This window comes from Pseudonocardia sp. D17 (genome assembly GCF_036984265.1).
Classification (GTDB): domain Bacteria; phylum Actinomycetota; class Actinomycetes; order Mycobacteriales; family Pseudonocardiaceae; genus Pseudonocardia; species Pseudonocardia benzenivorans.
Genome location: NZ_BPRG01000217.1, coordinates 113,738 through 171,408, shown reverse-complemented (window position 1 = coordinate 171,408; position 57,671 = coordinate 113,738). Strand labels below are relative to the sequence as shown.

General features: G+C 74.0%; 49 protein-coding genes and 1 pseudogene (1 of these 50 cut by a window edge). 19 read left to right on the top strand and 31 right to left on the bottom strand.

The window, feature by feature from the left end; all coding sequences use genetic code 11:
- Window positions 1-582: the final stretch of a phospho-sugar mutase gene (locus PSD17_RS30260; protein ID WP_339125833.1), read on the top strand. It extends 1,011 nt beyond the left edge of the window; only the last 582 of its 1,593 coding nucleotides appear in the window; its start codon lies beyond the left edge, outside the window; it ends in the stop codon at window positions 580-582.
- Window positions 583-591: 9 nt separating this feature from the next.
- Here PSD17_RS30260 and PSD17_RS30255 read toward each other — a convergent pair whose 3' ends face one another.
- Window positions 592-1,323 carry an SGNH/GDSL hydrolase family protein gene (locus tag PSD17_RS30255; protein WP_013677329.1) on the bottom strand — a complete coding sequence of 244 codons (732 nt, stop codon included), beginning with the start codon at window positions 1,321-1,323 and terminating at the stop codon, window positions 592-594.
- A 181-nt stretch (window positions 1,324-1,504) separates the two neighbouring features.
- Between PSD17_RS30255 and PSD17_RS30250 the strand changes: the two genes are divergently transcribed.
- On the top strand, window positions 1,505-2,095 hold the full coding sequence (locus tag PSD17_RS30250; RefSeq protein ID WP_013677330.1) for a TetR/AcrR family transcriptional regulator: 591 nt from the start codon (window positions 1,505-1,507) through the stop codon (window positions 2,093-2,095).
- Window positions 2,096-2,107: 12 nt separating this feature from the next.
- On the opposite strand, the gene upp is transcribed toward PSD17_RS30250, so the two are convergent.
- Window positions 2,108-2,731 (bottom strand): uracil phosphoribosyltransferase, encoded by a 624-nt coding sequence (upp, locus tag PSD17_RS30245; RefSeq protein WP_013677331.1) that lies wholly within the window; start codon window positions 2,729-2,731, stop codon window positions 2,108-2,110.
- A gap of 11 nt (window positions 2,732-2,742) precedes the next feature.
- Window positions 2,743-3,672 (bottom strand): haloalkane dehalogenase, encoded by a 930-nt coding sequence (locus PSD17_RS30240; RefSeq protein ID WP_013677332.1) that lies wholly within the window; start codon window positions 3,670-3,672, stop codon window positions 2,743-2,745.
- Between the two features lie 385 nt (window positions 3,673-4,057).
- On the opposite strand from PSD17_RS30240, the gene PSD17_RS30235 reads away from it, so the two are divergent.
- From PSD17_RS30235 to PSD17_RS30225, 3 genes are all read left to right on the top strand, one after another.
- Complete coding sequence (locus tag PSD17_RS30235; RefSeq protein ID WP_013677333.1) at window positions 4,058-4,294, top strand: hypothetical protein; 237 nt, start codon at window positions 4,058-4,060, stop codon at window positions 4,292-4,294.
- A gap of 300 nt (window positions 4,295-4,594) precedes the next feature.
- Window positions 4,595-5,545 (top strand): alpha/beta hydrolase, encoded by a 951-nt coding sequence (locus PSD17_RS30230; protein WP_049803513.1) that lies wholly within the window; start codon window positions 4,595-4,597, stop codon window positions 5,543-5,545.
- 53 nt (window positions 5,546-5,598) lie between these two features.
- Entirely contained in the window at window positions 5,599-6,921 is a 1,323-nt protein-coding gene (locus PSD17_RS30225) for a primosomal protein (protein ID WP_339125828.1), read from the top strand.
- A 30-nt stretch (window positions 6,922-6,951) separates the two neighbouring features.
- Here the strand turns inward: PSD17_RS30225 and PSD17_RS30220 are convergent, their stop codons facing one another.
- Entirely contained in the window at window positions 6,952-8,040 is a 1,089-nt protein-coding gene (locus PSD17_RS30220; protein ID WP_041762478.1) for an adenosine deaminase, read from the bottom strand.
- A gap of 148 nt (window positions 8,041-8,188) precedes the next feature.
- Between PSD17_RS30220 and PSD17_RS30215 the strand changes: the two genes are divergently transcribed.
- Window positions 8,189-9,265 (top strand): PA containing protein, encoded by a 1,077-nt coding sequence (locus PSD17_RS30215; protein WP_339125826.1) that lies wholly within the window; start codon window positions 8,189-8,191, stop codon window positions 9,263-9,265.
- A 264-nt stretch (window positions 9,266-9,529) separates the two neighbouring features.
- Here PSD17_RS30215 and murJ read toward each other — a convergent pair whose 3' ends face one another.
- Window positions 9,530-11,476, bottom strand: a complete 1,947-nt coding sequence (murJ, locus tag PSD17_RS30210; protein ID WP_339125824.1) for a murein biosynthesis integral membrane protein MurJ — start codon at window positions 11,474-11,476, stop codon at window positions 9,530-9,532.
- Between the two features lie 1,561 nt (window positions 11,477-13,037).
- On the opposite strand from murJ, the gene PSD17_RS30205 reads away from it, so the two are divergent.
- Window positions 13,038-13,523: an SRPBCC family protein gene (locus PSD17_RS30205; RefSeq protein ID WP_339125822.1), complete on the top strand. Its 486-nt coding sequence runs from the start codon at window positions 13,038-13,040 to the stop codon at window positions 13,521-13,523.
- Between the two features lie 9 nt (window positions 13,524-13,532).
- Window positions 13,533-14,795 (top strand): D-alanyl-D-alanine carboxypeptidase family protein, encoded by a 1,263-nt coding sequence (locus PSD17_RS30200; RefSeq protein WP_339125820.1) that lies wholly within the window; start codon window positions 13,533-13,535, stop codon window positions 14,793-14,795.
- Between the two features lie 6 nt (window positions 14,796-14,801).
- On the opposite strand, the gene yhjD is transcribed toward PSD17_RS30200, so the two are convergent.
- Both yhjD and trpS read right to left on the bottom strand, forming a co-directional pair.
- Window positions 14,802-15,869 carry an inner membrane protein YhjD gene (gene yhjD / locus PSD17_RS30195; protein WP_013677341.1) on the bottom strand — a complete coding sequence of 356 codons (1,068 nt, stop codon included), beginning with the start codon at window positions 15,867-15,869 and terminating at the stop codon, window positions 14,802-14,804.
- 10 nt (window positions 15,870-15,879) lie between these two features.
- Window positions 15,880-16,905: a tryptophan--tRNA ligase gene (gene trpS, locus PSD17_RS30190; RefSeq protein WP_013677342.1), complete on the bottom strand. Its 1,026-nt coding sequence runs from the start codon at window positions 16,903-16,905 to the stop codon at window positions 15,880-15,882.
- 102 nt (window positions 16,906-17,007) lie between these two features.
- On the opposite strand from trpS, the gene PSD17_RS30185 reads away from it, so the two are divergent.
- The 3 genes from PSD17_RS30185 (at window position 17,008) to PSD17_RS30175 (ending at window position 21,117) form a co-directional block, all read left to right on the top strand.
- Entirely contained in the window at window positions 17,008-18,459 is a 1,452-nt protein-coding gene (locus tag PSD17_RS30185; protein WP_339125818.1) for a carotenoid oxygenase family protein, read from the top strand.
- A gap of 67 nt (window positions 18,460-18,526) precedes the next feature.
- Window positions 18,527-20,158, top strand: coding sequence for a class I adenylate-forming enzyme family protein (locus PSD17_RS30180; RefSeq protein ID WP_339125816.1), 1,632 nt, complete (start codon window positions 18,527-18,529; stop codon window positions 20,156-20,158).
- Window positions 20,155-21,117, top strand: a complete 963-nt coding sequence (locus PSD17_RS30175) for an LLM class F420-dependent oxidoreductase (RefSeq protein WP_339125814.1) — start codon at window positions 20,155-20,157, stop codon at window positions 21,115-21,117. Before PSD17_RS30180 ends, PSD17_RS30175 begins: the two co-directional genes overlap by 4 nt.
- A gap of 108 nt (window positions 21,118-21,225) precedes the next feature.
- On the opposite strand, the gene PSD17_RS30170 is transcribed toward PSD17_RS30175, so the two are convergent.
- The 10 genes from PSD17_RS30170 to PSD17_RS30125 all read right to left on the bottom strand — a co-directional run bounded on the left by PSD17_RS30170 (window position 21,226) and on the right by PSD17_RS30125 (window position 30,993).
- Window positions 21,226-21,420 (bottom strand): hypothetical protein, encoded by a 195-nt coding sequence (locus PSD17_RS30170; protein WP_013677346.1) that lies wholly within the window; start codon window positions 21,418-21,420, stop codon window positions 21,226-21,228.
- A 53-nt stretch (window positions 21,421-21,473) separates the two neighbouring features.
- Complete coding sequence (locus tag PSD17_RS30165; protein WP_339125813.1) at window positions 21,474-24,074, bottom strand: bifunctional FO biosynthesis protein CofGH; 2,601 nt, start codon at window positions 24,072-24,074, stop codon at window positions 21,474-21,476.
- Between the two features lie 365 nt (window positions 24,075-24,439).
- Window positions 24,440-24,943 carry a YbaK/EbsC family protein gene (locus PSD17_RS30160; protein WP_013677348.1) on the bottom strand — a complete coding sequence of 168 codons (504 nt, stop codon included), beginning with the start codon at window positions 24,941-24,943 and terminating at the stop codon, window positions 24,440-24,442.
- Window positions 24,944-24,960: 17 nt separating this feature from the next.
- Window positions 24,961-26,382 carry a serine/threonine-protein kinase gene (locus PSD17_RS30155; RefSeq protein ID WP_339125811.1) on the bottom strand — a complete coding sequence of 474 codons (1,422 nt, stop codon included), beginning with the start codon at window positions 26,380-26,382 and terminating at the stop codon, window positions 24,961-24,963.
- Window positions 26,379-27,185 carry an exodeoxyribonuclease III gene (locus PSD17_RS30150; protein WP_339125809.1) on the bottom strand — a complete coding sequence of 269 codons (807 nt, stop codon included), beginning with the start codon at window positions 27,183-27,185 and terminating at the stop codon, window positions 26,379-26,381. The genes PSD17_RS30155 and PSD17_RS30150 overlap by 4 nt, the downstream gene beginning before the upstream one ends.
- Window positions 27,186-27,228: 43 nt before the next feature.
- Window positions 27,229-27,570: a hypothetical protein gene (locus PSD17_RS30145; protein WP_013677351.1), complete on the bottom strand. Its 342-nt coding sequence runs from the start codon at window positions 27,568-27,570 to the stop codon at window positions 27,229-27,231.
- Window positions 27,571-27,713: 143 nt separating this feature from the next.
- The gene (locus PSD17_RS30140) at window positions 27,714-28,928 is read right to left on the bottom strand and encodes an NADP-dependent isocitrate dehydrogenase (RefSeq protein ID WP_013677352.1); all 1,215 of its coding nucleotides are present in this window, start codon (window positions 28,926-28,928) and stop codon (window positions 27,714-27,716) included.
- A 99-nt stretch (window positions 28,929-29,027) separates the two neighbouring features.
- Window positions 29,028-29,324, bottom strand: coding sequence for a DUF3017 domain-containing protein (locus PSD17_RS30135; protein ID WP_013677353.1), 297 nt, complete (start codon window positions 29,322-29,324; stop codon window positions 29,028-29,030).
- Window positions 29,325-29,332: 8 nt separating this feature from the next.
- A complete protein-coding gene (locus PSD17_RS30130; protein WP_339125807.1) occupies window positions 29,333-30,190 on the bottom strand; it encodes a bifunctional methylenetetrahydrofolate dehydrogenase/methenyltetrahydrofolate cyclohydrolase in 858 nt (285 codons plus the stop codon).
- A 185-nt stretch (window positions 30,191-30,375) separates the two neighbouring features.
- A complete protein-coding gene (locus PSD17_RS30125; RefSeq protein ID WP_013677355.1) occupies window positions 30,376-30,993 on the bottom strand; it encodes a pentapeptide repeat-containing protein in 618 nt (205 codons plus the stop codon).
- Between the two features lie 226 nt (window positions 30,994-31,219).
- Here PSD17_RS30125 and PSD17_RS30120 point away from each other — a divergent pair, with 226 nt between their 5' ends.
- Window positions 31,220-31,861, top strand: a complete 642-nt coding sequence (locus tag PSD17_RS30120) for an acetate uptake transporter family protein (protein ID WP_013677356.1) — start codon at window positions 31,220-31,222, stop codon at window positions 31,859-31,861.
- An 86-nt stretch (window positions 31,862-31,947) separates the two neighbouring features.
- Here PSD17_RS30120 and PSD17_RS30115 read toward each other — a convergent pair whose 3' ends face one another.
- Both PSD17_RS30115 and PSD17_RS30110 read right to left on the bottom strand, forming a co-directional pair.
- The gene (locus tag PSD17_RS30115; RefSeq protein WP_103384264.1) at window positions 31,948-35,376 is read right to left on the bottom strand and encodes an error-prone DNA polymerase; all 3,429 of its coding nucleotides are present in this window, start codon (window positions 35,374-35,376) and stop codon (window positions 31,948-31,950) included.
- A gap of 52 nt (window positions 35,377-35,428) precedes the next feature.
- Complete coding sequence (locus tag PSD17_RS30110; RefSeq protein ID WP_339125805.1) at window positions 35,429-36,811, bottom strand: MFS transporter; 1,383 nt, start codon at window positions 36,809-36,811, stop codon at window positions 35,429-35,431.
- 256 nt (window positions 36,812-37,067) lie between these two features.
- Between PSD17_RS30110 and PSD17_RS30105 the strand changes: the two genes are divergently transcribed.
- Window positions 37,068-37,769: a TetR/AcrR family transcriptional regulator gene (locus PSD17_RS30105; RefSeq protein WP_339125804.1), complete on the top strand. Its 702-nt coding sequence runs from the start codon at window positions 37,068-37,070 to the stop codon at window positions 37,767-37,769.
- On the opposite strand, the gene trxA is transcribed toward PSD17_RS30105, so the two are convergent.
- The 5 genes and pseudogenes from trxA to PSD17_RS30080 all read right to left on the bottom strand — a co-directional run bounded on the left by trxA (window position 37,667) and on the right by PSD17_RS30080 (window position 42,809).
- A complete protein-coding gene (gene trxA, locus PSD17_RS30100) occupies window positions 37,667-38,017 on the bottom strand; it encodes a thioredoxin (protein ID WP_013677360.1) in 351 nt (116 codons plus the stop codon). The two genes, PSD17_RS30105 and trxA, sit on opposite strands and share 103 nt — an antisense overlap.
- An 83-nt stretch (window positions 38,018-38,100) precedes the next feature.
- Window positions 38,101-38,481, bottom strand: a complete 381-nt coding sequence (locus PSD17_RS30095; protein ID WP_013677361.1) for a MerR family transcriptional regulator — start codon at window positions 38,479-38,481, stop codon at window positions 38,101-38,103.
- A gap of 81 nt (window positions 38,482-38,562) precedes the next feature.
- Complete coding sequence (locus PSD17_RS30090) at window positions 38,563-39,810, bottom strand: alpha-hydroxy acid oxidase (RefSeq protein ID WP_339125802.1); 1,248 nt, start codon at window positions 39,808-39,810, stop codon at window positions 38,563-38,565.
- Between the two features lie 975 nt (window positions 39,811-40,785).
- Window positions 40,786-42,036 (bottom strand): annotated as a pseudogene (locus tag PSD17_RS30085) (DNA polymerase Y family protein); the annotation flags it as partial.
- Between the two features lie 83 nt (window positions 42,037-42,119).
- Complete coding sequence (locus PSD17_RS30080; protein ID WP_234028009.1) at window positions 42,120-42,809, bottom strand: hypothetical protein; 690 nt, start codon at window positions 42,807-42,809, stop codon at window positions 42,120-42,122.
- A 277-nt stretch (window positions 42,810-43,086) separates the two neighbouring features.
- Here PSD17_RS30080 and PSD17_RS30075 point away from each other — a divergent pair, with 277 nt between their 5' ends.
- Complete coding sequence (locus tag PSD17_RS30075; protein ID WP_339125800.1) at window positions 43,087-44,250, top strand: glycosyltransferase; 1,164 nt, start codon at window positions 43,087-43,089, stop codon at window positions 44,248-44,250.
- A 4-nt stretch (window positions 44,251-44,254) separates the two neighbouring features.
- A complete protein-coding gene (locus PSD17_RS30070) occupies window positions 44,255-44,437 on the top strand; it encodes a hypothetical protein (RefSeq protein WP_013677366.1) in 183 nt (60 codons plus the stop codon).
- A gap of 28 nt (window positions 44,438-44,465) precedes the next feature.
- Here the strand turns inward: PSD17_RS30070 and purH are convergent, their stop codons facing one another.
- From purH to sucC, 6 genes are all read right to left on the bottom strand, one after another.
- The gene (gene purH / locus PSD17_RS30065) at window positions 44,466-46,025 is read right to left on the bottom strand and encodes a bifunctional phosphoribosylaminoimidazolecarboxamide formyltransferase/IMP cyclohydrolase (RefSeq protein WP_013677367.1); all 1,560 of its coding nucleotides are present in this window, start codon (window positions 46,023-46,025) and stop codon (window positions 44,466-44,468) included.
- On the bottom strand, window positions 46,022-46,663 hold the full coding sequence (gene purN / locus PSD17_RS30060) for a phosphoribosylglycinamide formyltransferase (protein WP_339125797.1): 642 nt from the start codon (window positions 46,661-46,663) through the stop codon (window positions 46,022-46,024). Before purN ends, purH begins: the two co-directional genes overlap by 4 nt.
- Window positions 46,664-46,785: 122 nt before the next feature.
- Window positions 46,786-48,957, bottom strand: coding sequence for a cell division protein PerM (locus PSD17_RS30055; RefSeq protein WP_339125796.1), 2,172 nt, complete (start codon window positions 48,955-48,957; stop codon window positions 46,786-46,788).
- Between the two features lie 78 nt (window positions 48,958-49,035).
- Window positions 49,036-49,839 carry a DUF5336 domain-containing protein gene (locus tag PSD17_RS30050; RefSeq protein ID WP_339125794.1) on the bottom strand — a complete coding sequence of 268 codons (804 nt, stop codon included), beginning with the start codon at window positions 49,837-49,839 and terminating at the stop codon, window positions 49,036-49,038.
- A 116-nt stretch (window positions 49,840-49,955) separates the two neighbouring features.
- Window positions 49,956-50,843 (bottom strand): succinate--CoA ligase subunit alpha, encoded by an 888-nt coding sequence (sucD, locus tag PSD17_RS30045; protein WP_013677371.1) that lies wholly within the window; start codon window positions 50,841-50,843, stop codon window positions 49,956-49,958.
- Between the two features lie 2 nt (window positions 50,844-50,845).
- Window positions 50,846-52,018: an ADP-forming succinate--CoA ligase subunit beta gene (gene sucC, locus PSD17_RS30040; RefSeq protein WP_013677372.1), complete on the bottom strand. Its 1,173-nt coding sequence runs from the start codon at window positions 52,016-52,018 to the stop codon at window positions 50,846-50,848.
- A 246-nt stretch (window positions 52,019-52,264) separates the two neighbouring features.
- Between sucC and PSD17_RS30035 the strand changes: the two genes are divergently transcribed.
- Window positions 52,265-53,221, top strand: coding sequence for an esterase/lipase family protein (locus tag PSD17_RS30035; protein ID WP_339125791.1), 957 nt, complete (start codon window positions 52,265-52,267; stop codon window positions 53,219-53,221).
- 367 nt (window positions 53,222-53,588) lie between these two features.
- Complete coding sequence (locus PSD17_RS30030; protein ID WP_339125789.1) at window positions 53,589-54,341, top strand: M23 family metallopeptidase; 753 nt, start codon at window positions 53,589-53,591, stop codon at window positions 54,339-54,341.
- Between the two features lie 24 nt (window positions 54,342-54,365).
- Here the strand turns inward: PSD17_RS30030 and PSD17_RS30025 are convergent, their stop codons facing one another.
- On the bottom strand, window positions 54,366-56,768 hold the full coding sequence (locus PSD17_RS30025; RefSeq protein WP_013677375.1) for a UvrD-helicase domain-containing protein: 2,403 nt from the start codon (window positions 56,766-56,768) through the stop codon (window positions 54,366-54,368).
- Between the two features lie 219 nt (window positions 56,769-56,987).
- On the opposite strand from PSD17_RS30025, the gene PSD17_RS30020 reads away from it, so the two are divergent.
- Together PSD17_RS30020 and PSD17_RS30015 are read left to right on the top strand one after the other, a co-directional pair.
- Window positions 56,988-57,272, top strand: a complete 285-nt coding sequence (locus tag PSD17_RS30020) for a chorismate mutase (RefSeq protein ID WP_013677376.1) — start codon at window positions 56,988-56,990, stop codon at window positions 57,270-57,272.
- A 57-nt stretch (window positions 57,273-57,329) separates the two neighbouring features.
- Window positions 57,330-57,653 (top strand): hypothetical protein, encoded by a 324-nt coding sequence (locus tag PSD17_RS30015; protein ID WP_013677377.1) that lies wholly within the window; start codon window positions 57,330-57,332, stop codon window positions 57,651-57,653.
- Window positions 57,654-57,671: the final 18 nt, after the last annotated feature.

The window sequence follows — 57,671 nt, the reverse complement described above, 5'->3', positions numbered from 1 at the left end:
GACCCGCTCGTCGCGACGACGGTCGTGTCGTCGTCGATGCTGCGGGCGGTCGCGGCGGCGCACGGCGCGCGGTTCGCCGAGACGCTCACCGGGTTCAAGTGGATCGTGCGGGCGGGCGCCGGGCTCGTCTACGGCTACGAGGAGGCGATCGGGTACTGCGTCGACCCGGACGCGGTGCGCGACAAGGACGGCATCGCGACGGCGGTCGTCGCCGCGGACCTCGCGGCCACGCTGCGCGCGGCCGGCTCGACCCTCCTCGACCGGCTCGACTCCCTGTACGCGACGCACGGGGTGCACCTCACCCGCGGGCTGACCCGCCCGCTCGACGGCGGGCCGCCCGCGGTGTTCGGCACGCCGCCGGACGGCTGGGCCGTCACCCGACCCGCCGCGGACGTGCTGGTGCTGCACCGCGGGGAACCCGGCGCCGGGGACCGGGTCGTCGTGCGGCCGTCGGGCACGGAGCCGATCCTGAAGACATACCTGCAGGTCGTCGAACGCCCCGACCCGGACGTCGCCGCCGCGATGGTGCGCGCCGCCGCCCGCCTCGACGCGCTCGAGGCCACGGTCCGCGCGTGGCGGTAGCCGCGGCGGCTACCGCCGGTCGGCGGGCGCGCGGGTGGCGAGCCAGTCCCGGATCTCTGTCTCGAACAGCGCGGCGATCCGGACGTAGCCCTGGGTGTTGGGGTGCAGCCCGTCGGCCAGCCGGTCGGGCGGGAGCAGGGTCGAGGTGTCGAGGAAGTCGACCGAGTAGCCCTGCATGCGGAACTTGGCGACGACGAGCGGCGCCAGCGCCGTGAACTGCGCCCGCGCGGCCCGCGCCCGCGGCAGCGGCGCCCACACCCCCGCGACGACCACGTGCGCCCTGGGTGCGGCCCTGAGGATCCGCCCGAGGACGTCGTCGAGCCGGCGCGCGGTGACCTCGCCGGACGTGCCCTGGCCGAGGTCGTTGGTGCCGGCGTGCAGCAGGACGACGTCGGGCTGGGCGGCGCGGACCCAGCCGTCGACGTGCGGGGAGAGATCCGCGAGCGTCCAGCCGGAGTGGCCCTCGTTGTCGCGGTCGGGCAACGCGGGCGGGCCGCTGCTCCGGGAGCCCACGTAGTCGACGGCGACCGCGGCGCGCTGCAGCATGCGGTACAGCGGGAGCCGGTACCCGGCCGTCGCCGGACTGCCGACGCCCTCGGTGCTCGACGCGCCCAGCGGCATGATCCGCAGCGGGACGACGGGTTTCGACGTCGCGATCCGCACCTCGGACGCGGCATCCTCGCCGGGATGGTCGCCGGGGAGCAGCACGCCCGCGACCAGCAGGACGAGCAGCCCGATCACCACCCGGATCCTGTTCCTGACCCGCACGCACGCCCCCGATCGGCGGGCAGCCACGACGGCCCCCCGGAGGATTCTCGCCGGGCACCGGTACCCGTGTTACCGCTGCGCGCAGCAATCTTGTCGACGACAGGCCGGTGGACCACGATGGGCGGACCGAAACGGCGTTGCGTAGCCTGCCGGGATGCCCCGTCCGAAGGTGCACGACGAGGCGCTCCGCGCCCGGCTGCTCGAGCAGGCTGGTCAGACGCTGTCGACGCAGGGCCTCGGGGCGCTGAGCCTGCGCAGGCTCGCCGCCGACGCCGAGACCTCGACCACCGCCGTCTACTCGCTGTTCGGCGGGAAGCCGGCGCTGCTGTCGGCGCTGGTCGACGAGGCGTTCCGACGGCTGGCCATGCACCTCGAACGGGTCCGCACCACCGACGACCCCTGCGAGGACCTCGTCTCGCTCGGGCTGGCCTACCGCGAGAGCGCGCTCGCCGACCCGCACCTCTACGACGTCATGTTCGGCGCGGCGGCCGGGTCGCCGGACGACACCGACCCCGCGGCCGCGCGGCCGGCCTTCGTCCCGCTGCGGCGCGCGGCCGACCGGGCCGCGGTAGCGGGCCGGTTGCGCCCCGGTGCCGGGCCGGAGACCGTCACGCTCGCGGTGTGGGCGGTGCTGCACGGCCTGACATCGGCCGAGCTGCGCGGGGTCGGCCCGGGGTGCGCCGACGACGTCAAGGTCGTATTCGAGACCGTGCTGCGCGCGACCGTCGCCGCCTGGTGCAGCTGAGCGCGCGCCGGGTCAGAGCGCGCCGAACTGGCGGTCCCCCGCGTCGCCGAGCCCCGGGACGATGAACGCCCGCTCGTCGAGCCGCTCGTCGACACAGGCCGTGACCAGCCGCGCCCCGGGCGCCGCCTGCTCCAGCCGCGCGAGGCCCTCGGGCGCCGCCAGCACGCAGACGACGGTGACCGCGGCCGCGCCCCGACCCTCCAGCAGCCCGATGACGTGGGCGAGCGAGCCGCCGGTCGCGAGCATCGGGTCGAGCACGAGGACGGGCGTCGCGGCCAGCGACCCGGGCAGCGACGTCAGGTAGGGCACGGGACGGTAGGTCGACTCGTCGCGGGCGACGCCGACGTACCCGGTGGCCGACTCCGGCAGCAGCAACCGCGCTGCGTCGGCCATCCCGAGCCCGGCGCGCAGCACCGGCACGATCAGCGGCGGCGTCGCGACGGTGTGTCCCACCGTGGGCGCGAGCGGGGTCTGCACGGTGCCGGTGCGCAACGGCAGGTCGCGCAGCGCCTCGTAGACGAGCATGAGGCTGAGCTCGTGCAGCGCCGCGCGGAACGCGGCATCGCCGGTGTCCCGGTCGCGCAGCACGGTCAACCGCGTCGCGGCCAAGGGATGGTCGACGACCCGGACGTCCATGGCGGGCGAGGCTACCGGTGATCGACGACGTGCCGTACGAGGTCCACCACCACCGCCGCGAGCTCGGGCCCGGCATCCTCCTGCAGGAAGTGCCCGGCCCCGGTGATCGTCGGGTGCACCCGTCCGGCGGCGCCCGGCATCGTCGCGCGCAGCACGGGGTCCATCGCCGCGGTGATCGGGTCGCCGTCGCTGAAGGCACAGACGAACGGCACGTCCAGCCCGCGCAGCGTCTCCCAGGCAGCGCGGTTGGCCGGGCTCTCCGGGTCGTCGGGCCGGGTCGGGACGAGCAGCGGCATCGCCCGCGGACCGGCGACGAAGGACTGGTCCGGGAAGGGTGCGTCGTAGGCGGCGCGCACCTCGTCGGTGAAGCGGGTGCGGCAGCCGGACTGCACGAGCCGCGCGACGTCGAGCGTCCCCGCGGCTCCCGCCTTCTCGACGGCGCGGCGGAACTGCCACCAGACCTCGGGCATGTCGCGGTCGCCGGTGGGCAGGCCGGTGTTGGCCGCGACGACGCCGGCGAACCGGCCCGGGTCGGCCGCGACGAGCCGCAGCCCGATCAGCCCGCCCCAGTCCTGCCCGACGAGCGTGACGTCACGCAGGTCCAGCACGTCGGCGACGAGCGAGCGGGTCCACTCGACGTGCCGGGCGTAGCTGTGGTCGGCGACGTCGGCGGGTTTGTCGGAACGGCCGAAGCCGACGAGGTCCGGCGCCACGGCGCGCAGGCCCGCGGCGGCCAGCACCGGGATCATCGTGCGGTACAGGAACGACCAGCTCGGCTCGCCGTGCAGCAACAGGACGACGGGCCCGTCGGCCGGGCCGTCCTCGACCCAGGCCATCCGGAGGGTGCCGCCGTCGCCGTCGGGGACGTCGGCGTAGTGCGGCGGGTGGGCGAAACCTGGCAGGTCGTCGAACCGGTCGTCGGGGGTACGGAGGACGCGCATGCCGTGATCCTGCCCCCTCCCGCGCCCCCGCCGATCGTGCACGGTTCAAGCACCACGGGCGGTGACCACGGCCCGGTCGGCGCGGGACCCGTCGGAGACGGCGGGAACCCGGGCGCCGCAGGCGCTCCGGCGGCGTCGCCACGCTCCGTCGCGATCCGTGGCACGGCGGGACGTGACCGGGCCCACGGACGCGTGGGGTGACCGACGGTGCCGGAAATGTGATCGGGATCCACCGTCGATTCCGGTTCGTGAGCACTGCGTCCCCGCTTCTGCACGATCCGTGTTCGATACCGGAAATCACCTGACCCGAACGGGTGGTAAGCCGGGAACGGTGTCACGCCCGGGCCTCCGCCGACGCTGTACTAGATGACTAGGAGGTGATCCGGTGCCGGAGAACACGACTTCCGACGAGGCGACGCTGGTCGCTGCGGCCGAGAAGCTCACGCAGTGCGACGGATACGTGGTGCTGGCCGTCGACCCCCAGACCGGCGAGGTCGACGCGCACGGCCCGTTCGACGGGCTGACCGCCACGATCAAGGCCGACCAGCTCCGCCGCGACTTCGACCGCGGTGGGCTCGAGGACGTGACGGTCGGCGTCGTCCGGCTGCACAACTCGACCTGACACAGGCGCTGACGCAGCTCGGGACGCACGTCCGACCGACAGCACGTTCCGGGGCGGCACCACCGCGGTGGTGCCAGGTTCGCCCCGCACCACCCGCACCATCACCGGATCCACCGGCGAAGGCCGTTCGGCGCGGCAGGGACGCGCCGGGCGGCGGACCGCAGGCCCGACGGGCCGCTCGTCCTAGACTCGCCGCGTGACCTGCACGGACTCCGCACGACGGGCCCCGGTCCCGGCGCCCGCCCCGCGGGCCGTGCCTCCGTCGCTCCCTCCCCCCGCGCGACCTCCCGCCGGACGGCGGTGACGACCGTGCGCGCCGAGGACCCCACGACGACCGCGGCGCCGCGGCGCGGCGTCCCCGTGCCCCGCCGCCTCGGCGCGGTCGTGGCCGGGGTCGTCGCCGTCGGCGTCGCCGCGTGGGTCGCGGTGACGCGGTGGGCCGCCGTGGCCGCGGGCCATCCGTCGTACGGCTGGCTGCTCGCCGGGCTCGCGGTCGCGGGTGTGGTGATGCTGGCCTGGTCGACGCGCGTCCGGCGGCGGCGCAAGCGGGGCGGGTGGAACCGCGCCGCCCGCGCGGTGCCCGCCGTCGTACTGGTACTCGCCGCGGTCGCGGCCGGCTGGCTGCGCCCGTTCCCGGCCACCGCCGACGCCGGGGGGCCGGGCGTCGTCGACCTCTCGACGAGCATCGAGCTGCGCCCGGCGGGCCCGCCCGTCGGCAGTGGCCTCGTCTTCTATCCCGGCGCACGCGTGGACCCGCGGGCCTACGTCGCGATCCTGCGGCCGCTGGCCGAGGCGGGGCACCTCGTCGTCATCGTGAAACCCCCGTTGGGCCTGGCGCTGCTCGCGCCCGCGCAGGCGGCCGGCGTGGTCGCGGCGCATCCCGAGGTCGGGCGCTGGGTCGTCGGCGGGCACTCGATGGGCGGCGTCGCGGCGGCGAAGTACGCCGAGGAACCCGGGTCGAGGGCCTCCGGGCTGGTGCTGTGGGCCGCCTACCCGGCCGACGACCTCGCCTCCCGCACCGGGCTCGCCGTCACGTCGGTCTCCGGCACGGCCGACGGCCTCACGACCGCCGCCGACGTCGAGGCCTCCCGGGCGAGACTGCCGTCGGGGACGCGTTTCGTGGCGGTGCCCGGCGCCGTGCACGCCGACTTCGGCGACTACGGCCCCCAGCCCGGCGACGGCGTCCCGACGACCGACCACGCCACCGCCCAGGCCGCCATCCGGCAGGCCACGCTCGACGCGCTGGGCTGACGCGCGGGCGCGCGCGGGCAGGTGCCGGGCGCGCGCGGCTATCCTCCGGCCTCGTGGCAAGCGACATCGTCCCGATCCGGCTCTCCCTCACCGAGGGCGACCTCGTGACGCTCTGGGCGCCGCGCTGGCGCGAGGACGGTGAGGAGTGGGAGGCGTTCCTCGGCGACGACGACTCGCTGTTCGCCTTCCCCGAGGTCGCGCAGCTCGCCGCCTTCGTGCGGACCGCCGAGGAGCACGACCTCGTCGACCATCCGGCGTGGTCGGTCGTCCCCGAGCTGAGCGTCGCCGAGCTCACGCCCGAGGACACCCACGTCTACGACGTCGTCGGCGTCCCCGCGCTGGTCGCGGGCGAGCCCGACACGTGGACGATCGGTGAGCTCGCCGAGACCGTCGACATGGTCACCTCGATCGCCGACGTGTGCGGCCTGGAGCGCGTCGCCGAGATCCTCGAGTCCGTCCCCGGCCTGGCCCTGCTGCACCAGGGCACGTTGCCGTTCACCGGCCGCGAGGGCGACCGGCTCTGGGGGCAGGTCGTCTCGACCGTCGCCGACCACTGGGACGAGGTGATCGACGCGCTCGACGCGCTCGTCACCACCCCGGAGGTCGACGCGACCGCGCTCGCGGGGGCGAAGGTGGAGGCCGACCGGCTGGCCCAGCGCGAGGCGGCCGCCGTCGCGACGGTGCGCGCGGAGCACCCCGACGCCGACGCCGACGACCCCGACGAGGAGGAGCTCGAGGACGAGGCCGTCGAGGAGGCGATCGAGGAGCAGGTCGACGAGGACGAGGCCGAGGAGGAGGCCGAGCGCGAGCCGACCTTCTGGGAGAACGTGGGGATCGACCCCATCCGGATCGTCCTGCCCGACGTCGAGTACGTGACGCTGCGCTGCTATCTCGGCGACGACCCGGTGTTCCTCGGTTCCGAGGGCCGCATCGACGTGTTCAGCAGCGAGCGTGCGCTGGCCCGGCACCTCGCCGACGTCGGCAGGAACGACGACGGCGCCAAGAACGACCTGACCGCGGCGTCGACCTGGGACGAGGTCCTCGACAAGGCGGCGGTCGGCGAGCTCGAGGTCACCGTCGACGAGCTCAACACCTATGTCCTCGCCGGGATCGCCGACGACATCGCCGACGGCACGCTCACCGTCGACCCGACGCAGCTGGACCTCGCCGTCGAGCTGATGGTCGACATCGGCGACTGGGCCGGCGACCCGGTCCCGCGCGAGGAGTTCGCCGAGTCGGAGAGCCTGGGCTGGCTGGTGTCCTTCGTGATCCGGCCGGACCCGACGCGCCTCGCGCCGAGCCCGCCGTTCGACTCGGAATCCGCCCGGTTCGCGGCGCTCGTCGAGCGGGTGCGGTCGCGGCCGCGCCCCGCCTGAGCCCGGCGGCCCGCTCGGGCCGCCGGCTGCTCAGGCCTGCAGCTCGGCGTACGCCGGCTTGATGACGTCGTTGATCAGGGCGAGGCGCTCGTCGAACCCGATGAACGCCGACTTCATGGCGTTGACGGTGAACCACGACACGTCGGCCCAGTCGTAGCCGAAGGTGTCGACGAGCGTCGCCAGCTCCGAGGTCATCGTGCAGCCCGACATCAGCCGGTTGTCGGTGTTCACGGTGACCCGGAAGCGCAGCTTGGTGAGCAGGCCGATCGGGTGCTCGGCGATCGACTCGGCGGCCCCCGTCTGGATGTTCGACGTCGGGCACATCTCCAGCGGGATGCGGGTGTCGCGGACGAACGCGGCCAGCCTGCCCAGCGCGGGGAGCCCGTCGTTGCCGAGCGTGATGTCGTCGACGATGCGCACCCCGTGCCCGAGGCGGTGCGCCCCGCACCACTGGATGGCCTCCCAGATCGACGGCAGCCCGAACGCCTCGCCGGCGTGGATCGTCACGTGCGCGTTCTGCTGGCGGACGTACTCGAACGCGTCGAGGTGGCGGGTGGGCGGGAAGCCCTTCTCGGCCCCCGCGATGTCGAACCCGACGACCCCCGCGTCGCGGTGCCGCACCGCGAGCTCGGCGATCTCCCGCGACCGCGCGGCGTGGCGCATGGCGGTGAGCAGGCAGCCGACCCTGATCGAACGGCCGGCCGCGGCCGCCCGCGCCGTGCCCGCTGCGAAGCCCTCCAGCACGTTGGTGACGACCTGGTCGAGGTCGAGGCCCCGCTCGGTGTGCAGCTCCGGGGCGAACCGGACCTCCGCGTAGACGACGCCGTCGGCCGCGAGGTCCTCGGCGCACTCGGCCGCGACCCGGTGCAGTGCCTCGGCCGTCTGCATCACCGCGACGGTGTGGCCGAAGGTCTCCAGGTAGCGCTCCAGCGAGCCGCTGTGAGCGGCGCCGAGGAACCACTCGGCGAGCTCGCCGGGATCGCGCGTCGGCAGCGACCGGTAGCCGACGGCATCGGACAGTTCGACGATCGAGGATGGCCGTACACCGCCGTCCAGGTGATCGTGGAGCAGGACCTTCGGAGCGTTGCGGATGTTCTCCGGGCTCAGGGGCGCGGGCACGTCGGCCACGCTATACCCGGCGGTCCGCGACCCGGAACGGGCGAAGGAGACGCCCGAACGGCCCAACTGGTGACTCCCCGTCGAGCGAATTGGGTCAGTCGCTACGCTCTGTTCAGCTCCCCCATCCGGCTCAGAGGAAGCACCATCGATGAGCGATAACTCCACCCTGTCGTTCGACCGGATGCGCGGCATGCTCATGCGTGCTGCCGAGATCCGCGACAGCGAGCAGCAGCAGATCTTCGACTCCCTCGACGAGATCCACGCCCGGCTGACCGCCCTCGACGCGATCGGCACCGTGCGCAAGCGCCTCACCGAGCTCCCCGACCGCACCGAGGTCAGCGTGCTGGCCGAGCGGCTCGACGAGACCGTCGCCAAGCTCGACGCACAGGACGCCGCGCTGGCCACCCTCGTGCGGGCGATCGAGTCGCTGCCCGACAAGCTCGCCAAGCCCTTCGCCCAGCTCGACGGCCGCCTCGACGGGATGGCGGGCCGGCTCGAGGGCGTCTCGGGCCGGATGGACGGCCTCGACGACCGGCTCGGCGGCCTGCACAAGCGCCTCGACGACCTCGACAACCGGCTCGACCGGCACGAGATGCGCCTCGACGCGATGCCCAACGCCGTCGCCACCCCCATCAAGGAGCGGGTCGACGGAGTCGAGCGGATGGTGCGCGAGCAGCTCGACGGCGCGCTCCGCTCGGTCGAGGAGAACAACGAGGGCGTCCGCAACCTGCTGGGCGACACCAGCGTCGGCCTGCACCGGCGGCTGGAGGACCTGGCCTCGCGCCCCCAGGTCGACCACACCCCGGCGCTCGACGGTCTGACCGCACGCCTGGAGTCGCTCGCGGAGCGCTTGGAGGCCGTCGCGACGCGGATCGACACCGTCGAGGACGGTCTGACCGGGGCGCTGTCGTCGCTGAGCAGCGGCGTCGAGGGCAAGCTCGGAGAGCTGGAGTCGGCGCTGGCCGACCGTCCCGACACCGCCGCCGTGACCGAGCTCGTGGTGCGGGCCAACGGCGAGTCGGAGCGGCGCAACGCCGGCCAGCTCGACGAGGCCATGGCCACCTTCGCCGAGCTCATCCTCGGCCGCGGCAGCTCGCATGTGCAGACGCCCCCGCCGCCGCCCCGCCCGACCGCGCGGCGCAACAACCACCGTGCCAAGGCCGCGGTGAAGTCGCCCAACGGGGCCTCGGCCGCGGACACGGTGACCGACGACCCGGACGACTGAGCCCGGAAAATCGTGACGACGGCCGGCGCCCTCTCGGGGGCGCCGGCCGTCGGCATCTGCTGGTCCCGTCGGACGCAACCTCACCGCTGGTCCTGTCGGACGCAACCTCACCGCTGGTCCGGGCGTGTCCGACGACCGTGAGGTTGCGCGCGACCGACCGGCCGCAACCTCACCGCTGCCGTTCGGCGCCCGGACGACAGTGCGGTTGCGCTCGGAGTCGGTCGCGCTCGGAGTCGGTCGCGCTCGGAGTCGTTCCGGCGGCGGTCAGGCGCGGGACCGGGCGCGGGAGCCGCCCAGCCTGCGCCACACCGGTTCGAGCTCGCGCTGGCGGAACACCCAGAGCATCGCCAGCATCACGGGCGCCGCGACGACCAGCGCCAGCACCAGCTGCGCCCAGGCGCTGCCCGCACCCGCGCCCCAGCCACCGAACAGCCGACCGATCCCGAGCACCACCCCGTAGGCGACGATCGCCCCGACCACCGACGACAACGTCGTCGTCCCGATCGTCCGCAGCACCTCGCCCGTCGCGACGTGCCCGAGGCGCCGGGCCAGCAGCCACTGCCCGACGACGGCCCCGACCACGAACGACAGGCTGTTCGCCGCGGCGAGTCCGAGCACGACGTGCTGCGGCTCGAACAGCACCGGGCACAGCAGCAGCATCGGGATCTTCGCGCCGACGATGACCAGCTGGATGATCGTCGGCGTCCGGGAGTCGGTCAGCGCGTAGAAGACGCGCAGCTGCAGCAGCGTCACCGCGTAGGGCAGCAGGCCGAACGCCGAGACCGCGAGCGCCGCGCCCAGGGTCGCCGCGCCGCCGTCGCGGTTGCCGTGGCCCAGCGAGAACAGCGCGATGCCCACCTCGGTGCCGAACACGGTCAGCAGCGCGGAGATGGGGACGAGGAACACCGTCGACAGCCGGCTGCCCAGCGAGAGGTCCGCCACGACGTCGTCGATCCGGCCCTCCGCCGCGGCCTTGCTCATCCGCGGCATGAGGGCCGTCAGCAGCGACACGCCCAGCACGCCGTAGGGCACCTGCAGCAGCAGCCACGCGTTGCTGTAGATCGCGACCGCGCCGGCGTCGGAGGCCGAGGCCACCCGGGTGGTGACGATGTAGCCGGCCTGCCCGATGAGCACGTACGCCACGACCCAGAGCGCGAGGCCGCCGGCCGAGCGCAACCGCGGATCCCAGCCCCACAGCGGCTTGAACGACACCCCGACGCGGCGTAGCGCCGGCAGCAGGACCAGGGCCTGCGCCGCGATGCCCAGCGTCGTCCCGAGGCCGAGCACCAGCAGCTTCGCGTTGCCCATCTCGACGGGGTTCACGCTGATCTCGCCCGGCACCAGGACGTAGATCCCCAGCACCACCAGCACGACGACGTTGTTGAGCACCGGCGCCCACGCGAACGGCCCGAACACGCCCTTGCTGTTGAGCACGGCCCCGAAGAGCGCGCCGATCCCGTAGAAGAAGATCTGGGGCAGCAGGAGCCAGGCGAAGGCCGTCGCGAGCTCGGGGTTGGCCGTCGACGTGGTGGACCCGCCGAGGTAGAGCTGCGTGAGGAGGCCGGCGGCGAGCATGGCGGCGACCGTCGCCAGCAACAGCGCCACTCCCGCGACGGTGAGGAGCTTGCGGGTGTAGGCCTCGCCGCCGTCGGTGTCGTCGCGTTGGGCACGGACGAGCAGGGGGATCATGACGCTGCTCAGCACGCCGCCGAGCAGCAGTTCGTAGACGATGTTCGGCAGCGTGTTGGCGACGGTGTAGGAGCTGTTGACGATGCCCAGCGACAGGACCGCGACGAGCAGGATCTGGCGCAGGAAGCCGGTGACCCGGCTGACCAGGCTGGCGACCGCGATCATGCTCGTCGAGCGGCCGAGCGAACCGGGCTTCGCGGGGGCGGGTGCGCCCGCCGGGCCGGCGAGCAGCTCGGTGTCGTCCCTGATGGCGGGGATGAGCTCGGTCGGGGAGTCGCCGAGCCACGGGTAGGCCTGCACGCCGGGTTCGGCGCCCGCCCGGAACGCCGCCCGCACCCCGACACCGGCGACCAGCTGGGTCGGCGGGTCCGGCGACGTCCGGCGGGGCATCTCGATGCCCGCGAACAGCTGGGTCGGGGCCTGGTCGGGCGAGAGGGCGGGCGCGATGCCCTGCCGGCTCACGGCCGGCAGGTCGGTGCCGCGGACGAGCGGGGTCGTGGGCACGGCGTCGCGGACCGGCACGCCGGGACCCCGCTGCCACGGCGGCAGGACGGGGCTCTGCTGCCCGGGCGGCGGGCCGCCGCGGGCCTGCGCCACCGGCCCGCGCGGGGCCGGGGGGCCCTGCTGCCCGGGACCGCGCGCGGCCGGGCCCTGCGGGGCGGGACCACGGTGCACGACGGTCGGCGGGCCGGCGTCCTGACCGCCGGAGGGGTGCGCGGCCGTGCCGCCGGGTGGGGCACTCCCACCGGGTGCGGGCCTGCTTCCGGGTGCGGGGCTCGCGGCGGGTGCGGCGCTACCCGCGGGCGCGGGGCTGCCACCCGGTGCGACGCCACCAGCGGGTGCGGCGCTGCCGCCGGGCGCGGCGCTGCCTCCTGCCCCGCTGCCTCCTGCCCCGCTGCCTCCTGCCCCGCTGCCGCCTCCCGCGCTGCCGCCTGCCGCGCTGCCTGCTGCGCCGCCGGGTGCGGCCGGGCCCGGCTGCTGCGGACCCGGCTGCTGCGGACCGCCCGGTCGGGCGGGCTGGGTGGGGTGGCCGGACTGTCCGGCGCCGGACGTCCCCGGGCTCCCGGGAGTCGGGTGCGGGCGCCCGCCCAGGTAGTCGGGACCGGCCGGGGGCGGCCGGCGGCCGTGCGGGGAAGGCGGTTCACCGGGCCGGCCACGTCGCGTTGGTTCGCCACCCGCCGGATCGGGCCCGTCCGGACCCGGGCCGGGCCGGGCGGGAACCTGCGGACCGGCCTGTTGCGGACCCGCGTGTGGCGGACGTTGCGCCGGACCCGGTTGCTGGGGTCCGTGCGGCGGACCCGCCTGGCGCGTCGGACCCTGCTGCGGCGCCTGCTGCGGGCTCGCCTGCTGCGGACCTTGCTGGGGGCCGGGTTGCTGGGGGCCGGGTTGCTGCGGGCCGGGTTGCTGCGGGCCGGGCTGCTGCGGGCCGGGCCGTTGCGGGCCGGGCTGTTGCGGACCGGGCTGCTGCGGACCCGGTTGGGGTCGAGCCGGTGGCTGCGGGGCCGGACCCCGGCCGTCGGCACGCGGGCGCGGAGCGGGTGGGCGGCCGTCGGAGGCACGCCCGGCCCACTGGTCGGCGGCGCCGGGGCCACCCTGGGGCCAGGCGCCGCTCGCCCGGCTCTGCGGCCGGCGTTCCGCTCCGCCGGCCTCCCCGGCAGGCGGCTGCGGGCCACGCCCGGCGGTCGCCGACGGTCCCTCCGCCCCGGGTCCGCGACCCGGGCGCGGCGCCTCGGCCTCACCCGGCCGCCCGGTCACCCCGCCGGCGCTGAGGATCGTCGTCTCGGGCCCCGCCCCGGGCCGTGGCCCGGGCACCGGCCGCTCGTCGTCGGAGCCACCGGGACCGGCCTGCTCCGCAGCACGTCGTTCCTGGTCTGCGCGATCCGCGGGGGGCACCGGGTCGTCGACCGCACCGGGCGCCCCGGATCGGGGCTCGGCGGTGGGTACGGGGCTCGGCTCGTCACGCATCACGTGCCATGGTGCCGGACCGCGCGGCCCGCGGCATCGTCGCCCGACGGCGTGGCGCGTCCGTCACACCCGCTCGGGCGGGGACCGGTAGGACTGCACGCGACGAGAGGAGCCCCGTGTGGACGAGGTGTGCATCGACGTCGACGCCCCGGCAGGCACCGTCTGGGACCTGGTCAGCGACGCGACCCGGGCGGGCGAGTGGAGCCCCGAGGCCACCGGGGCGCGTTGGCGCGGCGGCGCGACGCGCCCGGCACCCGGCGTCCGGTTCGTCGGGTTCAACCGGCACGGACCGATCCGGTGGCGGACGCACTGCGTCGTCGAGACCTGCGAGCGGCCCGCCGCCTTCTCCTTCCGCGTCGCCGAGAGCGGCATGCGCTGGGGATGGCGGATCGAGCCGACCGGGTCGGCGACGTGCCGCGTCACCCAGTGGCGCGACCGCTACCGGACGCCGAACGTCCTGGTCAGGGCATTGGCGGGCAGCGGCATCCTCGGCCGGGACAGGGAACGGCTGATGGTCGAGGGCATGCACGCGACCCTGGCGGCGGTGCGGTCGCACGTCGGACACACCGCGCGGAGCGACGGAACGGCCACTGCGGGCGACTAGGCTCGGCACGTGCGGGGACGTCGGCGCGGAGCGATCTTCGGCGTGTCCGCGCTGCTCGCGCTCGTCGCGCTCACCGTCCCGGCGACGGCGGCCGCCGCCCCCGGCCAGGCGCTGGCGGTCTGCCGCGACCACGCCGCCCCGCCCGGGCCCCCGGCCGTGGAGGAGGGACCGGACCCGGTCGCGCCGCTCCCGATCCCCGACCCACCCGTCGGCGGGCCCGCGCTCGGCACGTGTGACCTCGCCCTCCCGCCCGGCGCCCCGGCGCTGCCCGCGGGCATCGACGCGGCGGGCTGGGTCCTCGCCGACCTCGACAGCGGCGTCGTCCTCGCCGCCCGGGACCCGCACGGCCGGCAGCGGCCGGCGTCGACCCTGAAGCTCCTGACGACGCTCGTCGTGCTCGACCGCCTCCCGCTGGACCAGACGGTCGTCGGGGACACCTCGGACGTGCAGGTCGACGGCAGCCGGGCGGGGATCGGTCCGGGCGGCAGCTACACCGTCCAGCAGCTGCTGACGGGGCTACTGCTCAACTCCGGCAACGACACCGCGCACGCACTGGCCCGCACGCTCGGCGGCGTGCCGCGGACCCTCGACCTCATGCAGCAGCGGGCGGCGGCCATGGGCGCGCTCGACACCCGACCCGCCACCCCGTCGGGTCTCGACGGGCCGGGGATGTCGACGTCGGCCTACGATCTCGCGCTGTTCCTGCGGGCCGCGCTGCGCAACCCGACCTTCGCCGAGCTGACGCAGCTGCGGCTCGTCGCGTTCCCGGGGTTCGGCGACCGTCCCGGATTCATGCTGTCCAACGACGACCCGCTGCTGAGCTCGTACGACGGCGCGCTCGGCGGCAAGACCGGGTTCACCGACGCGGCCCGGCACACGTTCGTCGGTGCCGCGCAGCGTGACGGACACCGCCTCGTGGTAGCGCTCGTGCGCGGCGAGCAGCACCCTGTGCGCATGGTCGCCCAGGCGAGTGCGCTGCTGGACTACGGGTTCGCGCTGCCGGCCGGCACCCCCGGGGTGGGGACGCTGGTCGAGCAGGCTCCCACTCCCCCGACCGCGGCGACGACGGTTCCCGCCGCACCGGGCTCCGACGGCGCGGTCCCGTCGTCGAACCCGGTGGGGTGGATCGTCGCGGCCGTCCTCCTGCTGTTCGCGCTCGCCGCGCTCGTGGGGTACGTCGTCCGCAAGGCCCGCGGGATGCGTCAGGAACCCGACGGCTTCCCGCGCGACCCGGCCGCGCCGCGTGCCAGGGATTCCGCGAAGGACTCCTGAGCCGCGTCAGCGACGGCGGCCCGCCAGCGCGCGCAGGCCCAGCAGGCCCGTCACGACGCCCGCGCCGACCAGCCCGGCCGCGGCGACGGGCGTCGGGCCCGACCTCACGACCACCTCCGGCCGGATGATCGCCGGCGCCGGCACCTCGATCGGCTCCTCCTGCTCGTTCTCCCGCGCCGTCGCCGCCCACGCCGTCACGAAGAGGATGAAGCGCGAGACGAAGAAGACGAAGATCAGCAGACCGATGATCGACCCGAATGCCGCGCCGGCGGGCGAGTTGGTGACGGCCCGCAGGTAGATGGTCATGACCTGCTTGAGGATCTCGAAACCGACGGCGCCGAGCACGGCCGCCTTCAGTGCGCTGCGCGTCGCGACGGGTGCCCGTGGCAGCCGCGCGATCACCCAGACGAAGACCAGCCAGTTCGCGACCAGGCCCAGCAGCACCCCGACGACGCCCAGCAGGAACAGCGCCCACCCCTGGTCGCCCAGCCCGACGAGGTCGAGCAGCAGCCGGCCCACGCCGGTACCGACGGCCGTCACCGCGAGCGACACCACCAGCGCGAGGCCCAGGCCCAGCAGCGCGAGGAGGTCGAAGATCAGCTTCTTCACGGCGTTGGGCGTCTCCGGCGGCTGCGCCCACTGCTCCGAGAGCGCCTCGCGCAGGTTGCTCATCCAGCCGATGCCGGAGTAGAGCGCGCCGATGAGGCCCAGCACGCCGACCGCGCCCGCCTGGTCGATCGACTTCTGGATGATGTCGTTGAGCGTGTCGCCGAGGCCGCCGGGCACGGCGGTGGTGATGGCGACGCGCAGCTGTTCGAGAAGCTCGGGCTGCGCGCGCAGCGCGAACCCGGCGATCGCGAACGCGATCATCAGCAGCGGCACGAGCGCGAGGACGCTGAAGTAGGTGATCGCGGCGGCGTAGTGATCGCCGTGCCGGTCCGTGTACCGCGCACCGGCCCGGACCACGTGGTCGAGCCACGCGTACCTCGAGCGCAGCTGCTCGAGCTTGCCGGGGCCCGCGGGCGCGGCCTCCTCGTCGATGGCCCGACCATCGGTCGTCCGGTCCGCGCCCACGGCAGTCACCTCACGTCGTCGGTGGCAGGAACCCGATCTTCTCGTGAACCGACGCGAGTGTCGCGGCGGCGACCTCACCCGCTCGGGTGGCACCGCGCGCGAGCACCCGATCGAGCTCGGCGGGGTCCTTCAGGTATCCCTCTACCCGTTCCCGCAGCGGAGCAGTGAAATCCGCGACGACCTCGGCGAGGTCCTTCTTCAGGTCGCCGTAGCCCTTGCCCGCGTAGTCGGCCTCCAGCTCGGATACCTTGCGGTCGGTCAGGGCGGAGTAGATCGTCAGCAGGTTGGAGATGCCGGGCTTGGCGGCGGTGTCGAACCGGATCTCGCGCTCGGCGTCGGTGACGGCGGAACGGATCTTCTTGGCCGACACCTTGGGGTCGTCGAGGAGCTCGATGATGCCCGACGGCGTGGACGCCGACTTGCTCATCTTGATCGCCGGGTCCTGCAGGTCCTGGATCTTCGCGGCACCCGTGAGGATGTACGGCTCGGGCACGACGAAGGTCGTGCCGAAGCGGGTGTTGAAGCGCTGCGCGAGGTCGCGGGTGAGCTCCAGGTGCTGCCGCTGGTCCTCGCCGACGGGGACCTGGTCGGCCTGGTAGAGCAGCACGTCGGCGGCCATCAGGATCGGGTAGGTGAACAGCCCGACGGTCGTGCGGTCGGCACCCTGCTTCGCCGACTTGTCCTTGAACTGCGTCATCCGGCTGGCCTCGCCGAACCCGGTGATGCAGCTGAGCACCCAGGCGAGCTGCGCGTGCTCGGGGACGTGCGACTGCACGAACAGCGTGCACTTGTCGGGGTCCAGACCGAGGGCGAGCAGCTGGGCGGCCGCGTTCCGGGTGCGCGCCGCGAGCGTCTTCGGGTCGTGGTCGACGGTGATGGCGTGCAGGTCGGGCACGAAGTAGAACGCGTCGTGCTCGTCCTGCAGGGCGACCCACTGCCGCACTGCACCCAGGTAGTTGCCGAGGTGGAACGAGTCCGACGTCGGCTGGATGCCGGAGAGGACCCGCGGGCGGGCGGTGGGCGCGGTGCCGGTCATGGCCGGGATTCTTCCAGTCCCCCGGATCGGCTTGTGAGCGGCCGACACGGTCCCTAGCGTCGGGGACGTCCGGGTGCTCCGGACGTCCGAGGGAGGTCGACGATGACCACGTTCGAGGAGCCGTCCGCGGTCGCCGTCGAGCAGAACGGGGAGGACAACCCCTACCTGCTCGGGATCTTCGCGCCCGTCCGCGACGAGATCACCGCCGACGACCTCGAGGTGATCGGCGAGATCCCGCGCGATCTCAACGGCGTCCACCTGCGCAACGGCCCGAACCGGCGTTTCGACGCGCCGGGCCGCTACCACTGGTTCGACGGCGACGGCATGGTCCACGCGATGGCCTTCGAGAACGGGACGGCGCGCTACCGCAACCGCTGGGTCCGCACCCGCGCCCTGGCCGCCGAGGAGGCCGCGGGCCACGCCCTGTGGTCGGGGGTCATGGAGTCGCCCCGCGGCAACCCCGTCGGGACGGCGCGCGGGCTGCCGTTCAAGGACTCCGCCAACACCGACCTGATCCATCACCGCGGCCGCGTGCTCGCCACCTGGTACCTGTGCGGGCAGCCCATGAGCATGGACCCGCTGTCGCTGGAGACGATCGGCGCCGAGGACTTCCTCGGGACGCTGCACGGCGACGTGATGGCGCACCCGAAGGTCGACGAGCACACCGGCGAGCTGATGTGGTTCGACTACGGGGCGCGCGACCCGCTGCTGCGCTACGGCGTCGTGAACGCCGAGGGCGCGATCGACCACGAGGTGGAGATCGACCTGCCCGGGCCCCGGCTGCCGCACGACATGGCGATCACCGAGAACTTCTCGATCCTCATGGACCTGCCGCTGACCCAGGACCCGGCCGCCGCCCGCCGAGGTCGGTACAAGATCGGCTTCGATCGCTCGACGCCGTCGCGGTTCGCGGTCGTCCCGCGCCGTGGGGCCGCGTCGGAGGTGCGCTGGTTCGAGGCCGAGCCCTGCTACATCTACCACGTCGTCAACGCCTGGGAGGACGCCCGGACGATCGTCATGGACGTGTGCCGGGTGACCCGCCCCGAGCCCGTCCCGACCCGCCCGGGGCCGCTGGGCAAGCTGCTCGGTTACCTGCGGCTCGACGCCCGGCTGCACCGCTACGTCTTCGACCTCGACACCGGTACGACGACCGAGTCCCAGCTCGACGACGCCAACACCGAGTTCCCGTCGATCGACGCCCGCGCCTGCGGCCGACCGACCCGCTACGCCTACAACGTCCACATCGCCGACGCCGAGACCGTCCGCTTCGACGGCCTGCTGCGCTACGACCGGGTCACCGGCGAACGGCAGCACCACTGGTTCGGTCCCGGGCGGTTCGGCAGCGAGGCCCCGTTCGCGCCGCGCGACGGCAGCACGGGCGAGGACGACGGCTACCTCGTCACCTTCGTGACCGACGAGCGCGACGACCGCTCCGAGGTGCAGATCCTCGACGCGTCGGACCTGGCGGCGGGCCCGGTCGCGAGGGTCCTGCTCCCGCAACGCGTCCCGCTGGGCTTCCACGCGACATGGGTGCGCGCCGACCAGCTCCAGTGAGCGGCGATGGTCGCCATGGCGACCATCGCCGCTCACGACCGTTCGTCGTCGCGCGTCGGAGGTTCTCGTGAGGCTGCATCCGCAGGAACGGATCGACGAGTACGTCGCCGCCGGATGGTGGCGTGACGACCCCGCCTGGACGTGGGACGCCCTGTTCCGGGCGCGGGTGGCCGAACGCGGGGACGCGACGGCCGTCGTCGATCCCGCCAACCGCGAGGCACTGCTCGGCACCCCGCCACGGCGGCCGAGCTGGACCGAGCTCGATGCGGAGGTCGACCGGTTCGCGGGCGTCCTGCACGGGGCCGGGGTCGGCGTCGACGACGTCGTCGGCACGCAGCTGCCCAACACCGTCGAGCTGGTGGTCGCGTACCTGGCGTGCGTGCGGCTGGGCGCGATCGTGTCACCGTTCCCGATGCAGTACCGCGAGCACGAGCTCTCGACGCTCGCGCCGGTCGCCGGCCTGCGCGCGTTCGTGACCGTGTCGCGGTTCGGCGACCGGCCCCTCGCGGACGAGGCGTCGTCGGTGGGCGGTTTCGAGGTGGTCGCGCTGGACGGGCCGGTGTCCGCTGCTGCGTCGGCACCGCCGGCGGTGAAGCGCCACCCCTCCGACGTCGTGACGCTGTGCTGGACGTCCGGTACCGAGGCCACCCCCAAGGGCGTCCCGCGGTGCGCGAACGGCTGGAACGTCATCGGCGAGGGCTGCGCCGCCGCGCCGGCGCTCACCGCCGACGACGTCATCCTCAGCCCGTTCCCACTGGTCAACATGGCCGGCTTCGGCGGCGTGCTGGTCCCGTGGCTGCTGACCGGCGCGACGCTCGTCCAGCACCATCCCTTCGATCTGCCGACGTTCCTCGGCCAGATCGCCCGCGAACGCGTCACCTACACGCTCGCCCCGCCGGCGCTGCTCACCGGCATGCTGCGCGCGCCCGGGCTGCTCGACTCCGCCGACCTGTCGAGCCTGCGCGTCATCGGGTCGGGGTCGGCGCCGCTGTCGGGCTGGCTGATCCGGGAATGGCGCGACCGCCTCGGCATCGAGGTCACCAACTTCTTCGGGTCCAACGAGGGCGTCCCGCTGATCTCCGACCAGCACACCGTCCCCGATCCCGACGCCCGCGCCGCCTACTTCCCGTGGTTCGGCGGGCCGGGGCTGACCTGGCCGAACCCGACGAGCGCCGGGGTGCGCACGAAGCTTGTCGACGTCGAGTCCGGGGACGAGGTCACACAGCCGGGCAGGCCCGGTGAACTGCGCGTCGCCGGGCCGACGATCTTCTCCGGCTACTGGTCCTCGACGACCGATCCGTTCGACGAGCAGGGCTACTACCGAAGCGGCGACGTCTTCGAGATCGCGCCGCACGACCCGACGCTGCTGCGCTACGTCGACCGGACCCGCGACCTCGTCGTGCGCGGCGGCATGAACATCTCCCCCGCCGAGATCGAGGCCCTGCTCGTGGCGCACCCGGCGGTGGCGGAGGCGGCGGTCGTCGGTTACCCCGACGACGTGCTCGGCGAGCGGGTCGCGGCCGTCGTCGTGCCCGTCGACCGGGCGGCGCCGCCGACCCTGACCGATCTCGTCGAGACATTGCGCGCGCAGCGGATCGCCTCCTACAAGCTGCCCGAGCGGCTGGAGCTCGTGGACGCGTTGCCGCGCAACCCCGTCGGCAAGATCCTCAAGCGCGAGCTGCGGGAGCAGCTGCGGTGACGGAGCTGTCCGTGTCGCTCGGGTTGTGGCAGGACCGGCCGTCGATCGAGGCCGTGGACACCGCCCGCGCCGCCGACGAGCTGGGCTATGCGCGGCTGTGGATCGGTGAGATGGCGACGTACGACGCCTTCGCACTCGCCGCCGCCCTCCCGGGCACGATCCCGCTGGTCCTGGGCCCGTTCGCGGTGGCCGTCCGGACACCGGTTCAGATCGCGGTCGGCGCGGCGACGGTCGCGGAGCTGACCGGGCGGACCGTCGAGGTGGCGATCGGGTCGTCGAGCCCGGTCGTCGTGTCGGCGTGGCACGGGCGAGCGGCCCCGGCACCGGCGCTCGCGCTGGCGGAGACGGCACAGGCGTTGCGGACGCTGCTCGACGGCGGGCGCGCCGACGTCGACGGGAAGGTCGTGCGCACCCGCGGGTATCGGCTGCGCGCGCCGGCACCCGGCGGACCGGTGACGATCGCGGCGTTCGGGCCGCAGGCCGTCCGGGTGGCAGGCCGCTACGCCGACCGGATGGTGCTGAACCTGTTGCCGCCCTTGGTCGCGACGCGGTTGGTCGAGGCCGTGCGCGCCGCCGCCCGGGAAGCGGGGCGAGAGCCGCCGCGGGTCGCCGCCTGGGTGACCGCGGCGGTCGACCCCGACGCCGAGGCGATGGCCCGGCTGGCGCGCGGGGTCGTCGGCTACCTGGGGGTGCCGGGATACGGGGAGGTGTTCGCCGAGGCCGGGTTCGGAGACCTCGTCGGGTTCGCGAGAACCGGGCCGCCACCGCGGGAACTGTTCGCCGCGGTCCCGACCTCGCTGACCGCGGCGGTGGGGGCGATCGGGACGGTCGACGAGGTCACCGCGCGCATCGCCGAGTACGCCGCGGCAGGCGTCGACGAGGTGTGCCTGGTCCCCGTCGCGACCGACGCCGACCCCGCGGGTCGCCGGACCCTGACCGCGCTGGCGCCCCGGTCGTGAGCCGCGCCGGGCCCGTGCTCACGCCCCGGTCGTGAGCCGCCCCCTGACCGCGCTCACGCCCCAGTCGTGAGTGGCGATGGTCGCCATGGCGACCATCGCCGCGCACGGCTAGTCGGCGTCGCCGTCGGCGTCCACACCCTCGACGGCCTCGAACCCGCCCTGGGTGGCGTCGCCGCCGCGGTGCAGCACGACGGTGTTGGAGTCGAGGTCGATCGGGCCCAGCTGCCACTTCTCGCCGGTGCCCGACTCCTCGTTCTCCTTCCGGATCTTCGGTCCGGGGAACAGCTCACCGAGAACGCCCATGGGCCCGATGGTACGTGCGTGCGACCCGCGGGCCACACGCCAAGCAGGGCGGGTCAGGCAGGGGTCAGCGGCAGGGCACGGCGGCTCGGGGTCAGGGGGTGCGGGGTGCCGTCGTAGGTCGTCGTCCGTTGGCGGACCGGGCGGCCCGCCGCCGCGGCGATGGCGGTGAGCTCGGCGACCGAACGGGCGGAGCCGTTCTCCGAGCCGGCCATCCGGGAGATCGTCTCCTCCATCAGGGTTCCGCCCATGTCATCGGCGCCGCCGCGCAGGATGTCCGCGGACAGGGCGTCCCCGAGCTTCACCCACGAGCACTGGACGTGGTCGATCCGCCCGTGCAGGGCCAGCCGCGCGAACGCGTGCACCGCCCGGTTGTCGCGCTCCGTGGGGCCCGGGCGGGCGATCCCGGCCAGGTAGATCGGGGCGTTGTGGTGCACGAAGGGCAACGGGACGAACTCGGTGAACCCGGCCACGCCGTTGGCGCGGGCGCGGTCCTGCATCGTCGCGAGCGTGCGCAGGTGGCCGAGCCAGTGCCGCGGCTGGTCGACATGGCCGTACATCATCGTCGAGCTCGACCGGATGCCCAGCTCGTGCGCCGTCGAGACCACCTCGACCCACTGCGCCGCAGGCAGCTTCCCCTTCGTGAGGACCCAGCGGACCTCGTCGTCGAGGATCTCGGCCGCCGTGCCGGGGATGGAGCCGAGGCCGGCGTCGCGCAGCTCGGTGAGCCACTCCCGCACCGACACCCCGGCCTTCGCCGCCGCGGACACGATCTCCATCGGCGAGAACGCGTGCACGTGCATCCCGGGGACCGCGGCGTGCACCGCGCGGACCAGGTCGGCGTAGAACGTGACCGGCAGCTGCGGGTCGATGCCGCCCTGCATGCAGACCTCAGTCGCGTCGTCGGCCGCGGCCTCCGCCGCACGGGCGGCGACCTCGTCGAGCGAGAGCCGGAACGCGTCCGCGTCGCGCTCGCGCTGGGCGAACGCGCAGAACCGGCACCCGACGTAGCACACGTTGGAGAAGTTGATGTTGCGGTTGACGACGTAGGTGACCTCCTCGCCCACCACGTCGCGACGGACGTCGTCGGCGAGGCGGGCCAGCTCCGCCAGCGCCGGGCCGTCCGCGGTCAGGACGGCCATCGCCGCGGCCTCGTTGGCCGGGTCGAGCAGGGCGGCCGGCTCGGCGGCGGCCAGGTCCAGACCCGCCCGGACGTCCGACTCCAACCGCTGCGGGGCCCCGGCGCCCGACGCCCCGGCCGGGACGCTGTCGCGGATCGCGTCCCAGTCGCCGTAGACCGAGTCGAAGTCGCCACGCCGGTCGCCGGTCCGGCCCGTCGTGTCGATCGACTCGTGGAGGTCGGTCCGCCCCGACGACGCGAACCCGCCGTCGGGCTCCTGCCACGGCCGCCCCGCCACGACCGCGTCCTCGTTCGCCAGCCCGTCCGGCCCGGCCAGGGCGGCGACGTGCGCGTGCAGCCGGGTGTCGATCCACGGCGAGCCCGCCCGCACGTAGCGCGGGTAGACCGTCAGCCGCTCCCGCAGCGTGAACCCGGCCTCCGCCGAGCGCGCCGCCAGCTCGTCGATCGCGGGCCACGGCCGCTCCGGGTTGACGTGGTCGGCCGTCACCGGAGACACGCCGCCCCAGTCGTCGATACCCGCGCGCAACATCAGCGCGAACTCCTCCCCGACCAGGTTCGGCGGGGCCTGCACGCGCATCTTCGGGCCCAGCACGATGCGGGCGACCGCGATCGTGGCGGCCAGGTCCTCCAGCGACGCGTCGGGGTCGTCGCGCATCGCGGTGTCGGGCTTGGCGCGGAAGTTCTGAACGATCGTCTCCTGCACGTGCCCGTGCGCCCGGGCCGCCGCGCGGATCGCGAAGATCGACTCGGCGCGTTCGGTGCGGGTCTCGCCGATCCCGATCAGGATGCCCGTCGTGAACGGGACGCCGACCCGGCCGGCGTCGGTCAGCGCCCGCAGCCGCACCGCGGGCTCCTTGTCGGGGCTGCCGTAGTGCGGACCGGAGCGCTCCGACCACAGCCGGGTGGCCGTCGTCTCCAGCATCATCCCCATCGACGGCGCGACCGGCTTGAGCCGCGTCAGCTCCTCCCACGACATGACGCCGGGGTTGAGGTGCGGCAGCAGGCCGGTCTCCTCCAGCACCGCGATCGCGCTCGCCCGCACGTAGTCCAACGTGGAGTCGTACCCGCGGGCGTCGAGCCACTCGCGGGCCGCGGGCCACCGCTCCTCCGGGCGGTCCCCGAGGGTGAACAGCGCCTCCTTGCAACCCGCCGCCGCACCCGCCCGGGCGATCTCCAGTACCTCGTCGCGCTCCAGGAACGCCGCCGGCAGCCGATGCGGCACCGTCGCGAACGTGCAGTAGTGACACCGGTCCCGGCACAGCCGGGTCAACGGGATGAACACCTTCCGCGAGTACGTGACCACCCCCGGCCTGCCCGCGTCGACCAGCCCCGCGTCACGGACCCGGGACGCGGCGTCGAGCAACTCGTCGAGATGCTCGCCCCGCGCCGCCAGCAGCACCGCGGCCTCGGTCACGTCCAGGACGGCCCCGTCGCGCACCCGGCGCAACGCCCGTCGCAACGCCGTTTCCGACGGCTCGGGCTCCACGACGGTGGGATCGGGCAGGGCATCGGGCATGGCCGCCACACTATGTCGCCGCCGCGCGGGGGTCGACCGGCCCGCGACCCGTTCCCGATCTCGTCACACGCCCCGGCCCGCCCGGAACAGAACCGCACTCCCCCGCGGTTGAAGCGCGGCGCTCACGACCCCGGCCTCTCGGCCCGGCCCCTCCGAGCGCAACCCCACTGCTCCGCCGCGGCCGATCCGCGACCGTGAGGTTGCGCCCCGCAGGCCGGCCGCAACCCTGCTGCTCCCCGAGCCCGCCGCGACGACCGCCAGGTTGCGCTCGGGGGTGTGCTGTCGCCGCACAGGGCCTCGGGACCCGCCGCGCGACGAACCTCAGGGTGCGCTCGAGTGTGCCGCTGCCGCGCAGGGTCTGCGGGTCAGGCGACGTCGGTCGGGGTGCCGCCGGTGACGGCGACGAGCTCGTCGAAGGTCGTCGGGAAGACGGCGTGCGGGATGCCGCCCGCGGCCCAGATCTCGGGGAAGTCGGCGAGCGCGCGGTCGACGAGCGTCCGCAGCGGCGCCGGGTGACCGACGGGCGCGACACCCCCGATCACCTGGCCGGTGGCCGCCCGGACGAACTCGGGTGTCGCCCGGCCCACCGACGAGGCGCCGATCGTCGCCGCCACCTTGCCGGTGTCGACGCGGTGCGCACCGGAGGTCAGGACGAGCAGCGGCTCGCCGTCGGCGTCGAAGACCAGGGAGTTCGCGATCTGCCCGACCTCGACACCCAGCGCTGCGGCCGCTGCCGCGGCGGTGCGGACCTCGTCGGGCAGCACCCGGAGCCGGCCGACCCTGGCCGGATCGGCGCCACCGGCGAGCAGGCGCTCACGGACGCGGACGACGTTGGGGTGGTCGGGGGTCTCGATGCTCACGACCGACATTCGACCACGCCGGCCCGTCACGAGCCGTCGGTTATCCGGGTCCCGGTCAGCTGGCCGCCGTCGCCGCGGGACAGCAGGCAGAGCAGCGAGCGCGCACCCTCGGACCGGTTCACGGTCGAGGCGTCGAAGGCCTGCTCCGTGGGGACGAGCACGGTCACGGTGAGCTCGCCCTTGTCCGGCCCGCTGATCCGGCCGGACTCGAAGATCAGCGTGCAGGCGGCGGCGCCGTAGCGCGCGAGGTCCTCCGCCGGCGGGTACGGGATGGCCACGGTCGTGTCGAAGGGCGTGAGCGCCTCGTAGAGCTCGAAGTCGTGCGGGCCCGTACAGTTCGCCGACGCGTCGGAGGTGACGACGCGGCCCGGCGCGAGTTGCGCGTTGAGGCACGTGGGGTAGGCGAAGGCGAACTGCGCGAGGTCACCACCCTCGCCGTAGGTGAGGGTGCGGACCGACGTCGAATCGTCCCCGCCGAGCAGCGACGCACCGCCCCACACTCCGAGCGCCAGGCCCACGAGGAGCGCGACGACACCCGTCACGACCAGCGCCGCGGTTCCCCGCCGCCGCGGCGCGGGACCGGGAGCGCCGGGCATCGTCGTGGCGACCGTCGAGTGGTTCGCGAGCGCGCCCGTCACGGTCAACGGACCGACGAGCATGGCCTCGGCCTGCTGGGCGGTCAGTCGCGCCGCGGGGTCGCGGATGAGCAGGCCTGCGATCACCGCGGCGAGCGGGCCGGTGCACCGCGGCGGCGGCGGGTCCTCGTGGATGACGGCGTAGATCGTCTGCGGGGTGGTCTCCCGGTTGAACGGGCCGGTGCCCTCGACGGCGTAGTACAGCGTCGCGCCGAGCGCCCAGAGGTCGGCGGGCGGCGCGGCCGGAGCGCCCTCCAGCCGTTCGGGCGCCATGTATCCGGGCGAGCCGACGAGCAGGCCCGTCGTCGTCAGGCGGGGGTCGTCCGCCGCGTGCGCGATGCCGAAGTCGGTGAGGGTGACGCGACCGTCGTGACCGAGCATGACGTTGCTCGGCTTCACGTCGCGGTGGACGACGCCGCCCGCGTGGGCCCGGCGCAGCGCGGCCAGCACCTGGCGGGCGACCTCGGTGGCCGACCGCTCGTCGAGGGGACCGCGGCGGGACACGACGTCGCTCAGTGTGTCGGCCTCCAGCAGCTCCATCACGATGTGGTCGACGCCCCCGTCGGCGACGACGTCGTGCACCGTGACGATGCCGGGGTGGTTGAGCCGGCCCGCGGTGCGCGCCTCGCGCAGCAGCCGGTCGCGGAAGCGGCTGTGTTCCTCGGCCGAGAGCCCCTCGGGCAGCCGCAGCTCCTTGACCGCGACCTGGCGGCCGATCACGCGGTCCTCCGCCCGCCACACGACGCCCATCCCGCCGCGGCCCAGCTCGTCGAGCACGATGTAGCGCCCGCCGACGACCCGACCCGTGGTCACGGCGCGTACCGGACGGTGACCGGCGCATGGTCGGACCAGCGCTCGGCGTGGCTGGGTGCCCGCTCGACGACGGCGCTGCTCGCCCGCGCCGCCAGCCCCGCCGTGGCGACGTGCAGGTCGATCCGCCAGCCCGTGTCGTTGTCGAAGGCCCGGCCGCGATAGGACCACCACGAGTACGGCCCGTCGACACCCGGGTGCAGGCTGCGGACGACGTCGACCCAGCCCGAGCCGTACAGCTCGCCGAGCCAGGCGCGCTCGTGCGGGAGGAACCCGGAGTTGCGGACGTTGCCGCGCCAGTTGCGGATGTCGGCCTCGGTGTGGGCGATGTTCCAGTCCCCGCACACGACGACCTCGCGGTCCTCGGCGGCGGCCTTCTCGCGCCGCTCGGCCAGGTAGGGCGCGAACGCGGCGAGGAAGCGGTCCTTCTCGTCCTGGCGCGGGGTGCCGACGGTCCCGTTGGGCAGGTAGAGCGACGCGACCGTCAGCCCGGGCAGGTCGACCTCGACGTAGCGCCCGGCAGCGGCCCACTCGGCGGCGTCGATGCCGACCCGGACGGCCTCGGGCGCGACGCGGGTCAGCACCCCGACCCCGGCGCGGCCCTGCGCAGCGTCGCTCGGGGCGAGCGTCAGCAGCCAGCCGGCGCGCTCGAGCACGCCGAGGAGCTCGTCGGGCAGGTCCTCGTGCCGGGCGCGGGTCTCCTGCAGGCACACGACGTCGGCGTCGGTGGCGGCCAGCCAGGCGGTGAGACCCTTGGGCGCCGCGGCACGGATGCCGTTGACGTTGACGGAGCTGACCGTGAGCACGCGCCGAGCCTGGCAGATCGGCTCCGGGCGGCGTGACGCCGGGTCAGCAGCTCGATCCGGCCTTCGGGGCGAGGCTCGAGTCGAGCGCCCAGCGGTTCTCCCCGGCGAGCTGACGGAAGCCGTTGGTGACGACGCGCTGCGCGTCGACCTCCTTGCCCTTGTTCAGGGTGGCGACCGGAGCGAGCTCGGTCCCCGGGTTCGGCCGGACGTTGACCTGGTCGGCCGTCACGATCATGACGCACCCCGTCGACCCCGTGGCCCCCGTGCCGAACTGCCCGGCGTCGATCAACGCCAGCACCGTGAGGATCGAGCCCGCGACGAGGACGAACGCCCAGCCCTTGAAGCTGGACGACTCGAGCTTCGGGATCTTGATCTTCGACGCCATGGTCTACCGGTCGCCTCTCGGTGCGCGGTCCGTGCGCGGGGACGGGTCAACCGTAGCCGAGAGCGACGCCCCGGTGACCCCCCGAAACGCCGCGCGGCGCGCACCCCGGACGGGATGCGCGCCGCGCGGGTGGGTCCGCCGGGTCAGGCGCGGGCCTTCTGCAGGTTCGCGTCCAGCGTCTCGAGGAACTCCTCGGTGGTCTGGAACGGCGCGTCCTTGTCGATCAGCAGCGCGAGGTCCTTGGTCATCTTGCCGCTCTCGACGGTCTTCACCACGACGTCCTCGAGCGCCTCGCTGAACGCGATGAGCTCGGGGTTGTTGTCGAGCTTGCCGCGGTGGGCCAGGCCCCGGGTCCAGGCGTAGATCGACGCGATCGGGTTGGTCGACGTCGGCTTGCCGGCCTGGTGCTGGCGGTAGTGGCGGGTGACGGTGCCGTGGGCAGCCTCGGCCTCCACGGTCTTGCCGTCGGGCGTCATGAGAACGGACGTCATGAGGCCGAGCGAGCCGAAGCCCTGGGCCACGGTGTCGGACTGCACGTCACCGTCGTAGTTCTTGGCGGCCCACACGTAGCCGCCCTCCCACTTCAGCGCCGCGGCGACCATGTCGTCGATCAGGCGGTGCTCGTAGGTCAGGCCCTTGGCCTCGAACTGCTCCTTGAACTCCGTCTCGTAGACCTCGGCGAACAGGTCCTTGAAGCGACCGTCGTAGGCCTTGAGGATCGTGTTCTTGGTCGAGAGGTAGACCGGGTAGTCCCGGGTGAGGCCGTAGTTCATCGACGCGCGCGCGAAGTCGCGGATCGACTCGTCGAGGTTGTACATGGCCATCGCGACGCCCGAGCCCGGGGCCTGGAAGACCTCGTGCTGGATGGGCTCCGAGCCGTCGGCCGGGGTGAAGGTGACCGTCAGCGTGCCCTCGCCCGGGAACTTGAAGTCCGTGGCGCGGTACTGGTCGCCGAAGGCGTGGCGGCCGACGATGATCGGCTTCGTCCAGCCCGGCACCAGGCGCGGGATGTTCGAGATGATGATCGGCTCGCGGAAGATCACGCCGCCGAGGATGTTGCGGATCGTCCCGTTCGGGGACCGCCACATCTTCTTCAGGCCGAACTCCTCGACGCGGGCCTCGTCGGGGGTGATCGTCGCGCACTTGACGCCGACGCCGTGCTTCTTGATGGCGTTCGCGGCGTCGACGGTGATCTGGTCGTCGGTCTTGTCCCGGGTCTCGATCCCGAGGTCGTAGTACTCGAGATTCACGTCCAGATACGGGTGGATCAGCTTGTCCTTGATGAACTGCCAGATGATCCGGGTCATCTCGTCGCCGTCGAGCTCGACGACCGTGCCCTCGACCTTGATCTTCGCCATGTCGGCGGGCGCTCCCTTCGTGGACGCGTCTCTTCTCCGGACAAGCGTACTGCTAAAGCCCCGGAGTGCCCGGGTGACGTCCACCCCGTTGCGTCCCGGTCACGGCGCCGACAGCTTGACGCGGGTGATGGTCACCGCGAGGACCGTCATGACCAGCCCGAAGCCGGAGTAGAGCAGTACGTCGACGACCTTGCTGCGGATCGCGAGCAGCCCCGCGCGCTCCTGGGGCAGCGCGACCCGCAACACCGCCGCGACGATCAGCGCCCCCCCGAGCAGCACGGCGCCCTCCCGCCAGTGCGCCTGCAGCACGCGCAGCATGCCGGCGAGCGCGATCGCCAGGACGAGCAGCAGTGCGCCGTGCTCGGCCAGCAGGACGCGCCAGCCCCGGCTCGGCATCCGCGTCCTCATCCGGCCGCCGCCTGCCGCTCGGCCGCCTCGACGACGTTCGTGAGCAACATGCCGCGGGTCATCGGGCCGACACCGCCGGGCATCGGAGCCAGCAGGCCCGCGACCTCGACGACCTCCGGCGCGACGTCGCCGACGAGCCCCAGGTCGGTGCGGGTCACGCCGACGTCGAGCACCGTCGCCCCCGGCCGGACCATGTCCGCGGAGACCAGCCCGCGCACCCCCGCCGCGGCGACGACCACGTCGGCCCGCCGGACCTCCGCGGCGAGGTCGCGGGTGCCGGTGTGGCACAACGTGACGGTCGCGTTCTCGCTGCGCCGGGTGAGCAGCAGGCCCAGCGGCCTGCCGACCGTCACGCCACGTCCGACGACCGTCACCCGCGCCCCGTCCAGGTCCACGCCGTACCGACGGCACAGCTCCACGATCCCGCGCGGGGTGCACGGCAGCGGGCCCGGCTCACCGAGGACGAGCCTGCCGAGGTTGACCGGGTGCAGACCGTCGGCGTCCTTGGCCGGGTCGATGCGCTCGAGCACCGCGCCTGCATCGAGCCCCGCCGGCAGCGGGAGCTGGACGATGTAGCCGGTGCACCCGGGATCGGCGTTCAGCTCGTCGACGACCTGCTCGACCTGCGCCTGGGTCGCGTCGGCCGGGAGCTCACGACGGATCGACCGGATGCCGACCTTCTCGCAGTCCCGGTGCTTGGCCCGCACGTAGGAGCGGGAGCCGGGATCGTCGCCGACGAGGACGGTGCCCAAGCCGGGGGTGCGACCGGCGGCCGCCAGCTTCTCGACGCGCTCGGCCAGCTCACCGAGGATTCCGGCCAGCGCCGCCTTCCCGTCCATCACCGTCGCCGTCACGGCGCCCATTGTGCCGACGCACGATCTGCCGACGTCCGCGCCGTCCCGCCGCCGCGCGGGCCGTCCGAACGACGGCGCCGTGCGGTGATCGGGGAGCGGGGTCGGGGGTGGCCGGTCGAGCGGGCGGGCGGGGTCCCGGGCCCTGCGCGGGGGCGGGAGAGGACGGGCGGGCAGGGCGGCCGGCGTCAGCTGATGATCAGGCCGTGCGCGACCGCGAAGCGCACCGCGGTCGCGGCGTCGACCGTGGCACCCTCGAGCCGCGCCTGGACGAGGCCGTCGGCGTCGATGCGCGCGCCCCGGAGGTCGGCGCCCTCCAGACGCGCGCCCCGCAGCCGGGCACCGGACAGGTCGGCGCCGTGCAGGTCGGCCTTGCGCAGGTCGGTCTCGACGAGATTGGCCTCGCGCAGCCGCAGCCCCGACAGGTCGGTGCCGCGCAGGTCGGCGCGGCCCAGCGAGACGAGCGTCAGGTCGCAGTCGACGAAGCTGATCGGGCGCATCCGGGCGTCGAGCAGGGTGCTGCCGAGCAGCGAGCAGCCCCGGAAGGTCGAACCGAGCAGCGTCACGCCCTGGAACGAGCAGGTACGCAGCGCACTGCCGCGGTGCTCGGAGTCGCCCATGTCGGCACCGCGGAAGTCGCACTCGTCGAAGGTGCAGACGTCCGTACGCAGTCCGCGCAGATCCGATCCGGAGAACGAGCACCGCACGAATCGTCGGCGGGCCCATGTGGCCCCAGCGGCGACGATCTCGGAGAAGTCTTCGTCCTCGAACTCGTCGTCGGCGGCGTCGACCGTCCGTGGACCCATTCCCGAACCGTGCCATACCGATCAGACCGTCCGACCAGTAGGTGGCGCGCGCATCCCCCGATCGATTCGACTTTCGACCGACGAGCCCTGTCGTCACCACGGGTTCACCTGATCCGTCGCCCGCAGTGCCCGTTCGCAGGGGTGTCAGAAGCAGTGTCGGAGCGCACAATCGGACCACCGGCGGCGTGGGACGTCGCCGGTGACCGTCTCGACGAGGAGTGTGGTCATGAGCGTTGAAAGCGACGTGCAGTCCGGGGCGCATGCCGCTGCCGAAACGGCTGCCCCGACCCCCGTTGGAAATCCCCTCCTGCTTGGTTTGACGACGTTTCTGCCGGGCGGCATCACCCTCGGACTCTGGTTCGTCGGCTATCTCGACACCGCGACGCTTCCCGGCGGGATGATCCCCGCGCTCTCGCTCTGCACCGGCCTGTTCATGCTCGTGGCCACCATCTGGGCAGGGCGCCTCGCGATGAACACGGTCGCGGCCGTGCTCGGCGTGTTCTCGGCCTTCTGGCTCAGCTTCTCGCTGCTCGTCGTGGGTCTGACCAGCGGCTGGTGGGGTATCACCCAGGCGGCCCAGGTCGCGTCGGTGCAGCGGACGTATCTGCTGTCCTTCCTGATCGTCTTCGTGATCGTCACGCTGGCGACGCTGCGGCTCCCGATCGTGTTCACGCTCGGGCTCCTGTTCGTCGACGCGACGTTCGCGCTGGCATTCATCGGCGTCAGCGCCGGAAACACGAGCTTGTTCCCGATCGCCGGAATCACGACGTTCATCTTCTGCGCGATCTTCGCCTACGTGCTCGTGGACGGAATGGGACAGGATCTCGGCGGACGTTCGATGCCCATGGGCAGTCCGATGGTGAAGTAGATCCGTTTTCTCCCGGACGCCCCGCCCGTTCCCGGGCGGGGCGTCCTGCATTCTCCCGACCACCACCCGACCATTCACGATCTTGTTCAACGGAAGTCGCGTGACGGAACGGCGACGGCCAGCGGCAACTTCTGCAGCCGATCCGCCACGAGGTTGAGCACTCCCTCCGGACTGCGTTCCAGCCTCCCGCGCACGAGGAGCGCGCTGCTGCCCAGCGCCACCGACCGATAACGGGCCCACAGCCCCTCCGAACAGGTCACGTTGAGCATTCCGGTCTCGTCCTCCAGGTTGATGAAGGTGACCCCGCCCGCCGTCGCGGGCCGCTGCCGGTGCGTGACGAGACCGCCCACCAGCACCCGCGGTGGCCGCACGTCGGGGTCGTAGGGGTCGAGCGCCTCGACCAGCGCGTCGACCTCCTGCGGGCCCCGTCGCCCCATCCGGTGCGCGGTCCCCGTCATCGCGCGCCGCCCGACCTCGTCGAGCCTCGCGACGGGCACCGCACCCAGCTCGTCGAGCCGCGGACGCAGGTGCTGGAGCGGGTGGCTGTCGGGCGAGACGCCCGTGGCCCACACGTCCGAGACCGTCAGCTCGACATCGGTCATCCCCGGCAGCGCGGGTGCCTCCAACCCGACCGCCGCACCCGGCAGGTGCTCGGGCCGGACCCCGGCCACGACCCCCGCCGCCCACAGCGCCGACCGGCGGTCGATCCCGAAGCAGCCGAACGCCCCCGCGGTGGCCAGCGCCTCGGCCTGCGGTGCCGTCAGCCGGACCCTGCGAGCCAGGTCGGCGAGATCGCGGTAGCGCCCACCACGGACGCGCTCGGCCTCGATCTCCTCGGCCTTCTCGATCCCGACGGAGCGCACCTCACCGAGTCCGAGCCGGATCGCCACACCGCCCTCGCTGCGCGGGTCGGGCTCCAACGTGGCCTCCGCGCCACCCTCGCAGACGTCGGGACCACGGACCAGGACGCCGTGTCTGCGGGCGTCGGCCACGAGCGACTGCGGTGAGTAGAACCCCATCGGCTGGGAGTTGAGCAGCGCCGCGCAGAAGGCTGCCGGGTAGTACCTCTTGAACCAGGCGCTCTGGTAGACCAGCGACGCGAAGCTGATCGAGTGGCTCTCGGGGAAGCCGAAGTTCGCGAACGCCAGCATCTTGGCGAAGATGCCCTCGGCGACCTCGCCGGTGATCCCGTTGGCGGCCATGCCGTCGTAGAAGCGGCCGCGCAGCCGCTCCATCTTCTCGGTCGAGCGCTTGGAACCCATCGCCCGGCGCAGCTCGTCGGCGTCGGCTGCGGAGAACCCGGCGACGTCGACCGCGACCTGCATCAGCTGCTCCTGGAACAGCGGGACGCCGAGGGTCTTGTCGAGCGCGCCCGCGAGCAGCGGGTGGTCGTGATGCCACTCCTCCAGGTCCCGGCGACGCCGGATGTAGGGGTGCACCGAGCCGCCCTGGATGGGTCCCGGCCGGATCAGCGCCACCTCGACGACGAGGTCGTAGAACCGCTCCGGCTTCAGGCGGGGCAGTGTGGCCATCTGGGCCCGCGACTCGACCTGGAACACCCCGACCGAGTCGGCCCGCTGCAGCATCGCGTAGACCTCGGGGTCGGTCGGCTGCAGCTCGTACAGCTCCACCCGCAGGCCGTGGTGCGCGGCGACGAGGTCGATCATCGTGTGCAGCGCGGTGAGCATCCCCAGGCCGAGCAGGTCGAACTTCACCAGTCCCGCGGCCGCGCAGTCGTCCTTGTCCCACTGCACGACGGTCCGCTCCTCCATCCGCGCCCACTCGACGGGCACGACCTCGGAGACCGGGCGGTCGCAGATCACCATCCCGCCGGAGTGGATGCCCAGGTGCCGGGGGAAGCCGAGCAGCTGCTCGGCGAGCGCGAGCACGGCGGGCGGCATCCCCTCGGGCGCGGGTGGCCCGTCGGGACCGCCGATGCCGTGCCAGCGCTCGATCTGCTTGCTCCAGGCGTCCTGCTGGCCGGGCGAGAAGCCCAGCGCCCTGGCCATGTCGCGGACCGCGGACCGCGGCCGGTAGGTGATGACGTTGGCGACCTGCGCCGCACAGCCCCGGCCGTAGCGGCCGTAGACGTACTGGATGACCTCCTCACGCCGGCCGGACTCGATGTCGAGGTCGATGTCGGGGTAGCCGTCGCGCGCCGGGGACAAGAAACGCTCGAACAGCAGCCCACAGGCCACGGCGTCGACGTTGGTGATGCCGAGCGCGAAGCAGACCGCCGAGTTGGCCGCCGATCCCCGGCCCTGGCAGAGGATGTCGTTGCGGCGGCAGAACTCGACGATGTCGTGGACGATCAGGAAGTAGCCGGGGAACTTCTTCGCGACGATGATCTCCATCTCGCGCTCGATCGTCTCGGCCGCCTCGGGGTTCTCCGCCTGGCTGCCGTAGCGGCACATCGCCCCCTTGCGCACCCGCTCCCACAGCAACGACGCCTCGTCGCGACCGTCGGGGACCTCGAACGGCGGCAGGTCGGGCGCGACGAGGTCGATGGTGAAGGCACACTCCCGGCCGAGCGCCGCGGCCCGGGCCACCGCCCCCGGGTACCGGTCCTCGAAGCGGGCGGCCATCTCGGCCCCGGACCGCAGCCTGGCCGTGCCCGCGGGCGGGAGCCAGCCGTCGGCCTCGTCGAGGCTGCGCCGGGACCGGACCGCGGCCATCGCAGCGGCCAACGGGTAGCGGCCCGGCTCGGCGTAGTGCGCACCGGTGGTCGCCACCGTCGGCAGCCCGGCGCGGGCCGCGAGGGCGGCCAGCGCGTCGTTGCGCTCGGTGTCGCCGGGCAGGGCCTGATGGGTCAGCTCGACCGCCACACCCTCGCGACCGAACCGCTCGACCAGCCAGCCCAGCGCCTCCTCGGCCGCCACGGGACCGCCCGCGGCCAGCGCCTGCCGGACCGCACCCTTGCGGCAACCGGTGAGCGCCACGACGTGCCCGGCCGTCTGCTCCACGATCTCGTCGACGCGGTAGACCGGCCGGCCCTTCTCCCGCCCCCGCAGCTGCGCCGCGCTGATCACCCGGCACAGCGCCCGGTAGCCGTCGGGATCCCGGGCGAGCAACAGCAGGTGGCTGCCCTCGGGATCGGGGACGCCGTTCTGCGGGGCCGACAGCCCCAGGCTCAGCTCCGCGCCGAAGATCGTGGCGACCCCCAGCTCGGCCGCCGCCTCGGCGAAGCGGACCACGCCGTACATCCCGTCGTGGTCGGTGAGCGCGAGAGCGTCGAGCCCCAGCCGGGCGGCCTGCTCGACCAGCTCCTCGGGATGGCTCGCCCCGTCGAGGAAACTGAAGTTGGAGTGGCAGTGCAGCTCGGCGTAGGGCACCCGGGTGCCCGCCGCGGCGTCGAACGTCGGCGCCCGGTAGGGCTCGCGCTTGCGCGACCACGCGGGGCTGTCCCCACCGTCGCCCTCCGGGGGGCCGCCGGTGAGGGACGCGCCGTCGCGCGGCCGGCCCGAGAGCACCGACTCCAGCTCCGACCAGCTGACGTCGGGATTGTTGAAACCCACGCCCCGAAGTCTACTCGAACACCCGTTCGATCAGATCCGGTTGTCCACAGGGTCACGCCCGCCCGGGAGCGGCGGCGACGGGCCCGGTGAACCGCTGCGCGGCGGCATCGTGGTCGCGGCCCGCCCGCCGCGCGACCGCCAGCCCGCAGACGATCGTGAGCCCGGCGCAGCAGAGCAGGAAGGTCCAGCCGTGCCGGAACGCGGTCAACGTCGTCGGACCGCCGGACGCGTCGTAGATCGCCACGATCACCGCCGTACCCAGCACCATCCCGATCTGCCGGGTCGTGTTGACCATCGACGAACCCGCGCCCCACCGGTCGGGCGGCAGGACGGCGCCGACGACGCCGGTCAGCGCGGGCATCGCCAGCCCGATGCCGAGGCCGGTGAGCAGCTGGCCCGGCAGCATCGTCGTCGCGAAGTCCGGTCCCGCGGTCATCCGCAGCACCCACACCGTGATCCCCGTGGCGTAGGACAGCGCGCCCATGACGGCCGTCGGCCCGGGGCCGATCCGCTGCACCAGCCGCGACCCGAGCATCGCGACCACGACCACCATCGCAGGACCCGGGGCCATCTCCAGCCCGGCGACGACCGTCGAGTCGCGCCACAGCCCCGTCAGGAACATGACGTTGCCGAACACCATCGCGGCGAAGGCCGCGGAGAACACGAGCATCGCGACGCTCGAGAGCGACAGCGTGGGGATGCGCAGCATCGTCGGGTCGACGATCGCCGCGGGATGCCGTCGCGACCGCGCCGCGAGCACGACGAACAGCGCCGCCGCCACGACGAACGCCGCCAGGACCGGGCCGTCCGTCCAGCCGGCGGTCGGTGCCTCGACCAGCGCGTAGGCGAGCGCACCGACGCCACCCAGCAGGGCGAGCGCACCGAGCAGGTCGGGCAGCGCGCCGGACGCGTCACGCGACTCCCGCAGCAACCGGGGCGCGACGACCAGCACCACCACACAGACCGGCAGGTTGACCAGGAACACCCACCGCCACGACGCGACGACGAGCAGCCCGCCCAGCGGCGGCCCGAGCGCCCCGGCGGCCGCGCCGAGCGCGGCCCACACCCCCACCGCGAAGGCGCGCCGCTGCGCCGGGAAGGCCGTCAGCAGCAGGGCCAGGCCCGTCGGCGTCACGAGCGCGGCGCCGATCGCCTGCACCACACGTGCCGCGACCAGCATCCCGACCGACGGCGCGGCCGCGCACGCCGCCGAACCCACCGCGAACAGGGCGACACCGATGACGAACAACCGCTTGCGCCCTACGCGGTCGGCCAGCCGGCCCGCCGGGGCGAGGCACGCCGCGAAGACGACCGTGTAGCCGCTCAGCACCCAGGACAGTCCGACGAGGTTCGCGCCGAAGTCGACCCGCAGCACCGGGAACGCGATGTTGACGATGAACAGGTCGAGCGAGGCGAGGAACGCCGACGAGCCCACGACCAGCAGGGTGAGACCTGGCCGGCTCCGCGCGGGCGCGTCCGGCCGGGGCCCCGTCCTGGATGGGACGGCGGGGTCGTCGACATCCGGACTCACGGCGGCTCCTCGAGATTACGGACCGATCGGTCCGATTCACTCGCCCGAGGTTGCGCCATGCATCGGTCGGCGTCAATAGTTGAGGGACTGATCGGTCCGTCACAATGGACGGCGAAGCCCGCCGTTCCGGACCGGCGGCACGTGGACCGAGGAGGCGGACGTGGCTCGCAGGGCCGATCCCGACGCACGCGACAGGATTCTCGACGTCGCGTCCGCGCTGTTCGCGTCCCGTGGGATCGGGGCGGTCGGGATGGCCGAGGTCGTCCACGACGCGGGCTGCGGAAAGAACCTGCTCTACACCCACTTCCCGAGCAAGGGCGACCTCGTCGCGGCGCATCTCGAGCGGTTCCGCCGCGAGCGCGACGCCGCGATGGATGCCGCCGTGACCGCTGCCGGCGACGACCCCCGCGCGCAGCTCCTCGCGCTCGTCAGGGAGAGTGGCGAGCGGGTCGCCCGTCCGGGCTTCCGGGGCTGCCCGCTGCGCAACTTCCTCACCGAGTCCCCCGACGTCGGGGGCGACGGGGACACGATCGCCCGGCGCTTCCTCGCCGACTCGCGCGAGCGCCTCGCGCGGCTCGTCGCGCGTCTGGGAGTGGCCGAGCCCGATGTGCTCACCGACCGCCTCGCGCTCCTCGTCGAGGGTCTCTACGCGAGCGCGCACGACCCCCGCCGCGCCGAGCTCGGTCCGGCGGCCGTGACCTTCGCGGAGGAGCTCGTCGACGCCGCGCGCCGCGGCCTGACCCGCCTCGGGCCAGGTGATCAGGCCGGTGCGGGCGCCGGCAGGTGCTCGTCGAGGAGCCGGTCGAGCGCCGACTTGGCCCGTGCGCCGATGACGCGCGCGACGCGCCGGCCCCCGACGTAGAGGTCGATCGTCGGCATCGACATCACTTCACTGTCCCGGCTGACCTGCGGGTTCAGGTCGGCGTCGATCGACACGACGCGAAGCCGGCCCGCCCGCTCGGCGGCGATCTGCGCGAGCACCGGCGCGACCATGCGACACGGCGGACACCAGGTCGCCCAGAAGTCGACCAGCACCGGCACCGGTGACTCGAGGACCTCGGCGGCGAACGTCGCATCGGTGACCGCGGGCAGCGAACCGTTTCCGGACATGCGTCCTCCCAGGGACGTCGAACGTGTGGACCGACCGGATCCGGCCGGCGACGTGCACCCCGTCACGGGGCCTCAGGGGCCCGTCAGGGCGAGAACAGGGAGAACTCGCACCGGGCGTGCGTGGCCTCGACGAGCTGGTCGCCGAGCTCGGCGCGGACCCGACGGAGCCGGTCGACCGACTCGTCGACCTCGGCGATCTTGCGACGCAGCACCGCGAGCGAGTCGGGGCAGCTGCCCGCCCGCTCGTGCCCCGCGCGCAGACAGTCGACGAACGGGCGCGTCTCCTCCAGGGCGAAACCCAGCCCGACGAGCATGCGGATCTCACGGACCGCACGCACGTCGGCGTCATCGTAGACGCGGTAGCCGTTGGACCCGCGCCGCCCCGGCAGCAGACCGAGCGACTCGTAGTGCCGCAGCGTCCGGGTGCTCACGCCCACCCGGTCGGCCAGCTCACCGATCCGCATCGCCATCCCTCCCCCTCGATGACGACGCTAGACCTTGACGCCGACGTCAACGCCAGCCCGCGGTGAGGATCTCCCGACGCGTCAGCGCCCGAGGTCGACCAGTGACGCGTCGATCTCGTCGACCGTGGCCGCGCCGAGCTGCGACATGACCCGGACGACCTCGTTGCGCAGCAGCTCGAGCACCCTGTCGACGCCCGCCTCGCCGGCCGCGGCCAGCGCGAACATGTAGGGCCTGCCGACCAGGACGGCCTGCGCCCCCAGGGCCAGCGCCCGCACGACGTCGGCACCGCGGCGCACCCCGCTGTCGAGGAACACCTCGGCCCGCCCGGCGGCGGCGTCGACGACCTCACCGAGGACGTCGATCGTCGCCGGCGCACCGTCCATGTTCCGGCCGCCGTGGTTGGACACGACGATGCCGTCGACGCCGAGGTCGACGAGCTGCGGAACCTCGTCGCCGCGCAGGATGCCCTTGATGACCAGCGGGCCCGCCCAGCGCTCCCGCAGCCAGCGGATGTCGTCGACCGTCACGGACTTCACGTGGCTGATCGCGTCGGCGAGGTTGTCGTAGGCCCGTTTGGCCGCCATGACGTCGAGCGCGGGGCCGGCGGGCTCGACCGCGGGCTCGGCGGGCGCGGACCGCGCGGAGGCGCCCTTGGCCAGCGGGTTGACCCGCGCCGCCCGGGCGGCGATGCGGCCGAGGCCGCCGCCCGACTGCCCGAGGAGGTAGTCGCGCGCCCAGAACGGCCGCGACGCTCCGGCGAGCACCAGCTGCGGGGAGATCTTGAGCGGGATCCCGACCCGGTTGCGCAGGTCCTTCTCGCGGTACGGCTTGATCGCGCTGTCGACGGTCACGCACAGCACCCGGTAGCCGGCCGCTTCGACACGGTCGACGAGCTCGACGTTCGCCTGCTGCTCGGGCTTCATGTAGAGCTGGTACCAGAGCGGGCCCGTCGCGGCCCTCGCGATCACCTCGGGCTTCTCACTCGCCCCGCCCGCCACCGCGAACGCCGTTCCCAACCTGCCCGCCGCACGGGCGACCGCGGGCTCGGACGCGCTGTGGCACATCCGGGCGGAGCTGCAGGGTGCGAGCATGAACGGCACCGACACCGGGTCGCCGAGGATCGTCGTGGAGGTGTCGACCTTCGCCACGTCGGCCAGCGCACGGGGCTTGAGCGCGATGCGGTCGAGCGACTCCCGGTTGCGGCGCAACGTCACCTCGTCGCCGGCGCCACCGTCGACGATGTCGAAGACGGCCCTGGGCAGACGCCGACGCGCCAGGCGGCGCATGTCCTCGACGTTGTGGACATGCGCAAGTCTTCCCGACCTCATGACGGTTCCTTCCCCGACGGGCGGTGTGCGCGGCTCAACGTACTTCGAGCCGTACCGTGCGACCGTTCGGGGTCGCCGGGCGCGTGCTGGTCAGTCGTAGACGCCCGTGAGCCACCACCTCCCGCGGGTGGCCGTCAGCAGCAGGGCCGTGCCGTCGTCGAGCACGACCTGCAGCCGGGTCGAGCCGGCCGCCCCGGGCACCCACCAGCGCTGCTGCACCGGCCAGGGCCCGGCCCACGCCACGACCTCCCCCGACGGGCCGTCGGCCACCCGCACCCGGACGGGCACCCCTGCGAGCAGGTCGATCTCCCGCAGCCCGACGGGATCGCCCGCGGCGTCGAGCAGGTCGACGGCGGGCGGGTCGACCGGCACCGTCGTGGGCGACGGCGCGGGCAGCCGCCCGGGCCAGACCGGCGGCGGCGCCAGCAGGGCCGGCCGGGCGGACCGGACGGGACGGGTACGGCGGGTACCGCGGCGGGCGTTGCGCCGCGGGGGGCCGCTGGGCGAGAGTGCCGGCGCGATCCCCGGCCCCGGTTCCCGGGAACGCCCGCGTCCCGATCCGCCCGGGCGCCCGGAGCGCCCCGCGCCCCGCCCATCACGCCGCGGTCCCGACCCGTCCCGGGAGATCTCGGGCCGCTCCCGGCGCGGCTCCCAGGCCCCGCCCTCCCGGCCCCCGGCCTCCCCCGCACCCGGCGCCGCGCCCCTGCCATCACGAGCCGAGCCCTCCACGCCCGAACCATCACGAGCCGAACCATCCGGAGCCGAACCATCTGGAGAACCACCCGGAGCCGAACCCGACGAACCCGGGCCCGACGAACCCGGGCCCCCTGCGAGACACCTCGCTGCCGGGTAGCCGTCGAGATCGCGGTCGGGGCCGTCTTCGAGGGCGTCGGCCAGGACGTCGGCGAGAGCGTCGGCAGGGTCGTCCTCCGGGAGGTCGGGAACCGGGTCCTGCGGCCCACCGGCCACCCCGTCGACCACCGGTGGCCCGGGTGCCGGGACGAGCGGACCGGCGCGGTCGTCGGAGATTCCGTCGAGGGTCCCGCGTGCGTCGCCCCACGGCACCAACCGAACCCGCTCGGCGGGGTCGCGCCCTCCGGTGAGCACGGCGGTGACCACCCCCGCGGGCCCGAGCAGCGCCTGGGCCCGGACGAGCGCGCGCCCGGCCCGCTCGTCGGCCACCCCGACCTCTCCCCACAGCCCGAGCTGCAGTGCCCCCGCCGTGACGGTCTCCTCCGGGGTCAGCCGCAGCCGCACGACCGCGCCCGATCCACCGCGGGTCAGCCAGGCGTCGAGCTGCCAGCGCACCCGGTCGACCGTTCCCGCCGGGGTGAGCGGCTCGGCACACCGCCAGACGCGCAGCAGCTCCTCCCCCGACGCCGTCGTCGCCGCGACGCCGAGCCGGGTGCAGGACAGGCCGTGGCCCGCGAGGACCCGGTGCAGCGACTCGGCCAGCCCGCGGGCCGCGAAGGCGGCCGCGTCGACCCGGTCGACCGGTGGGTCGAGCTCCAGCTCGACGGCCAGCTCCTCCGGCGGGTGCCTGCGCACGGGCGGGCGGGGATCGAGCCCGCGGGCGAGCCGGTGGGCCAGCACCGCGTCGGCGCCGAACCGGGAGGCGACGTCGGCCGCCTCGAGCGAGCCGAAGGCGCCGAGGCTGCGCAGCCCGAGCCGGCGCAGCAGCCCGACCAGCTCGGAACGGTCGACCTCCGGCTCCCGGTCGAGCTCCTCGACCCCCATCGGCGCGAGGAACGCCCGGGTGGCACCGGCCTCGACCGAGACCCCACGACGGGCGGCGAGCACCGCGGCGAACAACCCGTCGGCCACCCCGATCTGGCACTCCACCCCGGTCCGGGCCGCCACCTGGTCGACCAGCCGCTCGGCAGCGGCCAGCTCCCCGCCGAAGAATCCCGCGGGCCCGCGGGCCGGCAGCGCCACCAGCCCCGGGCGGACGACCTCGACGCCCGGCGCCAGCTCCTCCACCGCGACGACGACGGGTTCGAACAGCCGGGCGTCGCGCTCCGGGTCCCGTCCCAGCACCGCGAGCTCCGGGCAGCGGGCCTGGGCCTCCCGGCGCCGCAGCCCCCGTCGCACCCCCTGCGCGCGGGCGGTGGCCGAGCAGGCCAGCACCCGGTTGGCCACGACCACCGCGGCCGGCCGGTGCGACGGCACGCCCTCGGCCAGTGCCGCGGCCGTGACCGGCCAGTCGGGCGACCAGAGGGCGAGCACCCGGACGGGCCGCTCCCCGCTCACCGGCTCCGACCCGCTGGTCAGGGACGCGCTCGCCGGGGACGCGCTCCCCCGGGGCGCGCTCACACCGCCGCCCTCGCGGCGGCCTGCAGCGGGACGGACACGGCGTCGTCCGCCGGCGGCTCCACGGCCCCGGACCCGCCGGGCAGTTGCATCCCCGCGGTCCGACCGTCGGGAGCGATCCCGCGTCCACGGACCCGGACCTGCACGTGCCGCGCCCGCAGCCGTCCCGCGCCCGCACCCACCAGCCCCTGCCACGCGGCGCGCGTGCAGCTCAGCTCCAGATCCGCTCCCGGCCACGCCCCGAGCGCGACCAGCACCGCACCCCGCTGCCGGACCCGCGCGGCCAGCCGCTGCCGGTCGGCCGCACGGACCCCGGCCCGCTCGTGGCCCGCCACCGCCACCAGGTCGAGCCCGTCGACCAGCGCGGCGACCACGGCGACGAGATCCCGCCCCGGCCGGGGCACGAGCGCCAGCCGATCCAGCCGGACACCGGCCTCGGCCGCGGCGAGCAGCCCCAGGTCGGGACGGCCGACCACCCCGGCCCACGCCCCGCTCGCGGATGCCGCGGACAGCAGCGCGAACAGCAACGACGTCGACCCCGGGCCGGCGCCGACCGCGACCGTCGACCCCCGGCGCAGCCCGCCGGCGGGCAGGACCCGCGCCAGCGGGGCCGCGACGGGCAGGACCCGCCCGTCGTCGCCCGGGGTGGGCGACGCGCGCGCCCCCTCCGACCGGGCCGGTCGCTCCATCCGCCGCAAGAGGCCCCGTGCGACCTCCAGCCGGCTCGCCGCGTCCACCCCGGCGGGAACTGCCCCAGGCGCCACCACACACCCCCTGTTCGAACTGATGTTCGAATCATAGGGACGTCTCCCGGCCGCCTCAACCCGGCCTGTGGACAACTCCGAGTACCCGTCACTGACACTCACTCGATCGAGGAATGCCGTCACAGGTCGCGGTCACTGTACGAATAACCGGCCGGCGCGAACCCCGCCCGGCGGCCGACTTCGACTCGTTGGAGCGACAGACGTGACGCGGGGTCAGAAACGCCGGAGCCAGCTCGCCGCCCTCACGCTGGACCTCCCACCGGCGCCCCTCGACGATGCTCCCACCGGAACCAGGCCCCGGATCGTCGCCCTCGTCCCCGCACACGACGAGCAGCGCGCCCTGCCCGAGGCGCTCGCGTCGCTGCGCGACCAGACGACCGCGCCCGACCGGATCGTCGTCGTCGCCGACAACTGCACCGACGACACCGTGCCGGTGGCGCGCCGTCACGGCGCGGAGGTACTCGAGACCGTCGGCAACACCGACCGCAAGGCGGGTGCCCTCGGCCAGGCGCTCGACGCCCTGCTCCCGGCGCTGGCCGACGACGACCTGCTGCTCGTCGCGGACGCGGACTCGATGCTCGTCACCGGGTTCGTCGAGACGGCGCTGCGCACGCTGCGCGACGACCACACCGTCGGCGCCGTCGGCGGGGTGTTCCACGGCGAGGCGGGGTCCGGGCTCGTGGGGGCGTTGCAGCGCAACGAGTACGCCCGTTACGCCCGCGAGATCGCGCGGCGTGCCGATCGCGCCACGGTGCTCACCGGGACCGCGACGCTGTTCCGGGTCGGCGTGCTGCGCGAGGTCGCCGCCGCACGTGGCACCCGGCTACCAGGGCCCGCCGGTCGCGTCTACGACCCCGCCGCACTCACCGAGGACAACGAGATCACCCTCGCCGTCCGCACGCTCGGATGGCGGACGGTCTCCCCGCCGGGTTGCGGCGTCCTCACCGAGATCATGCCGACCTGGGCCGACCTGTGGCGGCAACGGCTGCGCTGGCAGCGCGGGGCCCTGGAGAACCTGCGCGGGTACGGCCTCAACGTCGTCACCGCGCCGTACCTCGCCCGGCAGGCCGGGATGTACGCGGGCATCGTCGCGGTCGGGCTGTTCCTGCTGGCCACGGCCCTGTTCGCGACGGCGGGCCTGCTCGGCCCGCCCACCGGGTTGTGGATCGCGGTGACCGCGGTGTTCGTCGTCGAACGGGTGTGGACGGTGCGGGCCCGCGGCTGGCGCGGGATGGCGCTGGCGCTGCCGATGGTCGTCGAGTTCGGCTACGACCTGTTCCAGCAGGCCGTCTTCCTGCGCGCCGCGGCCGACGCACTGCGCGGCGACCGCGCCGACTGGCACCACCTCGCACCGAGCGGGGCGTGAGGGGTTGTACGCCAAGGTCTGCGCGGCCACCGGCGGCATCGCGGTGCCACTCGGGCTGGCCGGCTACGCGGTACCGGACCTGCCGTGGCCGCTGGCCCTGCTCTGGCACGTCGTCGCCGTGACGACCCTGCTCGCCGCGGCCCTCGCCCTGCGCCGGATGCTCCCGAGAGGGCGGGGCCGCGGGTGAGCGCGGCACGCGCTCAGCTCAGTTCGACTCAGTGCGCGAAGTGCCGCGTGCCCGTCAGGTAGAGCGGGACCCCGGCCGCCGCCGCGGCGGCGGTGACGACGTCGTCGCGGATCGAGCCGCCCGGGTGCACGACGGCCGCAACACCCGCCTCGAGCAGGATCTCCAGGCCGTCCGGGAACGGGAAGAAGGCATCGGACGCGGCGACGGACCCACGGGCGCGCTCGCCTGCCCGGGCCACGGCGAGCCGCGCCGAGTCGACCCGGTTGACCTGCCCCATCCCGACGCCGACGGCCGCGCCGCCCGACGCCAGCAGGATCGCGTTGGACTTGACCGAGCGGCAGGCCCGCCAGGCGAAGCGCAGGTCGGCGAGCACGTCCTCGGACACCGGCTCGCCGGCCGCGAGGGTCCACGACGACGGGTCGTCACCCGGTGCGTCGATGGCGTCGCGCTGCTGCAGGAGCAGCCCGCCGGAGATCGCGCGCTGCTCGACGCCGGTGCGCCGGACGACGCCGTCGATGCGCAGCAGCCGGACGTTCTTCTTGCGCGACAGGATCTCCAGCGCCTCCGGCGCGTACGACGGGGCGAGCACGACCTCGGTGAAGATCTCGGCCACCTGGGTGGCCATCTCCGCGCTGACCTCGGCGTTGACGGCGATGACCCCGCCGAACGCGCTCAACGGGTCGGTGGCGTGGGCCTTGCGGTGCGCCTCGGCGACGTCGGCACCCACGGCGATGCCGCAGGGGTTGGCGTGCTTGATGATCGCGACGGTCGGCTGCTCGCCGTGGTCGTGCGCGGCGCGCCAGGCGGCGTCGGCGTCCACGTAGTTGTTGTACGACATCTCCTTGCCGTGCAACTGCTCCGCGCCCGCGAGCCCGCCCCGCCCGTCGGCGTAGAGCGCGGCGGCCTGGTGCGGGTTCTCGCCGTAGCGCAGCGTCGCCGAGCGCTGCCAGGTGGCGCCCACCCACTCCGGGAACGGGCCGCCCTCGGGGTCGGCCGCGAGGACGCTGCCCATCCAGGAGGCGACGGCGACGTCGTAGGTCGCGGTGTGCCGGAACGCGTCGGCGGCGAGGCGCCGACGGTCGGACAGCTCGAAACCGCCCTCCTTGACCTGCTCGAGCACCCAGGCGTACCGCTCGGGATCGACGACGACGGCGACGCTGTCGTGGTTCTTCGCCGACGCCCGGACCATCGCCGGGCCGCCGATGTCGATCTGCTCGACGCACTCGGCCGGCGTGGCTCCCGACGCGACGGTCTCGGTGAACGGGTACAGGTTCGACACGAGCATGTCGAACGGCGCGATCCCCAGCTGCTCGAGCTGCGCGAGGTGCTCGGGCTTGCGGGTGTCGGCAAGCAGCCCGGCGTGCACGCGTGGGTGCAGCGTCTTGACCCGGCCGTCGAGGCACTCGGGGAAGCCCGTCAGCTCCTCGACCGGGGTCACCGGGACCCCGGCGTCGGCGATGCGCTGCGCGGTGGAGCCCGTCGAGACGATCTCGACGCCCAGCGCGTGCAGCCCGGTCGCGAGGTCGAGCAGTCCCGCCTTGTCGTACACGCTGATCAGGGCCCGGCGGACGGGTCTGCGCTCGCTCACGGAAGGTCACCTCTCGTCCGGTCGCGCCCGTCGCGGACGAGCGCGGCGACGGTGCCCACCAGCAACCGCCGCTCTGTGATCTTGATGCGTTCGTGCAGTTCGGCCTCGGTGTCGCCGGGCAGCACCGGGACCGCCTCCTGCGCCAGGATCGGTCCGGTGTCGACGCCGCTGTCGACCAGGTGCACCGTCGCGCCGCTGACCTTGACCCCGTGGGCCAGCGCGTCGCGGACCGGGTGCGCCCCGGGGAACGCGGGCAGCAGCGCGGGATGGGTGTTGATCATCGGGCACGGCACGCCGGAGAGGAAGGCCGGGCCGAGGATGCGCATGAAACCGGCGCTGACGACGAGCTCCGGGCGGTGTGCGACGACGGCCTCGGTGAGTGCGACGTCCCAGGCCGCGCGGTCCGGGTGCGCGCCGAGCGGGACGGCGAACCCCGGGATGCCGGCCGCATCCGCGCGGTCGAGGGCACCGCAGCCGGGCCGGTCGCTCCCGACGGCGACGATCTCCGCCGGGTAGCCGGGATCGGCCGTCGCGTCGATCAGGGCCTGCAGGAGGGTGCCCGTCCCCGACGCGAGGACCACGATCCGGCTGCGGACCGGGCGCGCACCGCGCAGGGCACTGCCGGACGACGCGGGCACACCACTCCTCGGCAGAAAAGACAAGCGGACGTCTGTGTCGAGAGTAGGCGGCGGCGGGCGTCACACCGTCGCCGCCCCGTCCCGGACGGGTGTCGCAACCGCGCGAAGGTCCCGGCCGACGCTCAGGACCCCTTGCGGCGCTGGGCCTCCCGGAGCGCGACCAGCTCGGCGACGGTGCGCGGCGCGGCGGCGGGCTCGTCGGCATCCTCGCCGTCCGCCACGTCATCGACGTCCGGGTCGGCCGCCCTGGGGGCGTCGTCGTCGCCGGATCTACGGCGCAGCAGCCTGCCGCGGATCACCCCACGACGGCCCCTGCCGGGCGCCTCGACCTCCGGCCCCTCGGCGTCCGGCCCCTCGCCACCGGGCCCGTCATCACCGGCAGCGTCATCACCGGCAGCGTCATCACCGGGAACGGCGACAGTGGAGGCCACGGGTGAATCCGGGGCAACGGCGGCGGCGCCGGCCGCCGGCACCGGATCGTCGTCGATCGCGCGGCGGCCGGGCTCGCCACCGTCCTCGCCACCGTCCTCGCCGCCGTCCTCGCCACCGTCCTCGTCCCCCGCCGCGGCGGCCGCGGACCCGTCCGCGTCGGACCGGCCGTCGAGCTCGTCGTCCTCGGGATCGTCGTCCTCGGGATCGTCGTCCTCGGGATCGCCGTCCTCGGGATCGCCGTCCTCGGGATCGTCGTCCTCGGGATCGTCGTCGGCACCGGCGACGCCGCGCGCGCCCTGCCCCTCGCCCACCTCATCGTTCCCGGACTCGAGCTCGACGCCTTCCGAGCCGTCCTCGACGTCGTCGGAGTCCTCGAAGTCGTCGGAGTCCTCGAAGTCGTCGGAGTCGCGATCGAGATCCTCGGACCCGATCTGCGGGGCCGCGTCGCCGTCGCCGGTCGCGGACCCGGCGGGCTCGTATTCCTCGCCGCCCGGCTCGTCGTCGTCCTCGATCTCCTCGAGGTCGACGTTCCCGGTCCGCCGGGCGAGGGCGGCTCCGGGGGCCGACCGCTGGAACGTCGCGATCAGCAGCGCCGGCCCCCCGATCCACAGCAGCACCGCGGGCGCCAGCAGCTCGGGACGCAACCGGATCGGATCGAAGGGGCCGGCGGCCAGGCGTCCGCCCGCGAACACCGCGAGGACCACGACGACCAGCACGAGCAGGACCGCGGCGACGGCGGTGGCCCGCAGCCGGGTCCGGACGTCGGGGGTGTCGGCCAGGGCCCGTCGGCAGACCGCGCCGACCGTGACGCCGACGGCCACCGGGACGAGCAGGACGACGATCGCCCACGCCGGGGGCGCGGTGTCCGGCATGGCCGCGAGCAGCGGGAACGGCATCCGCGGGCCGGCGCTGACCGCGAACGGCGACGCCGACGCCGTCCCGACGACGACCCCCGGCCCCAACAGCCAGGACGCGCCCGCGAGGACGGCGTTGGGCAGGTAGGCCAGTGAGAGCAGGAAGGTGCCGAGCGCAGCGCCGAATCCCGGCCCGAGCGTGACGAAGGCGCGCTGGATCTCGCCCGCCCGGACGACCATGTCCACGGTGAGGACCGCGGCACCCGCCGCGACGAGCGCGACCAGTCCGACGGCGGCGCCGTGCAGCGCCGCGCCACCCCACGACGGGATGCGGGCGCGCCACTCGGCGGGCAGCCCGCAGGCGCGCAGCAGTCCCGCGCCGGTGGCGAGCGCGGCGAGCAGACCGGCCCCGACCATCGCCGCCCACGGCGCGACGGACACGGCCGCCGCAGCCGGGAGGAGCGCACTGGCCAGGACCGCGACCGCCGCGTGGGCACCGGCGTGTGCGGCGAGGACGGCACCGCCGTCGGTACGCAGCCGGCCACCGAGGCGCCGGACCGCCCAGCGGGCCCCACCGGCGATCACGAGGACCAGCACGATCGTCGGGAGCAGCGGCAGGACGCTCAGCGGCGCGCCCTGGACCTGCAGCGGGATCTGGTGCGCGGCGAGCCACAGCGGGATGGCGGCGGCGAAGGCGCCGTCGACGGACATCCCTGATCCGGACGTGAGGACGACGAGTGCGGCGGCCGGGACGAGCAAGGCGTAGCTGACGAGCACGGTGCCCATCGCGGCGGCGAGCAGGACCCGGAGCCGGTCGAGACCGTCGGACGGCGACTCCGCGGCGGCGGCGAGCACGTCCGCCCCGGGAGCGTCGTCGCCGGGCAGGTCGGCGCGGCGGCCGTCGGGCCCGCGGGTCCGCGCACCGGCGACGTCGGCACTCCGAGCCCTGCGAGCACCGGCGGAGACCTCGGCCGGCCGGCCTCGGGACGGGGCGGTTCGGCGGCTCACGCGGTCCAGACTCTCAGCGCGGCGCGTCGTCGGCGGTCAGGCACGCCGGGCGGGCGCGTCGGGCTTGGTGCAGGTCACCTACTGCTGCGGCGGTGTCTGCGCACGGTTCTCGCCGGTGGAGAGGGTCTGCGTCGCCTCGGCAGGGGGCGACCCGGCGGGGGGCGACCCGGCGGGCTGCGACCCCGTCGGGGACTGGCCGGGCGGCGGGGCCGGCGGGGTGGCCTGAGGGCCCGTGGGCTGCTGGCTGCCACCCCAGCCGTGCGCCCCGTACGTCGACGGGGCAGGCGGCTGGCCGAAGCCGCCGGCGGGCTGCTGCGGGGCGTAGGGCGGCGGCGGCGCGTACCCGGGCGGCTGCTGCTGGACGTATCCGCCCTGGTAGCCGCCATAGGGCTGCGGTCCGGCCTGCCCCGGCTGGCCGTAGCCGGGCGGCGGGCCGTAGCCCTGCGGTGTGGCCGGCCTGGGCGCCGGGGGCTTGACGATGCCGAGGTCGAACAGCACGACCAGGACGGCGCCCGCCGCCTGAAGGAGCGCCAGCACGAGCACGACGATCATGATCGCGGGCAGCGAGGCACCGGCCGACCCGCCGAACGACCCGAGCAGGCCCGCGACGGAGTTGCCGAACAGCACGGCCTGCAGCACAGCGAGCGCCCCGACGACCGTGACGACCGCACCGGGGATGAGCAGCCCGCGGCGGATCGCGGCGGCCGCGACGAGCAGCCCACCGATCATCAGCAGCTGCTGGCCCTGCACGAGGTAGAGCAGGAACGCCGAGGAGAACGAGCACAGGTAGATGACGATCCCGAGAGCGCCGACGCCGAGCGCGGCGAGCCGGGCCGGTCCGGCCAGACCCGCGTTCGCGGGCTGCTCGGTCTGCTGAGTCATCGACGTCCCCCTCGGCGCACCCGTTGCGCGCGCTCGTCGTTGCTACATCGATTTCGACGGTACCCGGCGCGGCGGACCCACCGTCGGCGGGCCGCCGCGCCGCGACGCGGTGGCGCTCAGAGCCCCGCGATGATCTCCCGCATCAGCGCGGCGGTCTCGCTCGGCGTCTTGCCGACCTTGACCCCGGCGGCCTCGAGGGCCTCCTTCTTGGCCTGCGCGGTGCCGGCCGAGCCGGAGACGATGGCGCCGGCGTGGCCCATCGTCTTGCCCTCGGGGGCGGTGAAGCCCGCGACGTAGCCGACGACCGGCTTGCTGACGTTGGCCTGGATGAAGGCCGCCGCCCGCTCCTCGGCGTCGCCGCCGATCTCGCCGATCATGACGATCGCGGCGGTCTCGGGATCGGCCTCGAACGCCTCGAGGGCGTCGATGTGGGTCGTGCCGATGACCGGGTCGCCGCCGATGCCGATGGCCGTCGAGAAGCCGATCTCGCGCAGCTCGTACATCATCTGGTAGGTCAGCGTGCCCGACTTCGACACCAGCCCGATCTTGCCGGGGCCCGCGATGTCGGCCGGGATGATGCCGGCGTTGGACTTGCCGGGGCTGATGATGCCGGGGCAGTTCGGGCCGATGATCCGGGTCTTGTTGCCCTTCGCGACGGCGTGCGCCCAGAAGTAGGCCGAGTCGTGCACCGGGATGCCCTCGGTGATGACGACGGCCAGCGGGATCTCCGCGTCGATCGCCTCGATGACGGCGTCCTTGGCGAACTTCGGCGGCACGAAGACGACGCTGACGTCGGCGCCGGTCTCCTTGATGGCCTCCTCGACGGTGCCGAAGACCGTGAGGTCCTTGCCGCCGATGGTGACGGTGGTGCCCGCCTTGCGGGCGTTCACGCCGCCGACGATGTTCGTGCCCGCCGCCAGCATCTTGGTGGCGTGCTTGGTGCCCTCGCCGCCGGTGATGCCCTGGACGATGACCTTGCTGTTCTCGTTGAGGAAGATCGACATGATCAGGCCCCCGCAGCCGCGAGCTGGGCGGCCTTGTCGGCCGCGTTGTCCATCGTGTCCACCTGCGTGACCAGCGGGTGGTTGGCCTCGTCGAGGATTCGGCGCCCCTCGATGACGTTGTTGCCGTCGAGCCGCACGACCAGCGGCTTGGTGGCCGCGTCGCCCAGGATCTTCAGGGCCTCGACGATGCCGGTGGCGACCGCGTCGCACGCGGTGATGCCGCCGAAGACGTTGACGAACACGCTCTTGACGTCGGGGTCGCCGAGGATGACGTCGAGGCCGTCGGCCATGACCTGGGCCGACGCGCCGCCGCCGATGTCGAGGAAGTTGGCCGGCTTGACCCCGCCGTGCTTCTCGCCGGCGTACGCGACGACGTCGAGGGTCGACATGACCAGGCCCGCGCCGTTGCCGATGATCCCGACCTGGCCGTCGTCGAGCTTGACGTAGTTGAGGCCCTTGGCCTTCGCCTTGGCCTCGAGCGCGTTCTCGGTGCGCTCGTCGACCAGACCGGCGTGGTCGGGGTGGCGGAAGTCGGCGTTCTCGTCCAGGGTGACCTTGCCGTCGAGCGCGATGACCTTGTCCTGCGGGTCGCGCACGAGCGGGTTGACCTCGACCAGCGTCGCGTCCTCGGAGACGAAGGTCTCCCACAGCTTGACGATGACCTGCGCGGCCTCCTCGGCGACCGCGGCGGGGATCTTCCCGGCGGCGACGATCTCGTCGGCCTTCGCCTTGTCGACGCCGGCGATGGCGTCGACGGGGATGCGCGCGAGCGCGTCGGGGCGCTCGACGGCCAACTGCTCGATCTCCATGCCGCCCTCGGCCGAGCACATGGCCAGGAAGGTGCGGTTGGAGCGGTCGAGCAGGAACGAGAAGTAGTACTCCTCGGCGATGTCACTGGCGGTCGTCACCAGGACCCGGTGGACGGTGTGGCCCTTGATGTCCATGCCGAGGATGGCCCCGGCCTTCTCCTTGGCCTCGTCCGCGTTCTCGGCGAGCTTGACACCGCCCGCCTTGCCACGGCCGCCCGTCTTCACCTGCGCCTTCACGACGACCGCGGTGCCCAGCTCGGCGGCGGCCGCGGCCGCGTCGTCCGCGGTCTCGACGGTCCGGCCCGGCAGCACCGGGACTCCGTGTGCGGCGAAGAGTTCCTTCGCCTGGTACTCGTACAGGTCCACTCGGCTCTCTCCTGATCACTCCGGTGTGCAGGCGGCCGGCGCGTGATCGAACGCGTCGCCGCCGCCGACCATCGGACTCGACCGTGTTCTCGCCCCAGGACCCTAGCCATGCGGAGCGCACCGTCCCTGACCTGGGCCGGTGAGACCAGTCACCTTGCCGGTGGGGCTGCTCACACCGCGTGATGCCGCCGTTCGGGGAGGTGTCCGCGATGGGCAGGACGGGCGTTTCTGACCTACCGTCTCCCCATGGCGTCGGCGCCCAGCGCGCGAGCCCGCCTGGCCACCGCGGCCGGCGGGGCGCGGACGCTCGCCCGGGAGGCCGCTCGCGCCGCCGGCTACGCGGCCCGGACCTTCGGCTCGCCGGGCGGGCTGCGCGGGATGGCGGTCGAGAGCGCCTGGCTCGTGGCGCACGTCGCGTCCTACCCGCTGGGCCTCATCGCCGAGACGATGCAGGACCCGGACCACTACCGCACCGACGTGCTCCCGCCCCGCATGCGCAGCCTCGTCGTGTCCGACGTGGCGGCCGCGGGGACGCCGATCATCCTGGTGCACGGGATCATGGACAACCGCTCGGTGTTCAGCGTGTTCGGCCGGGCGCTGCGCCGCCGGGGCTTCGGGCGTGTGCACGCGGTCAACTACGGCGTTCTCACCGGAGACCTGCGCGACGCGGCGCGCGAGCTGCGCAGGGCCGTCGAGGACGTCCGTGCGTCGACGGGCGCGGAGAAGGTGCACATCGTCGGCCACTCGCTCGGCGGCATGATCGCGCGCTACTACGTGCAGCGGATGGGGGGCGACGAGGCCGTCGACACGCTGGTGACGCTGGGCAGCCCGCACACCGGGACGGCGACGGCCTACCTGATGCCCACGCCGCTCGCCCGCCAGCTGCGTCCGGGCTCGGAGGTACTGACCGAGCTGGCCGGGCCCGCCCCGCGGTGCCGGACCCGGTTCCTCGTCGTGTGGAGCCGCCTCGACGAGATGGTCGTCCCGCAGGGCAACGCGCGGCTGACCCACCCGGACCTGTGGGTCGAGGAGCTCGAACTGCGTGACGTGGGTCACCTTTCACTGCCGATCGACCCGCGAACGGTGCACTGGGTGGCCACGGCGCTCGCCCGCAGCGACGCCCGCACTGATCACTTCACTCGCAGGTCGCGCTCCCGACGGGCGACGAATGCCACGATGCGTGACCGATCCTCACCCGCCTGAACCCGTTCGGGTGCACCTGCGCACACGCCCCTGGGGGATTTGCCCCGGCACCGCGGAGCCCGCTAGTTTCGCGACGTCCGTGTCACGGACGGGTCACGACAGGTGACGGAGCCGGCCCCGAACCGGTTCCGCCGAGGGTCTCCCCAACCCGACCTGCCCGCCCCGACCGTGCAACGGGCTGCCTCATCGGTATCGAGAAGGGCAGTTCTTGTCGCGCCACCGCTCCCCACGCGGCGCCGACCAGGACCTCCACGCACACCCGCCCGCGGGCGGGTGTGCGGTTGCAGGAGGTCACCGGTTACCGGCGCCTCCGTCGCCGTCCATCCGTGGGCGGGCGACGGTCGCCTTCGCGGCGGCCGGCGCGGTCGTGGCCGCGGGACAGTCGTTGGCGTCGCTGTGGAGCGCCGCACACCCGGTCGACGCGCCCTACGCGACCCTCTCGACCAACGCGATGATCCCGGTGGAGACCGTCACGCCCGCCGCCCCCGCGACCAGCGCAGGCGCGCCCCGCGCACTGCCCGCGATCGGTGCCGCCCAGCTCGCGTCCGTGGCCCCGGGCGAGTCGCTCGACCCCGGCGAGGACGTCGACGTCGCCAACCTCACCAAGGCCGTCGACATCGGCGCGAAGATCGCCCAGCAGGCGAACCTGCTCAAGCGGGCGCTCGCCGCCGGCGCGCCCGAGGGCGTGCTGTGGAACGGCGCCGCCTACGTGCTGCCGACCGTCGGCCGCTTCACGTCCGGCTTCGGCGCCCGCTGGGGCGTCACGCACTACGGAATCGACCTCGCCAACAGCATCGGCACCCCGATCTACGCGGTCACCGACGGCGTCGTCGAGGAGTCCGGACCGGCCAGCGGCTTCGGCCTGTGGGTCGTGCTCAGGCACCCGGACGGCTCGCACAGCGTGTACGGCCACATCAACCGCAGCCTGGTCACGGTCGGCCAGAAGGTCAGCGCCGGCCAGGAGATCGCCGAGATGGGCAACCGCGGCCAGTCGACCGGCCCGCACCTGCACTTCGAGATCTGGGCGCCCAACGGCACCAAGATCAACCCGGTGCCGTGGCTCGCCGCCCGCGGCATCAGCGTCACCGGCTCGGGCAACGACGGGCCGACGCACGACTGAGCGTCCGCGCGGTCCCGCCGCCGCTCAGAGCTTCTGCAGCGGGACCCCGCCGATCAGCATCAGCCGCACCGTCCCGGAGCTGCCGAAGTCGATCGTCACCGTCGCGCGGGCGCCCGCGCCGTCGGACGCCACGACCGTGCCCAGGCCGTACTTGTCGTGGTTGACCCGGTCGCCGACGTCGAGGCTGATCGTCGACTGCTGCAGCGTGCGTTCGGGGACCCGCCAGTCGCCGCGGTCGGTCGCGCCCGGACGGCGACCGAACCCGAAGCGCCCCACCGGGGCCGCAGGCCGCCGGGTCTCCTCGCGACGCCAGTCGACCAGCTCGGCGGGCACCTCGTCGAGGAACCGCGACGCGGGGTTGACGCTCGGCTGCCCGAACGCCGTGCGCACGATCGCCCGCGACAGGTACAGCCGCTGCTGGGCCCTGGTGATGCCGACGTAGGCCAGCCGCCGCTCCTCCGCCAGCTCCGCCGGGTCCCCCAGCGCGCGCATGTGCGGGAACACCCCGTCCTCCCAGCCGGTGAGGAACACGACCGGGAACTCCAGGCCCTTGGCCGTGTGCAGGGTCATCAGCGTGACCATGCCGGAGTCGTCGTCGGGGATGGAGTCGGCGTCGGCGACCAGGGCGACCCGCTCCAGGAACGCCGCCAGCGAGCCGGGCGCGGGCGCGCCGGCGTTGGTGTCGTCGGTGTCGAGCGCGGTCTCGCCCGACCCGATGACGGTGCCGTCGGGGTCTGAGGCGCCGCCGTCGAGGAGATCGGCGACCGCGGCGTCGCCCGCGAACTCGCGCGCGACCGTCACCAGCTCCGCGAGGTTCTCCAGCCGGGAGCCGTCCTGCGGGTCGTCGCTCGCCTCGAGCTCCGCGACGTAGCCCGTGCGACCGTAGACGGCCTCCAGGATCTCGGCCGTGTCGTCGCCGCGGTCGACCAGCTCGCGCAGGTCGTCGAGCATCCGCTGGAACTCGGCGATGTTGCGCTGCGACCGGGTGGCCAGGGCCGGCAGCTCCTCCGGCTGCTCGGCGGCGATCCGCAACGCCCGCGAGAACGACGTGCGGTGCCGCTCGGCGTACTCGGCGACCAGCGACTCGGCGCGGTCACCGATGCCCCGCTTCGGGACGTTGAGGATGCGCCGCAGGCTGACCGTGTCCTCCGGGTTGGACAGCACCCGCAGGTAGGCCAGCGCGTCGCGGATCTCGCGCCGCTCGTAGAACCGCACCCCGCCGACGACCTTGTACGGCAGCCCGACCCGCAGGAACACGTCCTCGAACACCCGCGACTGCGCGTTGGTCCGGTAGAAGACCGCGACGTCGCAGTTGCGGAACTCCCCCGAGTCGACCAGCCGGTCGATCTCCCCGGCGACGAACGAGGCCTCGTCGTGCTCGTTGTCGGCGACGTAGCCGACGACCTTCTCCCCGTCGCCCTGGTCGGACCACAGCCTCTTGTCGCGACGGTTGGCGTTGCGCGCGATGACGGCGTTCGCCGCCGAGAGGATCGTCTGCGTCGAGCGGTAGTTCTGCTCCAGCAGGATCGTCCGGGCGTTCGGGAAGTCCTGCTCGAACTCGACGATGTTGCGGATGCTCGCGCCGCGGAACGCGTAGATCGACTGGTCGGAGTCGCCGACGACGCACAGCTCGGCGGGCTCCGCGCCCGGGCTCGCCGGCTCGACCAGCTGGCGGACCAGCTCGTACTGCGCCTTGTTGGTGTCCTGGTACTCGTCGACGAGCACGTGCCGGAACCGGCGCCGGTAGTACTCCGCGACGGCGGGCAGCCGCGCCAGCAGCGACACCGTCTCCATGATCAGGTCGTCGAAGTCGAACGCGTTGGCCTGCCGCAGCCGCGACTGGTAGCCGACGTAGACCTCCGCCACCCGGCGCTCGAAGTCGTTCCCGGCGCGCTCGGTGGCGTCGTCGGCGGACAGCAGCTCGTTCTTGAGGTTGGAGATCTGGGCCGCCAGCCCGCGGGCGGAGAACTTCTTCGGGTCGAGCTCCAGGTCGCGCGCGACGATGCCGACGAGCCTGCGGGAGTCGTCGGCGTCGTAGACCGAGAACGCGCTGCGCACGCCGAGGTGCTTGGCCTCCCGGCGCAGGATGCGCACGCACATGGAGTGGAACGTCGACACCCACATGGCGTTGGCCCGCCTGCCCACCAGCGCGTCGACGCGTTCCTTCATCTCGGCCGCGGCCTTGTTGGTGAACGTGATCGACATGATCTCGCCGGGGTGCACGTGCCGTTCGGCCAGCAGCCAGGCGATCCGGTGGGTGAGCACCCGCGTCTTGCCCGAGCCCGCCCCCGCGACGATCAACAGCGGTGAGCCCGCGTGCGTGACGGCCTCGACCTGGCGGGGGTTGAGGCCCTCGAGCAACGCGGCACCCCGCTCCGTCGTCGGACGGGCCGGGTTCTCGGACGGCAGTTCGAACAGCGCGCTCATCGTTCGAACACGGTACCGGCGAGGGACGACGGTGCGTGCCGCGGCGTGCGTGTGGCAAACTCGTCGGCGTGTCGGTCAGCGCCTCGCGATTTTTCTACGGGTACCGGATTCCGGTCCCCGTCGCCGCCTGACGCAACAGAGCCCCGACGCCCCGGAGTCCATCGGACCCGGGGCGCTTGCATGTCACGGGCCGGTGGACCGCGCACCCAGGAGGAGAACATGTCCGTGAACACCGAGCCCGCCGCCGACACCGACGACGCCACCGACATCGACGCGCTCCGCCGCGAGATCGACCGGCTCGACGCCGAGATCCTGCGCCTGGTCAAGGAGCGCACCGATGTCTCCCGGCGCATCGGTGCCGTCCGGATGGCGGGCGGCGGCCCGCGCATCGTCTACAGCCGCGAGATCCACGTGCTCGCCCGGTTCCGCGAGCTGGGCGAGGAGGGCCGCGAGCTCGCGATGCTCCTGCTGCGCCTCGGCCGCGGACGCCTCGGCGGACGCTGACGCCCGGACCACCCGAAATCCCGCCACCGGCGGCCTCTGCGGTGGCACAGTGGAGTCATGGGGACCGTCTTCGGCATCGTCGCTTTCGTCATCGCGCTCGTGGGAACGCTCGTGGCGCTCGGCCACGTCGGATACCTCGCGATGCTCAACAAGAGTGCGAAGGAGCGCGGCCTGTCCGGCGGCGCCACCAGCGACTACGTCAACAGCCGGTGGAAGGTCGCCGGCGGCACCGCGCTCGTCGCGCTGATCGGCCTGCTCTTCACGACGGGTGGGGTCGTGCCGGACATCATCGGCATCCTGCTCGCCGGCGGCGCGGGCGTCGCGGCGAAGGGCGCGCTCGACGCGACGCGACGCGAGTTCCGCGGCCAGTTGCCGCGCTGACCGGCCCGCCGCACGGGG

Bases quoted from the DNA above. Each gene is read 5' to 3' on its own strand.
- PSD17_RS30250 (WP_013677330.1), top strand. From the start codon at position 1,505: ATGCCCCGTCCGAAGGTGCACGACGAGGCGCTCCGCGCCCGGCTGCTC.
- upp (WP_013677331.1), bottom strand. From the start codon at position 2,731: ATGGACGTCCGGGTCGTCGACCATCCCTTGGCCGCGACGCGGTTGACC.
- PSD17_RS30240 (WP_013677332.1), bottom strand. From the start codon at position 3,672: ATGCGCGTCCTCCGTACCCCCGACGACCGGTTCGACGACCTGCCAGGT.
- PSD17_RS30215 (WP_339125826.1), top strand. From the start codon at position 8,189: ATGAGCGATAACTCCACCCTGTCGTTCGACCGGATGCGCGGCATGCTC.
- trpS (WP_013677342.1), bottom strand. From the start codon at position 16,905: ATGACCGGCACCGCGCCCACCGCCCGCCCGCGGGTCCTCTCCGGCATC.
- PSD17_RS30185 (WP_339125818.1), top strand. From the start codon at position 17,008: ATGACCACGTTCGAGGAGCCGTCCGCGGTCGCCGTCGAGCAGAACGGG.
- PSD17_RS30170 (WP_013677346.1), bottom strand. From the start codon at position 21,420: ATGGGCGTTCTCGGTGAGCTGTTCCCCGGACCGAAGATCCGGAAGGAG.
- PSD17_RS30165 (WP_339125813.1), bottom strand. From the start codon at position 24,074: ATGCCCGATGCCCTGCCCGATCCCACCGTCGTGGAGCCCGAGCCGTCG.
- PSD17_RS30160 (WP_013677348.1), bottom strand. From the start codon at position 24,943: ATGTCGGTCGTGAGCATCGAGACCCCCGACCACCCCAACGTCGTCCGC.
- PSD17_RS30145 (WP_013677351.1), bottom strand. From the start codon at position 27,570: ATGGCGTCGAAGATCAAGATCCCGAAGCTCGAGTCGTCCAGCTTCAAG.
- PSD17_RS30140 (WP_013677352.1), bottom strand. From the start codon at position 28,928: ATGGCGAAGATCAAGGTCGAGGGCACGGTCGTCGAGCTCGACGGCGAC.
- PSD17_RS30135 (WP_013677353.1), bottom strand. From the start codon at position 29,324: ATGCCGAGCCGGGGCTGGCGCGTCCTGCTGGCCGAGCACGGCGCACTG.
- PSD17_RS30125 (WP_013677355.1), bottom strand. From the start codon at position 30,993: ATGGGTCCACGGACGGTCGACGCCGCCGACGACGAGTTCGAGGACGAA.
- PSD17_RS30120 (WP_013677356.1), top strand. From the start codon at position 31,220: ATGAGCGTTGAAAGCGACGTGCAGTCCGGGGCGCATGCCGCTGCCGAA.
- trxA (WP_013677360.1), bottom strand. From the start codon at position 38,017: ATGTCCGGAAACGGTTCGCTGCCCGCGGTCACCGATGCGACGTTCGCC.
- PSD17_RS30095 (WP_013677361.1), bottom strand. From the start codon at position 38,481: ATGCGGATCGGTGAGCTGGCCGACCGGGTGGGCGTGAGCACCCGGACG.
- PSD17_RS30090 (WP_339125802.1), bottom strand. From the start codon at position 39,810: ATGAGGTCGGGAAGACTTGCGCATGTCCACAACGTCGAGGACATGCGC.
- PSD17_RS30080 (WP_234028009.1), bottom strand. From the start codon at position 42,809: ATGGAGCGACCGGCCCGGTCGGAGGGGGCGCGCGCGTCGCCCACCCCG.
- PSD17_RS30050 (WP_339125794.1), bottom strand. From the start codon at position 49,839: ATGACTCAGCAGACCGAGCAGCCCGCGAACGCGGGTCTGGCCGGACCG.
- sucD (WP_013677371.1), bottom strand. From the start codon at position 50,843: ATGTCGATCTTCCTCAACGAGAACAGCAAGGTCATCGTCCAGGGCATC.
- PSD17_RS30035 (WP_339125791.1), top strand. From the start codon at position 52,265: ATGGCGTCGGCGCCCAGCGCGCGAGCCCGCCTGGCCACCGCGGCCGGC.
- PSD17_RS30025 (WP_013677375.1), bottom strand. From the start codon at position 56,768: ATGAGCGCGCTGTTCGAACTGCCGTCCGAGAACCCGGCCCGTCCGACG.
- PSD17_RS30020 (WP_013677376.1), top strand. From the start codon at position 56,988: ATGTCCGTGAACACCGAGCCCGCCGCCGACACCGACGACGCCACCGAC.
- PSD17_RS30015 (WP_013677377.1), top strand. From the start codon at position 57,330: ATGGGGACCGTCTTCGGCATCGTCGCTTTCGTCATCGCGCTCGTGGGA.